General features: G+C 73.5%; 49 protein-coding genes and 1 pseudogene (1 of these 50 running past the window's edge). 11 read left to right on the forward strand and 39 right to left on the reverse strand.

The features are described from left to right. Positions 1–288 precede the first annotated feature (288 nt). Complete coding sequence (locus ACZ3YL_RS07210; protein ID WP_465656002.1) at positions 289–489, reverse strand: hypothetical protein; 201 nt, start codon at positions 487–489, stop codon at positions 289–291. A gap of 406 nt (positions 490–895) precedes the next feature. Here ACZ3YL_RS07210 and ACZ3YL_RS07215 point away from each other — a divergent pair. After that, positions 896–2,167, forward strand: a pseudogene (locus ACZ3YL_RS07215) (serine/threonine-protein kinase); the annotation flags it as partial. An 834-nt stretch (positions 2,168–3,001) separates the two neighbouring features. Here ACZ3YL_RS07215 and ACZ3YL_RS07220 read toward each other — a convergent pair. Then, positions 3,002–3,808: a TrmH family RNA methyltransferase gene (locus ACZ3YL_RS07220; RefSeq protein WP_188307294.1), complete on the reverse strand. Its 807-nt coding sequence runs from the start codon at positions 3,806–3,808 to the stop codon at positions 3,002–3,004. 89 nt (positions 3,809–3,897) lie between these two features. Here ACZ3YL_RS07220 and ACZ3YL_RS07225 point away from each other — a divergent pair, with 89 nt between their 5' ends. Further along, the gene (locus tag ACZ3YL_RS07225) at positions 3,898–6,639 is read left to right on the forward strand and encodes a SpoIIE family protein phosphatase (RefSeq protein ID WP_465656004.1); all 2,742 of its coding nucleotides are present in this window, start codon (positions 3,898–3,900) and stop codon (positions 6,637–6,639) included. A 36-nt stretch (positions 6,640–6,675) separates the two neighbouring features. Here ACZ3YL_RS07225 and cobA read toward each other — a convergent pair whose 3' ends face one another. The 16 genes from cobA to ACZ3YL_RS07305 all read right to left on the reverse strand — a co-directional run bounded on the left by cobA (position 6,676) and on the right by ACZ3YL_RS07305 (position 27,060). Beyond that, positions 6,676–7,923, reverse strand: a complete 1,248-nt coding sequence (gene cobA, locus ACZ3YL_RS07230) for a uroporphyrinogen-III C-methyltransferase (RefSeq protein ID WP_465656006.1) — start codon at positions 7,921–7,923, stop codon at positions 6,676–6,678. Positions 7,924–8,083: 160 nt separating this feature from the next. Continuing rightward, entirely contained in the window at positions 8,084–12,037 is a 3,954-nt protein-coding gene (gene cobT / locus ACZ3YL_RS07235) for a nicotinate-nucleotide--dimethylbenzimidazole phosphoribosyltransferase (RefSeq protein ID WP_465656008.1), read from the reverse strand. Positions 12,038–12,519: 482 nt separating this feature from the next. Next, entirely contained in the window at positions 12,520–13,770 is a 1,251-nt protein-coding gene (gene cbiE / locus ACZ3YL_RS07240) for a precorrin-6y C5,15-methyltransferase (decarboxylating) subunit CbiE (protein WP_465656010.1), read from the reverse strand. A gap of 153 nt (positions 13,771–13,923) precedes the next feature. Continuing rightward, positions 13,924–14,559 (reverse strand): GNAT family N-acetyltransferase, encoded by a 636-nt coding sequence (locus ACZ3YL_RS07245; protein WP_188303072.1) that lies wholly within the window; start codon positions 14,557–14,559, stop codon positions 13,924–13,926. 199 nt (positions 14,560–14,758) lie between these two features. After that, the gene (locus ACZ3YL_RS07250; protein WP_188303073.1) at positions 14,759–15,583 is read right to left on the reverse strand and encodes a MetQ/NlpA family ABC transporter substrate-binding protein; all 825 of its coding nucleotides are present in this window, start codon (positions 15,581–15,583) and stop codon (positions 14,759–14,761) included. 58 nt (positions 15,584–15,641) lie between these two features. After that, positions 15,642–16,370, reverse strand: coding sequence for a methionine ABC transporter permease (locus ACZ3YL_RS07255; RefSeq protein ID WP_188303095.1), 729 nt, complete (start codon positions 16,368–16,370; stop codon positions 15,642–15,644). 5 nt (positions 16,371–16,375) lie between these two features. Beyond that, positions 16,376–17,401, reverse strand: a complete 1,026-nt coding sequence (locus ACZ3YL_RS07260; protein WP_188303074.1) for a methionine ABC transporter ATP-binding protein — start codon at positions 17,399–17,401, stop codon at positions 16,376–16,378. Positions 17,402–17,968: 567 nt separating this feature from the next. Further along, positions 17,969–18,472 carry a GNAT family N-acetyltransferase gene (locus ACZ3YL_RS07265; RefSeq protein ID WP_188303075.1) on the reverse strand — a complete coding sequence of 168 codons (504 nt, stop codon included), beginning with the start codon at positions 18,470–18,472 and terminating at the stop codon, positions 17,969–17,971. A gap of 248 nt (positions 18,473–18,720) precedes the next feature. Next, positions 18,721–18,978: a hypothetical protein gene (locus ACZ3YL_RS07270; protein WP_188303076.1), complete on the reverse strand. Its 258-nt coding sequence runs from the start codon at positions 18,976–18,978 to the stop codon at positions 18,721–18,723. A 108-nt stretch (positions 18,979–19,086) separates the two neighbouring features. Further along, entirely contained in the window at positions 19,087–20,511 is a 1,425-nt protein-coding gene (gene argH, locus ACZ3YL_RS07275) for an argininosuccinate lyase (RefSeq protein WP_188303077.1), read from the reverse strand. A gap of 115 nt (positions 20,512–20,626) precedes the next feature. Next, entirely contained in the window at positions 20,627–21,175 is a 549-nt protein-coding gene (locus ACZ3YL_RS07280; protein ID WP_188303078.1) for an arginine repressor, read from the reverse strand. Positions 21,176–21,198: 23 nt separating this feature from the next. Then, entirely contained in the window at positions 21,199–22,404 is a 1,206-nt protein-coding gene (locus ACZ3YL_RS07285) for an acetylornithine transaminase (RefSeq protein WP_465656015.1), read from the reverse strand. Further along, positions 22,401–23,276: an acetylglutamate kinase gene (argB, locus tag ACZ3YL_RS07290; protein ID WP_188303096.1), complete on the reverse strand. Its 876-nt coding sequence runs from the start codon at positions 23,274–23,276 to the stop codon at positions 22,401–22,403. The genes ACZ3YL_RS07285 and argB overlap by 4 nt, the downstream gene beginning before the upstream one ends. Before the next feature lie 128 nt (positions 23,277–23,404). Then, positions 23,405–24,574, reverse strand: a complete 1,170-nt coding sequence (gene argJ / locus ACZ3YL_RS07295; RefSeq protein ID WP_188303080.1) for a bifunctional glutamate N-acetyltransferase/amino-acid acetyltransferase ArgJ — start codon at positions 24,572–24,574, stop codon at positions 23,405–23,407. Next, complete coding sequence (gene argC / locus ACZ3YL_RS07300; RefSeq protein ID WP_188303081.1) at positions 24,571–25,599, reverse strand: N-acetyl-gamma-glutamyl-phosphate reductase; 1,029 nt, start codon at positions 25,597–25,599, stop codon at positions 24,571–24,573. The genes argJ and argC overlap by 4 nt, the downstream gene beginning before the upstream one ends. Before the next feature lie 189 nt (positions 25,600–25,788). After that, the gene (locus ACZ3YL_RS07305) at positions 25,789–27,060 is read right to left on the reverse strand and encodes a methyltransferase (RefSeq protein ID WP_465656018.1); all 1,272 of its coding nucleotides are present in this window, start codon (positions 27,058–27,060) and stop codon (positions 25,789–25,791) included. Positions 27,061–27,143: 83 nt separating this feature from the next. Between ACZ3YL_RS07305 and ACZ3YL_RS07310 the strand changes: the two genes are divergently transcribed. Then, positions 27,144–27,548, forward strand: coding sequence for a VOC family protein (locus ACZ3YL_RS07310; RefSeq protein ID WP_188303083.1), 405 nt, complete (start codon positions 27,144–27,146; stop codon positions 27,546–27,548). Positions 27,549–27,568: 20 nt separating this feature from the next. Then, positions 27,569–27,943, forward strand: a complete 375-nt coding sequence (locus ACZ3YL_RS07315; protein WP_188303084.1) for an RNA-binding S4 domain-containing protein — start codon at positions 27,569–27,571, stop codon at positions 27,941–27,943. 29 nt (positions 27,944–27,972) lie between these two features. Here the strand turns inward: ACZ3YL_RS07315 and ACZ3YL_RS07320 are convergent, their stop codons facing one another. Both ACZ3YL_RS07320 and ACZ3YL_RS07325 read right to left on the reverse strand, forming a co-directional pair. Continuing rightward, positions 27,973–28,479 carry an FBP domain-containing protein gene (locus tag ACZ3YL_RS07320; RefSeq protein WP_465656021.1) on the reverse strand — a complete coding sequence of 169 codons (507 nt, stop codon included), beginning with the start codon at positions 28,477–28,479 and terminating at the stop codon, positions 27,973–27,975. Positions 28,480–28,744: 265 nt separating this feature from the next. Then, complete coding sequence (locus ACZ3YL_RS07325; protein WP_465656023.1) at positions 28,745–29,632, reverse strand: SAM-dependent methyltransferase; 888 nt, start codon at positions 29,630–29,632, stop codon at positions 28,745–28,747. A 219-nt stretch (positions 29,633–29,851) separates the two neighbouring features. Here ACZ3YL_RS07325 and ACZ3YL_RS07330 point away from each other — a divergent pair, with 219 nt between their 5' ends. After that, complete coding sequence (locus ACZ3YL_RS07330; protein ID WP_188303087.1) at positions 29,852–30,751, forward strand: polysaccharide deacetylase family protein; 900 nt, start codon at positions 29,852–29,854, stop codon at positions 30,749–30,751. 17 nt (positions 30,752–30,768) lie between these two features. Here the strand turns inward: ACZ3YL_RS07330 and ACZ3YL_RS07335 are convergent, their stop codons facing one another. After that, on the reverse strand, positions 30,769–31,587 hold the full coding sequence (locus ACZ3YL_RS07335; protein WP_188303088.1) for an SDR family NAD(P)-dependent oxidoreductase: 819 nt from the start codon (positions 31,585–31,587) through the stop codon (positions 30,769–30,771). A gap of 283 nt (positions 31,588–31,870) precedes the next feature. Here ACZ3YL_RS07335 and ACZ3YL_RS07340 point away from each other — a divergent pair, with 283 nt between their 5' ends. Further along, positions 31,871–32,740, forward strand: a complete 870-nt coding sequence (locus ACZ3YL_RS07340) for a 3-hydroxybutyryl-CoA dehydrogenase (RefSeq protein WP_465656026.1) — start codon at positions 31,871–31,873, stop codon at positions 32,738–32,740. Between the two features lie 76 nt (positions 32,741–32,816). Here the strand turns inward: ACZ3YL_RS07340 and ACZ3YL_RS07345 are convergent, their stop codons facing one another. From ACZ3YL_RS07345 to infC, 12 genes are all read right to left on the reverse strand, one after another. Then, entirely contained in the window at positions 32,817–33,899 is a 1,083-nt protein-coding gene (locus ACZ3YL_RS07345; protein WP_223241811.1) for a sugar ABC transporter substrate-binding protein, read from the reverse strand. 248 nt (positions 33,900–34,147) lie between these two features. Then, on the reverse strand, positions 34,148–34,990 hold the full coding sequence (locus ACZ3YL_RS07350) for a chitosanase (RefSeq protein ID WP_465656028.1): 843 nt from the start codon (positions 34,988–34,990) through the stop codon (positions 34,148–34,150). Positions 34,991–35,108: 118 nt separating this feature from the next. After that, positions 35,109–36,074 carry a hypothetical protein gene (locus tag ACZ3YL_RS07355; RefSeq protein ID WP_465656030.1) on the reverse strand — a complete coding sequence of 322 codons (966 nt, stop codon included), beginning with the start codon at positions 36,072–36,074 and terminating at the stop codon, positions 35,109–35,111. Then, positions 36,071–36,994, reverse strand: a complete 924-nt coding sequence (locus ACZ3YL_RS07360) for an ATP-binding cassette domain-containing protein (protein ID WP_188303093.1) — start codon at positions 36,992–36,994, stop codon at positions 36,071–36,073. Before ACZ3YL_RS07360 ends, ACZ3YL_RS07355 begins: the two co-directional genes overlap by 4 nt. Then, a complete protein-coding gene (locus ACZ3YL_RS07365) occupies positions 36,994–37,431 on the reverse strand; it encodes a GntR family transcriptional regulator (RefSeq protein ID WP_465656033.1) in 438 nt (145 codons plus the stop codon). Before ACZ3YL_RS07365 ends, ACZ3YL_RS07360 begins: the two co-directional genes overlap by 1 nt. A 138-nt stretch (positions 37,432–37,569) precedes the next feature. Continuing rightward, positions 37,570–40,071, reverse strand: a complete 2,502-nt coding sequence (gene pheT, locus ACZ3YL_RS07370; protein ID WP_465656035.1) for a phenylalanine--tRNA ligase subunit beta — start codon at positions 40,069–40,071, stop codon at positions 37,570–37,572. Further along, a complete protein-coding gene (gene pheS / locus ACZ3YL_RS07375; protein WP_188309650.1) occupies positions 40,071–41,192 on the reverse strand; it encodes a phenylalanine--tRNA ligase subunit alpha in 1,122 nt (373 codons plus the stop codon). Before pheS ends, pheT begins: the two co-directional genes overlap by 1 nt. A 343-nt stretch (positions 41,193–41,535) precedes the next feature. Beyond that, a complete protein-coding gene (locus ACZ3YL_RS07380; protein WP_188309649.1) occupies positions 41,536–42,639 on the reverse strand; it encodes a sensor histidine kinase in 1,104 nt (367 codons plus the stop codon). A 117-nt stretch (positions 42,640–42,756) separates the two neighbouring features. Next, the gene (locus tag ACZ3YL_RS07385; protein WP_465656038.1) at positions 42,757–43,623 is read right to left on the reverse strand and encodes a TrmH family RNA methyltransferase; all 867 of its coding nucleotides are present in this window, start codon (positions 43,621–43,623) and stop codon (positions 42,757–42,759) included. Positions 43,624–43,719: 96 nt separating this feature from the next. Then, complete coding sequence (gene rplT, locus ACZ3YL_RS07390) at positions 43,720–44,115, reverse strand: 50S ribosomal protein L20 (protein WP_030055649.1); 396 nt, start codon at positions 44,113–44,115, stop codon at positions 43,720–43,722. A gap of 109 nt (positions 44,116–44,224) precedes the next feature. Further along, positions 44,225–44,419, reverse strand: a complete 195-nt coding sequence (rpmI, locus tag ACZ3YL_RS07395) for a 50S ribosomal protein L35 (RefSeq protein ID WP_030055648.1) — start codon at positions 44,417–44,419, stop codon at positions 44,225–44,227. A 140-nt stretch (positions 44,420–44,559) separates the two neighbouring features. After that, positions 44,560–45,324 (reverse strand): translation initiation factor IF-3, encoded by a 765-nt coding sequence (gene infC, locus ACZ3YL_RS07400; RefSeq protein ID WP_317621498.1) that lies wholly within the window; start codon positions 45,322–45,324, stop codon positions 44,560–44,562. A 470-nt stretch (positions 45,325–45,794) separates the two neighbouring features. Here infC and ACZ3YL_RS07405 point away from each other — a divergent pair, with 470 nt between their 5' ends. Further along, complete coding sequence (locus tag ACZ3YL_RS07405; RefSeq protein ID WP_188309647.1) at positions 45,795–46,172, forward strand: DUF1844 domain-containing protein; 378 nt, start codon at positions 45,795–45,797, stop codon at positions 46,170–46,172. A gap of 59 nt (positions 46,173–46,231) precedes the next feature. On the opposite strand, the gene ACZ3YL_RS07410 is transcribed toward ACZ3YL_RS07405, so the two are convergent. Beyond that, positions 46,232–47,005 carry an SseB family protein gene (locus ACZ3YL_RS07410; protein WP_317621497.1) on the reverse strand — a complete coding sequence of 258 codons (774 nt, stop codon included), beginning with the start codon at positions 47,003–47,005 and terminating at the stop codon, positions 46,232–46,234. Between the two features lie 92 nt (positions 47,006–47,097). On the opposite strand from ACZ3YL_RS07410, the gene ACZ3YL_RS07415 reads away from it, so the two are divergent. The 3 genes from ACZ3YL_RS07415 to ACZ3YL_RS07425 all read left to right on the forward strand — a co-directional run bounded on the left by ACZ3YL_RS07415 (position 47,098) and on the right by ACZ3YL_RS07425 (position 49,935). After that, positions 47,098–48,309 carry an alanine racemase gene (locus tag ACZ3YL_RS07415; protein ID WP_188309646.1) on the forward strand — a complete coding sequence of 404 codons (1,212 nt, stop codon included), beginning with the start codon at positions 47,098–47,100 and terminating at the stop codon, positions 48,307–48,309. A 58-nt stretch (positions 48,310–48,367) separates the two neighbouring features. Next, a complete protein-coding gene (locus ACZ3YL_RS07420) occupies positions 48,368–48,772 on the forward strand; it encodes a hypothetical protein (protein ID WP_465656041.1) in 405 nt (134 codons plus the stop codon). Positions 48,773–49,014: 242 nt separating this feature from the next. Further along, on the forward strand, positions 49,015–49,935 hold the full coding sequence (locus ACZ3YL_RS07425; protein ID WP_188309644.1) for a lytic polysaccharide monooxygenase auxiliary activity family 9 protein: 921 nt from the start codon (positions 49,015–49,017) through the stop codon (positions 49,933–49,935). Between the two features lie 151 nt (positions 49,936–50,086). Here the strand turns inward: ACZ3YL_RS07425 and ACZ3YL_RS07430 are convergent, their stop codons facing one another. The 4 genes from ACZ3YL_RS07430 to ACZ3YL_RS07445 all read right to left on the reverse strand — a co-directional run bounded on the left by ACZ3YL_RS07430 (position 50,087) and on the right by ACZ3YL_RS07445 (position 55,023). Next, complete coding sequence (locus ACZ3YL_RS07430) at positions 50,087–51,289, reverse strand: DUF2510 domain-containing protein (RefSeq protein WP_465656046.1); 1,203 nt, start codon at positions 51,287–51,289, stop codon at positions 50,087–50,089. 110 nt (positions 51,290–51,399) lie between these two features. Next, the gene (locus tag ACZ3YL_RS07435) at positions 51,400–52,188 is read right to left on the reverse strand and encodes a 3-oxoacyl-ACP reductase (RefSeq protein ID WP_188309642.1); all 789 of its coding nucleotides are present in this window, start codon (positions 52,186–52,188) and stop codon (positions 51,400–51,402) included. Positions 52,189–52,194: 6 nt separating this feature from the next. Continuing rightward, entirely contained in the window at positions 52,195–53,565 is a 1,371-nt protein-coding gene (locus tag ACZ3YL_RS07440; protein ID WP_317621496.1) for an aldehyde dehydrogenase family protein, read from the reverse strand. Between the two features lie 57 nt (positions 53,566–53,622). Then, entirely contained in the window at positions 53,623–55,023 is a 1,401-nt protein-coding gene (locus tag ACZ3YL_RS07445; protein ID WP_317621495.1) for a glutamine synthetase family protein, read from the reverse strand. A 155-nt stretch (positions 55,024–55,178) separates the two neighbouring features. Here ACZ3YL_RS07445 and ACZ3YL_RS07450 point away from each other — a divergent pair, with 155 nt between their 5' ends. Further along, positions 55,179–55,907, forward strand: coding sequence for a gamma-glutamyl-gamma-aminobutyrate hydrolase family protein (locus ACZ3YL_RS07450; RefSeq protein ID WP_188309640.1), 729 nt, complete (start codon positions 55,179–55,181; stop codon positions 55,905–55,907). Between the two features lie 211 nt (positions 55,908–56,118). Here ACZ3YL_RS07450 and ACZ3YL_RS07455 read toward each other — a convergent pair whose 3' ends face one another. Beyond that, a protein-coding gene (locus ACZ3YL_RS07455) for a hypothetical protein (RefSeq protein ID WP_465656051.1) crosses the window boundary here: on the reverse strand, positions 56,119–56,281 show its 3' portion. It continues 17 nt past the right edge of the window; 163 of the gene's 180 nt are visible here — the last part of the coding sequence; its start codon lies off the right edge, out of view; its stop codon occupies positions 56,119–56,121.

The following is a 56,281-nucleotide window of genomic DNA, read 5'->3' on the forward strand; positions in this document are numbered from 1 at the left end:
GCACAGTAACGGCCGAGGCCGCGATCCGTCAGGGTCGCGGCCTCGGCCGTTTGTCGTTCCGGTAGGACCGAGGCCCCGGGACTCGGGGCGGAGAAGAGCCGCGTACGGTCGCCCTCACCGACGTCCGTACGCGGCATCTCCGCCTGCCGGGGCACTCTGCGAACCGCTCTCGCCCGTCCGCGTGTCAACGCGGTCGCGGCCTCCCCGGCGGCACTGCTCCCCGTCCCCAGGGGAACAGTGCCCGTTCTTGGTGTTCCTCTTACTTCGGCCCTGGCGGCCTCGACGGCCTCAGCGGCCGATCAGCTCGGCCAGGGCCTCGGCCTGGTTCGCCATCTGCTCCCACCCGCCGAACAGCAGCACCAGGAGCACGGCGCACGGCAGGGCCATGGCCAGCGCGACGGCGGGGTGCCGGGTGGGCTGCTCGGCGGACTGGGACTGGGTGAAGGCCGACCGAGGCCGGCGGGAAGTACCCGTCTGCTGCGATGCCATGGCCCTGCTCCTGATCCGGTCGAGTTGGCGCGGTGGACGGCTTACCTCGGGGGACGAGCTCCCCGTCCACCGCTGGACACAACGCTATTGGTCAGGGGGTCTCGTGGGCGTCATGCCGTCGTACTGTTCCTCGGGCATCCCGGAGGATGACGCTCAGACTCAAGGCGTACTACCGGAGGGGGAGGGAGGTCTTACCCCGCCCCCGGGGGAACCCTGAGGGGCAACCCCGAGAAGCGATTCGGCGCCCCTATGACCTGCAGCTCAGCGCACGATCCGACAATCGCACGGCGGCGCGAGGTGTTGCGTATCAGCACACCGCAGCGGGCAGTCCGTAAGCTGTGCCAGACAGGAACTGACGATGCCCCAACCAACGGGGCCTCACCCACGGGCTGACGGGGAACGAGACATGGCGATGATGCGGCTGAGGCGTGAGGACCCCCGCATCGTCGGGCCGTACCGCCTCCACCGGCGGCTGGGGGCCGGCGGCATGGGCGTGGTCTACCTCGGCTCCGACCGCCGCGGACAGCGCGTCGCCCTCAAGCTGATCCGCGCCGAACTCGCCGAGGACCAGGAGTTCCGCACCCGCTTCGCCCGCGAGATCGCCGCCGCCTCCCGGATCCGGGGCGGCTGCACCGCCCGGGTCGTCGGGTCCGACATCGAAGCCGACCGCCCCTGGCTCGCCACCGCGTACGTCCCCGGGCCCTCCCTCTACAAGCGGGTCGGCGACGAAGGGCCGCTCAGCTGGCCCGAGGCCGCCCGGATCGGCGCCGCGCTGGCCGACGGGCTGGTCAAGGTGCACGAGGCCGGGGTCGTCCACCGCGACCTCAAGCCCTCCAACATCCTGCTCTCCCCCCGCGGGCCGCGGATCATCGACTTCGGCATCGCGTGGTCGCGCGGCGCCAGCACCCTCACCCACGTCGGCACCGCGGTCGGCTCCCCCGGCTTCCTCGCACCCGAACAGGTGCGCGGAGTCGCCGTCACCCCGGCCACCGACGTCTTCGCCTTCGGCGCCACCCTCGCGTACGCGCTCACCGGGGACACCCCCTTCGGCTCCGGGGCCTCCTCCGAAGTGATGCTGTACCGGGTCGTCCACGAGGAACCCGACCTGTCCGCCGTCCCGCCGCAGCTCGCCCCGCTCATCCGGGCCTGCCTCGCCAAGGAACCGGCCGAACGGCCCGGCGCGGCCGCACTGCACGAGCGGCTCAGCGAACTGGCGGCCCGCGGCGCGGCCACCGGAGCCGGCGGGCGCGGCGCCCGGCGGGGGGCGGCGTCGGCCGCGGCACCCGTCGCACCCGCCGATGACCCGCGGGCGCCCCAGCAGGAGAGCGGACGGCAGGGCGTACCGGCCCCCGGGCGCTCGCCCGAACCCGTCGCTCCGGCGCCGCGGGCCCGGGCGGCGGCCGGCCGGCCAGGTGGGCAGGCGCCGGGAGCATCCGCGCGGCGCCCGCAAGGCGCCCCGCTCCCCCGGCCCGAGGCCACGCCCGTCGCCCGCCCCCTGCGGGACCGTCCGCACACTCCTCCGCCGGCCAGACCCCGGCCCCGCGACCGGCAGCACACCCCCGTGCCCGGCGGACGGCCCGGCACCGCGCGGCAACGGCTGCTGCGGCAACGGCTGGTGGTCTTCGTCACCGTGACGATCGGCGTCGCGCTCGCCATCGCGGCCGCTCAGGGCTGCGAGAACCGGAGCAACCAGGGCGCCCGTCCGGTGGTCGGACAGACCGCCGCGGCCGGCGCCCGGGGCGGCGGCGAACTGGCCGTGCCCGGGACCTCGGTGGACGTCGCACCGCCGGCCTCGGCGACGCCGTTGCCGGCCACCGCGCGCGGCACCGGGGACAGCGCGTTGGCGCCCGCGCAGGGGCCCGGGCCCGTGGTCGACTGGCCCAACCGCGGCTACCCCGACGGGGCGGGCGGGGCGGCCGTCAACCTGAAGGACGGACACTCGGTCGGCGGCGGGCCGCACGTCGCGCTGAGCGCGGTGCTGCCGGCCCGGTACAAGGGCCAGCCGGCCACGGTCGTCGTGCTGCGGCGAGCCGAGGGAACGGCGCCGGTCGACCTCGTCCAGCTCTACACCTTCGCCGGGGACAGCCCGGTCGCCACCACCTCCCGCACCTCGACCGCCGACCCGCAGGCCGCGGCCACCTGGCGCCTCGACGGCAGCGCGGTCGTCCGCGAGGAACGCGTGGCCGCCACCGGCGCGGTCATCTCCACCCGCTACACCGTGCGCGGCGACGGCACCCTCGACGAGTCCTGGCCCGGCGCCGGTGCCTCCGGCGGCATCGGCCTCACCACCCCTCCCCCGGCTGCCACCCCTCCCCCGGCTGCCGCCCCGGCACCGCCGACGGCCCCGGCGGGCTGAGCGCGGGAAGTCGGGCAGGTCGACTTCCCGCGCGGAAGGCGATCGGACGCGAGGGGCCATGGCGGCGGGAACGCAGCGCCACGGTAGGGGCGGGCCGCATGAGGGGGCGCGGGACGTCGGGTGGGGCGACTTCTCGTCCGGCGGGTGGGGCGGGGGTCAGGGGGTGGTGACGGCGTAGAAGGCCACGGCCGCGGCGGCGCCGACGTTGAGGGAGTCGATGCCGTGGGCCATGGGGATGCGGACGGGGTGGTGGGCGGCGGCGATGGCTCGGGGGGTGAGGCCGTCGCCCTCGGCGCCCAGCAGGAGGGCGGTCTTGGGGAGGGTGTGGGGGGCGAGGGTGGCCAGGTCGACGGCGGTGTCGGCGGGGGTGAGGGCGAGGAGGGTGAACCCGGCGCCGCGAACGGTGTCGAGGGCGGCCGGCCAGGGGTCGAGGCGGGCGTAGGGGACCGCGAAGACGGCGCCCATCGAGACCTTGACGGCGCGGCGGTAGAGCGGGTCGGCGCAGTCCGGTGAGAGCAGGACGGCGTCCATGCCGAGGGCGGCGGCGCTGCGGAAGATGGCGCCGAGGTTGGTGTGGTCGACCAGGCCCTCCAGGACGGCGACCCGGCGGGCCCCGGCGAGCAGTTCGGCGGCGTCCGGGAGGGGCTTGCGTTCCATCGAGGCGAGGGCGCCGCGGTGGACGTGGTAGCCGGTGACGGCTTCGGCGAGCCCGGGTTCGACCACGTGGACGGGGGCGCTGGCCCCGGCGATGACGTCGGCCATCACGTCGAGCCACTTGGCGGTCAGCAGCATCGACCGCATCCGGTAGCCGGCCGCGAGGGCGCGGCGGATGACCTTCTCCCCCTCGGCGATGAACAGGCCCTCGGCGGGTTCGCGGCGGCGGCGCAGTTCGACGTCGGTGAGGCCGGTGTAGTCGGCGAGACGGGGGTCGGCCGGGTCGGTGATGGTGCTGGGTTCGGACACCCTGCGATCTTGCCAAGCCGGGGCGGGGAAGGCCAAACGGCGGAACGGACGGGGTGGTCCCGGGCTAGCGTGAGTGCAAATATGACCGTATGGCCCGAAATCCGGGCCGATCCTGGGCTCCGTCGGCCTCTGGTGCCACCGGCGACGCCGGTTCATCCGGTGGGCGCCCACACGGTCGGCAACAGCTGCCCCGCGCGAAGCGGTCGCGACCGGCCCGGCACTGGTCGGTGGCCGGGCAGGTGTTCGTGCTGCAGATCCTGATCGTGCTGCTGCTGGTGGCGGGGGCCGGGATCGCCCTGGTGGTGCAGTCGCGCAACGACGCCGACCACGAGGCACGCAACCGGTCGGTGGCGGTCGCCCAGACCTTCGCCAACTCGCCGGGCATGGTCGCCGCGCTGCGCTCCCCCGACCCGACCGCGATCCTGCAGCCGAAGGCGCAGTCCGCGCGGATCTCCTCCGGCGTGGACTTCATCGTCGTACTGAACAACCAGGGCATCCGCTACACCCACCCCAACCCGGCCCGGATCGGCCAGAAGTTCGTCGGCACCTACGAGCCGGCGCTGCACGGCCAGGTGGTGACCCAGCACCTCACCGGCACGCTCGGACCACTGGTCCAGGCGGTGGTCCCGGTCTACGCGCCGGACGGCTCCGTGGCCGGGCTGGTCTCGGCCGGGGTCACCCTGAGCAAGGTCTCGGCCGCGAGCGAGCGCCAGCTGCCGGTGCTGCTGGGCGCGGCGGTGGGCGCGATAGGGCTGGCCACCCTGGGTACGGCCCTGATCAGCCGCCGGCTGCGACGGCAGACCCACGGGCTGGGCCCGGTCGAGATGACCCGGATGTACGAGCACCACGCGGCCGTACTGCACGCGGTGCGCGAGGGCGTGATGATCGTCGGCGGGGACGGGCGGCTGCTGCTGTGCAACGACGAGGCGCGCCGGCTGCTGGACCTGCCGCCGGACGCCGAGGGCCGCCCGGTGACCGACCTCGGCCTGGAGCCCGCCCCGCTGGAGCTGCTGACCGCCGACCGTCCGGTGAGCGACGAGGTGGTGCTGTCCGGGGAACGGCTGCTGGCGGTGAACGTACGGCTGACCGACCAGGCCGGCGGTCCGCCCGGCTGCGTCGCCACGCTGCGCGACTCCACCGAGCTGCGGGCGCTGACCGGCCGGGCCGAGGGCGCGCAGCGGCGGCTGCGGCTGCTGTACGACGCCGGGGTGACGGTGGGCAGCTCGCTGGACGTGACCCGGACGGCGGAGGAGCTGGCACAGGTCGCGGTGCCGCGGTTCGCGGACTTCGTCACGGTGGACCTCGCCGAGCAGGTGCTGGCCGGTGAGGAGCCGCCGCTGGGCGGCTCGCTGGGCCGGATGCGCCGTACCGCCCTCGCCGGGACCGGGGACGACGCGCCGTTCCACCCGGTGGGCACCGTGCTGGACGTGGTGCCGGCGACCCCGCTGGCTGGCGCGCTGCACAGCGGCGTGCCCGGGCTGGAGCCGCGGCTGGCCGAGGTGCACGGCTGGCGGGAGCAGGACCCGGAGCAGTCGGCGCAGGTGCTGGCGTACGGGGTGCACTCGCTGGTGCGGGTGCCGCTGCGGGCGCGCGGGGTGCTGCTGGGGGTGGCCCGGTTCTGGCGGGCGGAGCGGCCGGAGCCGTTCGAGCCGGAGGACCTGAAGCTGGCCGAGGAACTGGTGGCGCACGCGGCGGTGTGCATCGACAACGCCCGCCGGTACACCCGCGAGCACGCGATGGCGGTGACCCTGCAGCACAGCCTGCTGCCGCGCAGCCTGCCGGAGCAGAACGCGCTGGAGGTGGCGCACCGCTACCTGCCGGCCCAGGCCGGGGTGGGCGGGGACTGGTACGACGTGATCCCGCTGCCGGGCGCCCGGGTGGCGCTGGTGGTCGGCGACGTGGTCGGCCACGGGCTGCACGCGGCGGCGACGATGGGGCGGCTGCGGACCGCGATCCACAACTTCTCGACGCTCGACCTGCCGCCGGACGAACTGCTGGGGCACCTGGACGAGCTGGTGAACCGGATCGACCAGGAGGAGGCGGGCGGCGGCGACAGCGCGGGCCTGACCGGGGCGACCTGCCTGTACGCGATCTACGACCCGGTGTCGCGGCGCTGCACGCTGGCCGGTGCCGGACACCCGCCGCCGGCCGTGGTGGACCCGCAGGGCCGGGTGACCTTCCCGGAGGTGCCGATCGGGCCGCCGCTGGGGCTGGCGGTGCTGCCGTTCGAGACCATCGAGGTGGACCTGGCCGAGGGCAGCCGGCTGGTGCTGTACACGGACGGGCTGGTGGAGGACCGCGAGCGGGACATCGACGAGGGCCTGGAGCTGCTGCGGTCGGCGCTGAGCGGGCCGCCGCGCACGCCCGAGCAGACCTGCGCGGACGTGCTCGGGGCGATGCTGCCGCCGCATCCGCAGGACGACATCGCGCTGCTGGTCGCGGAGACCAGGGTGCTGGCAGCGGACCAGGTCGCCCAGTGGGACGTGCCCCCGGAGCCGGCGGCGGTGGGGGAGGTGAGGGCGCAGGTGGCGCGGCGGCTGGCGGACTGGGGGCTGGAGGAGGCCGCGTTCGTCACCGAGCTGATCCTGAGCGAGCTGGTGACCAACGCGATCCGGTACGGCTCCGGGCCGATCCGGGTGCGGCTGCTGCGCGACCGTTCGCTGATCTGCGAGGTGTCGGACGGCAGCAGCACCTCGCCGCACCTGCGGTACGCGGCGACCGAGGACGAGGGCGGGCGCGGGCTGTTCCTGGTCGCCCAGTTCGCGGACCGCTGGGGGACGCGCTACACCGCGACCGGGAAGGTCATCTGGACGGAGCAGCCGCTGGATTAGGAAGTCGGACCGGCCGACTTCCCACTCCGCCGGGGCCTACGGCCGGAAGGCGGCGGCCAGCACGTTGACCACCTCGCCGACCACGATCACCGCCGGGGGCTTGACGCCCTCGGCCTCGACCACGGCGGCGACGGTGCCCAGGGTGGCGTCCACCCGGCGCTGGGCGGCGGTGGTGCCCTCCTGGACGATCGCGACCGGGGTGTCGGCCGCCCGTCCGTGCTCGACCAGCTCGGCGGCGATCGCCCCGATCTTGTCCACGGCCATCAGCAGCACCAGGGTGCCGCTCATCCCGGCGACGGCCGACCAGTTGGTGACCGAGCGCGGGTCGTCCGGGCCGACGTGGCCGGAGACCACGGTGAACTCCTGGGTCAGCCCGCGGTGGGTGACCGGGATGCCGGCCGACTCCGGGACGCTGATCGAGCTGGAGATGCCGGGCACCACGGTGACCGGGACGCCGGCCTCGGCGCAGGCCAGCAGCTCCTCGCCGCCACGGCCGAAGACGTACGGGTCGCCGCCCTTGAGCCGGACCACGAACTTCCCGGCCTTGGCGTGGTCGATCAGCGCCTGGTTGATCGCCTCCTGGGCCATCTGGCGGCCGTAGGGGATCTTGGAGGCGTCGATCACCTCGACGTGCTCGGGCAGTTCGGCGAGCAGTTCGCGCGGGGCGAGGCGGTCGGCGACCACCACGTCGGCGTCGGCGAGCAGCCGGCGCCCGCGCACGGTGATCAGGTCCGGGTCGCCCGGGCCGCCGCCGACCAGGGCGACGCCGGCGCCGTGCGCGCGGTACGCGCGGGCGGCCAGCGAGCCGTCCCGCAGGCCGCCGACCACGGCGTCGCGCAGGGCCGCGGAGTGCCTCGGGTCGCCGGTGAGCACGGCGACGGTGGCGCCGGCGTCCCGGCCGCTGGCCGGGGTCCAGGCGGAGGCGGCGGAGGCGTCGTCGCTGCGGGCGCAGAACACCCGCTCGCGCTCGGCCTCGGCGCTGACCGCCGCGTTGACCGCCGGGTCGTCGGTGGCCACCAGGACGTACCAGGCGCCGGTCAGGTCGCCGTCCGCGTACGGGCGGGCGTGCCAGGTCAGCTCACCCGCGTCGGCCATGGCCTGGACGGCCGGGGTGGTGGCCGGGGATATCAGGTGCAGCTCGGCGCCGGACGCGATCAGGGCCGGCAGCCGCCGCTGCGCGACCTGTCCGCCGCCGACCACGACGACACGACGACCGGCCAGCAGCAGGCCGACCGGGTACGGGGTCCGGCCCTCGGTGCCGGGGTGCGGGGTGGGCGCGCTCATCGGCGGTGCTCCTGATCGGGATGAGGATGTGGGGCGGGTGCGGTGGTACGCCGCTCAGCGGCCGAGCGGTGGCACACCGCTCAGCGGGCCGAGCGGTGATACGCCGCTCCGCGGGCCGGCGCGCCCTCGGGCCGGTCCGCGGAGCGGGTGAGGTGGTGCGTCAGGCCTTCTCGGTGACCCCGGCGGAGTCGAAGGTGGCTACATCGTGCATCGCGCGGGCCGCACTCTGCACCAGCGGCAGTGCCAGCAGCGCACCGGTGCCCTCGCCGAGCCGCAGGTCCAGGTCGATCAGCGGACGCAGGCCCAGCTTCGCCAGCGCGGCCTGGTGGCCGGGCTCGGCGGAACGGTGGCCGGCGATGCAGGCGGCCAGCACCTCGGGGGCGATCGCCTTGGCGACCAGCGCGGCCGAACCGGCGATCACACCGTCCAGCACCACCGGGGTGCGCAGCGACGCGGCGCCCAGCAGGAAGCCGGCGAGGGCCGCGTGCTCCAGGCCGCCGACGGCGGCGAGGACGCCGATCGGGTCGTTCGGGTCGGGCTGGTGCAGGGCCAGCGCGGCGCGGATGACCTCGATCTTGCGGGCGTGGGTCTCGTCGTCGATGCCGGTGCCGCGGCCGGTGACCTCGGCCGGGTCGAGGCCGGTGAACACCGAGATCAGGGCGGCCGAAGCGGTCGTGTTGGCGATGCCCATGTCGCCGGTGACCAGTGCCTTGTTGCCCGCCGCGACCAGGTCGCGGGCGGTCTCGATGCCGACCTCGACGGCCTGGAGGGCCTCCTCGCGGGTCATCGCCGGGCCCTGGGTCATGTCGGCGGTGCCGGGCTTGACCTTGCGCGGCAGCAGGCCGGTGGCGCGGCCCTGCTGGACGGCCTGCGGCAGCTCGGCGGCGACGCCGACGTCCACCACGCAGACCTCGGTGCCGATCTGCTTGGCGAAGGAGTTGATCACCGCTCCCCCGGCCAGGAAGTTGCCGACCATCTGGGCGGTCACCTCCTGCGGCCACGGGCTGACGCCCTGGGCGTGCACGCCGTGGTCAGCCGCGAAGATCGCCACGCAGGCGGGCTCCGGGATCGGCGGCGGGCACTTGCGCGACAGGCCGCACAGCTGGGCGGAGATGATCTCCAGCATGCCGAGCGAGCCGGCCGGCTTGGTCATCCGCTTCTGGCGGTCCCAGGCCTCGCCGAGCGCCTTGGCGTCCAGCGGGCGGATCCCGCGCAGGGTGTCGGCGAGCAGGCTCTGCGGCTCCTCGCCGGGCAGCGCGCGGTTGCCGTACTGCTCCTCGTGGACCACCCAGGCGAGCGGGCGCTTCTTGGCCCAGCCCTGCTGCTCCAGTTCGGGCTCGTCCGGGAAGGAGTCGACGAAGCCGACGCACAGGTAGGCGACGACCTCCAGGTGCTCGGGCAGGCCCAGCTCGCGGACCAGCTGCTCGTCGTCGAAGAAGCTCACCCAGCCGACGCCCAGGCCCTCGGCGCGGGCGGCCAGCCAGAGGTTCTCGACGGCCAGGGCGGCCGAGTACGGGGCCATCTGCGGCTGGGTGTGCCGGCCCAGGGTGTGCCGGCCGCCGCGGGTGCGGTCGGCGGTCACCACGATGTTCACCGGGGTGTCGAGGATGGCCTCGATCTTGATCTCCCGGAACTGCTTGGCCCGGCCCTTCGGCAGCGAGTCCGCGTACGCCTCGCGCTGGCGCTCGGCCAGGGCGTGCATCCGCCTGCGGGTCTTCGCCGAGCGGATCACCACGAAGTCCCAGGGCTGCGAGTAGCCGACGCTGGGCGCGGTGTGGGCGGCCTCCAGGACGCGGATCAGCACCTCGTGCGGGATCGCGTCCGGGCGGAAGCCGTTGCGGATGTCGCGGCGCTCGCGGATCACCTGGTGGACGGCGTCGCGGCCGGCCTCGTCGTAGCCGGGGGCGGCCGGGCCGCGCGGCTCGGCGGGCTCGACGGGCTGCTCGGCCTCCGCGGCCGGGGCCTCGGACGGATCGACGGGCTGCTCGAGCTGCGGATCGGCGGGCTGCTCGGCCTGGGCCTCGGACTGCGGTGCCTCGGCGGCGGGCGCCTCGGCGGCCTCGGTCGCGGGGGCGACGGCTTCGGCGGGCTGCTCGACGGGCTCGTCGGCGGCGGCCTCGACGACCTGCTCGACCGGCTGCTCGACGACCTGCTCGGCCGGGACCTCGGCGACCGGCTCGGCGGCGGGGGCCTCCTCCTGGACGGCCTCCGGCGCGAGGGTGACGGGCTCGGCCGGCTCCGCGGTGGGCTCGGCCGACGGCTCCTCGGCGGCCGGGGCGTCGGCGGGCTGCTCGGCGACCGGCTGCTCGGCGGCCTCGGCGACGGGCTGCTGCTCGGCCTCGGGGGCGACGGCTTCGGCGGGCTGGGCGGCTTCGGCTTCGGCGGGCTGGTCGACGGGCTGCTCGGCGGCGGCCTCGACGACCTGCTCGGCCAGGACCTCGGCGGCCGGCTCGGCCGGGACGGCCTCCGGCTGCGGCTGCTCGCCCTCGGCGACGACGGGCTCGACCGCGACCGGCTCCGCCGCGACGGCTTCGGCGGCCATGGCCTCGGCGAGGACGGCCTCGGCGGCAACGGCCTCCTGGTCGGCGCTCTCCGCGACGGCCTGGCCGGAGGGCATCTCACCGGTGCCGGCGGCGGTCTCGGCGACCGGCTCGGCCGTGGCCGTGACGGCCTGTTCGGCCTGGACCGCCTCGGCGACCTGCCCGGCCTCCTGCACCGCCTCGACGGCCGGGGCCGGCTCGACGGCCGGGGCCGGCTCGACGGCCGGGGCCGGCTCGGCGGCCTGCGGCGCTTCGGCGACCGCTATGGGTGCGGGCTGCTCCGGTGCCGCCTCCTCGGCCGCCGGGGCCTGCTGGGCCGCCGCGACCTTGGGCAGGCCGTGCGGGGTCGGGGCGGCGAGGAAGGCGGAGATCCGGCGCGGCTGACCGGCCGGGGCGGCGGGCTCGGACTGCTCCGCGGGCGCGGCGGCCTCGGCCACGACCGGCTCGGCACCGCCCTCGACCACGGCGGTCTCCACGGTCTCCACGGCGGCGTCCACCACCACGGTCTCGATCGCGGGGCTGTCCACCACGGCGGCCTCGGCGGCCGGCTGCTCGGCGGCCTGGGCCGGGACCGGCTCGGCCACGACGGCCTGGGCCGTCTGCGCGGCCTCGGGGGCCGGCTGGACCTGGACGGCTTCGGCGACCGGAGTGACCGGAGCAGCCGGAGCCGCCTCCGGGGTCTCGACGACCTCGATGACCTCGATCGCCCCGACCGTCTCGATGGTCATCAGGCCCTCGACGGGCTGCGAGGCGAGCGGCACCTGCTGGTAGCCCTGCGGCATCTGGTGAACCGTCTGGCCGGTCTCGGCCGTGGTGGGCATCGGGGCCGCCGGCGCGGCGGGCGCCATCGGGGCGGCCTGCGGCACGCCCTGCGGCGCGGCGCCCGGGACCGGCACGACGGCCTCGCCCATCGGCGGCCGGCCGACGACCGGGATGCCGTGCGCGGGAGTACCGCCCTGCGAGGGGCCGCGGTCGGCCAGCGAACGGACCGGCACCTGGCCGGTCATCAGCGAGGGGTCCGGGATCGGCGGGCCGGCGTGCAGCGGGCGGCGCGGCGCCTGAGCCTGGGTCATCGGCTGCTGGGGCTGCGCCGGGGCGGCGTGCAGCGGCGGCTGCTGGACGTGCTCGCCGCCGAGCACCGGCGGGTCCACCGGCGGCCAGGACGGCTCGACCGGGGCGCCGTCCGGCTGCGCGAACGGCGCCTGCTCGGCACCCCAGGAGCCCTGCGGACCGGGCATCAGCAGGACGTCGTCCTCGTCGTCCAGCCCGTCCGGCTGGTCGACGAAGTGGAACGCCGGGCGCGCGGCGCCCTGGTCGACGGTCCAGCCGTCACCCGGGGCGGCCGGGGCCGGCACGCCGGGGACGGCGAAGTTCGGCTGGCCCTGCGGCGGGATCATGCCCGCGCCGGGCAGGCCGCCCACCGGCGCCGCCGGGTTGGGGATCACGCCGCCGTCGGTCGCGACGCCCTGCAGGGGTGCAACGCCCGCGACGCCCTCCGGTCCGCCGAGCGGGTCTGGCCCGGCGTGCAGGTGCTCCGGCAGTCCCTCGCCCGGGACGTGGCCGCCATCGGTCATTGTCAAAGCTCCTTCCAGGCCGCTGCCGCGCCCCTCGGCGACGCGATCACCGACCGCAGCGCCCATCCGCACGGGCCGGGCCTGGACCGACCCGCCCCTCAACACACGCGGCCGCCGCGCCGTGGCGCTGCGGCCCTAGTCCTTCCGGCGCGCTGCGGCACCCCGGCCCGGGCACCGCCGATGAGGGCGGTGCACCATCTGAATCAACGACAACCCGGAGCAACCGGCACGACCGCACCGGACCCTACGGCATTCTCCAGGTCCGGCACGCGGCCCGTCGAATTGCCCACACTCCGAGCGGAACCGGCTTGCACCACGTCAAAAAGGTGACAAACCGACCGAATCGGGTGGGTCGTCGGCGGCTGCAGCCGCCTGGGACGCCACACTACCGGCCCGGCGCGGTGACCTCTCGAATCGGTGTCCGGATGCGACCTGGATCACCGCGCGGTGCGCCCGGCGGCCCGGGCGCGCACCCGAGGCCTTCACACGATCTGCTCACCCCAGAGCAGCAGCGCGCCGCCCGCGCCCGCACCGAGCGTCAGCGCGCCGCCCTCCTCGGCGGCCCGCAGCGGGGTCGACTGCAGCAGCGCGCCATCCGCCCGGTACCCGGCCTCGCTGATGGCCCGGCGGATCTCCTCGGCCTCGGCGAAGGTCCGGGCGACGGCGACGAAGCGCTCGGGCCTGCGGGCCAGCACCGCCCGCACCACGTCGAGGCCGCCGGACTCCACCACGGCCGCGTCCGGCTCCGGCAGTCCGCCCAGCACCTCGGGGCCCTTCCCGTACACCGTCTCCACCTCGACCCCGTAGCGGCGGGCGTTGACGGTGAGCCGGGCGCAGGCCGAGCGGGAGCCCTCGACGGCGACCACGGCGGCGCCGAACCGGGCCGCCTCCACCGCGAGGGCGCCGCTGCCCGCGCCGACCGACCAGACGAGGTCCCCGGGACGTGCACCCAGACGGGCCAGCACCAGGGCGCGTACGTGCGCGGGCAGCGCCTCCGATGCGCCCGGCTCGTCCTCCGCGCGCCCGGCGCCTGCGTAGGCGTCGCCGGGGAGCGCCCAGCCGCGGTCCGCGCCGGGGTAGCCGAGCGGGCGCCCGGCGAGCCAGCCGGCCGCCTCGCCGACCGGGCCGGCCTGGGCGCCGATCACCAGCACCACGTTCGGGTCGCGCCAGACGTGGTCGGCGATCCGGTCGGAGGTGAGGACGGTGACGTCCTCCTCCGGGGTGCCGAGGGCCTCGCAGACCACGAAGGTGCGGTGCACCCCGCGCAGCATCAGGGCGAGTTCGCTCGGCCCGGCGCCCGGGGCGGTGAGCACCGCGACCTTGGGGTGGGCCCGGCAGATGTTGGCCGCGCGGCGCAGCCGTCCGCCGTGGACGCTGACCACCTGGGCGTCCTCCCAGGGCATGCCGGCCCGGGCGAAGGCGGTGGCGACGGAGGAGACGGCGGGCAGGACTTCGAGTTCGAGGCCGTACTCGGGGCGGCGCAGGGTGCGCACCACGCCGAAGAAGCCGGGGTCGCCCTCGGCGACCACGACGGCGGCGCCGCGGTGCTCGGCGATCGTGCGGGCGGCCTGCTGGACGTTGCCGAGGGCGAGCCGCTCGGCGTCCTCCGGCACCGGGAGGGCGTCCAGTTGGTAGGGCGCTCCGGCCACCAGGGTCGCCGCGGCGAGGGCCGCGCCGGCGGCCTCGGTCAGCGGCGTACCGTCCCACCCGATGACCGTGATCCGGTCAGCCATCTGCGGCCGTTCTCCCTCGACTCGTTGCGCGGCTCGTCGCGCCGGCTGTGCGGCGCCGGTGGAGAGGCTACCGGGTGTGGTCCCCCGGAGGCCGACATCTCGCACACATGTCCGCGCCGCGCGGGTGACCAGCGGGGGAACGCGGCGGGGGGTTCAGTCGCGCAGCACGTAGCGGTGGTCGCCGTGCCAGCCGTCGTGGTGCAGTTCGGGCGACTCCAGGTCCTCCGGGAGCAGGCTCCACAGGATCAGGTCGCTGCGGCTTTCCACCACGACCTCGCCGGACTCGCCCCGGACTATCCAGGCGCTGCGCAGCACGCCCTCGCTGATGCCGCCGATCTTCTGGGCGACCTGCTGGGCGGAGGTGTTGCCGGCGGCGGTGCGCAGCTCCAGGCGCAGGAAGCCGCGGTCCTCGAACAGCCACTGGGCGACGCCGAGGACGGCCTCCGGGGCGTAGCCCTCGCCGCGCGCCCAGACGGCGGTGACGTAGGAGATCTCGGTGCTGCGCAGCCGCCAGTCGGTGTTGCGCAGTTCGACCAGGCCGACCAGGCGCTGGGTGAGGTGCTCGGTGACGGCGAAGACGATGCCGCGCCCGGCGGCGCGGTGGGCGGGGGCGAGGGTGCGGGCGAGCTCGGCCGCGTACTCCTCGGTGAAGGGGTGCGGGAGGTCGGTCCAGGCCAGCACGAGGTCGTCGGCCATCATGGTGGCCAGGCCCGGGGCGTCGTCCTCCGCAAGGGGCCGCAGCAGCAGCCGTTCGGTGCTGATGGCCGTCTCGGGGAAGCTCGCTGCCATGCCGTCTCTCCTCGCCGGGTCGTGAACACAACACCGTACGCCTCCGGCGCGCCCCGGGTATCACGCGGTGCGCGCCCCGCGCGACGGTGCGTCAGAACCCGGTCGGCCGCGGTGTCCCTGGTGCATACTGCCCGACCGGGCCCCCGCCGAGGTGCGGCGGGGGCCCGGTCGGGCGCTACGAGGTATGACCGTACGACGATCAGAAGGCCGGGATGACCGAGCCCTGGAAGGTGTCGTTGATGTACTTCCGGACCTCGTCGGAGTGCAGCAGCTCGGCCAGCTTCTTCACCCGCGGGTCGTTCTCCTTGCCCTTCTTGACGGCGAGGATGTTCGCGTACGGGTTGCCCTCGGCCTTCTCCAGCACCAGGGCGTCGGTGGCCGGCTTCAGGCCGGAGTCGATCGCGTAGTTGCCGTTGATCACGGCGGCGTCGAGGTCGGCGATGGAGCGGGGCAGCTGGGCGGCCTCCAGCTCCTTCCACTTGAAGTTCTTCGGGTTGCCCGTCACGTCCGCCGGGGTGGCGGCGGTGCCGGCGCCGTCCTTGAGGGTGATGAGCTTGTTGTCGGCGAGCAGCTTGAGCGCCCGGCCCTCGTTGGTGGCGTCGTTCGGCACACCGATGGTGGCGCCGTCCGGCAGGTCGTTGATCGACTTGACCTTCTTGGAGTAGACGCCCAGCGGCTCCAGGTGAACGGGCTCGACCGGGACGATGTCGGTGCCGTTCTTCTTGTTGAAGTCATCCAGGTACGGGACGTGCTGGAAGTAGTTGGCGTCGGCCGAACCGTCCTGCACCGCCGTGTTGGGGGTCACGTAGTCGGTGACCTCCTTGATGTCGAGCTTGAGGCCCGCCTTGGCCGCGAGGTTGTCGTTGACGAACTTGAGGATCTGCGCGTGCGGGGTCGGGCTGGCGACGACCTTCAGCGGCGCGTTCGGGTCCGAGGAGGACGAACCCGAGCTGCCGCAGGCGGCCAGCGACAGGGCGAGGCCGGCGGTGGCGAGGACACTGGTGAACTTCAGAACGTTGCGCACGAAAAGTGCCTTTCTGCGTGATGCGGGGAGCCGCGTCCGGAGGTCGGACGAGGGAGGTCTAGGAGGCGACGAGGTCCTCGTCGGGGGCGGTGGCGCGCGGGCGGAGCAGGCGGGTGCGTCCGCCGCCGCGGCCCCGGTTGGCCAGCCGGCGCACGGCGTAGTCGCCGGCCAGCTGGATGATCGTGACGATGATCGCGATCTCGGCCACGATGATCCACATGAAGGTGGTCTCGAACCGCAGGTAGCCGTACCGGTAGGCGAGGTCGCCGAGGCCGCCGCCGCCGACCGTGCCGGCCATCGCGGAGTAGCCGATCAGCGCGATGACGGTGGTGGTGACGGAGGCGACGATGCCGGGCAGCGCCTCGGGGACCAGCGTCTTGCGCACCAGCGTCCAGGTGCTGCCGCCCATCGCCTGGACGGCCTCGATCAGGCCGCGGTCGACCTCACGGACGGAGGTCTCGACCAGCCGGGCGAAGAACGGGATCGCGCCGACGGTCAGCGGCACGGTCGCGGCCTGCCAGCCCAGCGAGTTGCCGGTCAGCCACCGGGTGAAGGAGATCAGCGCGATCATCAGGATGATGAACGGCAGCGAGCGGGTGAGGTTCACGACCGCGCCGAGCACCTTGTTCACCGGCTGGTTCTGCAGCGCCCCGCCCTTGGAGGTGAGCACCAGCAGGACGCCGAGCGGCAGGCCGAGCAGCACGGTGCACAGGGTCGAGACCCCGACCATCTGGAAGGTCTCCTGGGTGGCGGGCCACATCAGTTCCTGCATCTGGTCCCAGCTCAGGCCACTCATGCCACCGCTCCGTCCGCCGCACCGACCACGTCCACCTGCAGGCCCTGCTCGCGCAGGTAGCCGATCGGCACCACGTTGTCCTGGTGGCCGCCGGGCAGTTCGACCCGCATCCGGCCGACCATCCGGCCGGCGATGGTCTCCACCGCGGCGCCGAGGATGTTGATGTCGATCTGGTAGGTGCGGGCCAGCTGGGAGACGAACGGCTGCGCCGGGGTGTCGCCCTGGAAGGTGATCTCCAGGACGGTCGCCCCGGGGTGGCCGGTGCCGAACTCGCTGAGCGGGAACAGCTCGCGGGCCAGCTCGGAGCCGGGCTCGGCCAGCAGGTCGGTCAGCTCGCCGGACTCCACCACCCGCCCGCCGCGCATCAGGGCGGCGGAGTCGCAGACGGACTTGATGACGTCCATCTCGTGGGTGATCAGCAGGACGGTCAGGCCCAGCTGCTGGTTGAGGTCGCGCAGCAGCTTGAGGATGGAGCGGGTGGTCTCCGGGTCGAGGGCCGAGGTGGCCTCGTCGGAGAGCAGCACCTTGGGGTCGCCGGCCAGGGCGCGGGCGATGCCCACCCGCTGCTTCTGGCCGCCGGAGAGCTGGTTGGGGTAGCTGCGGGCCTTGTCGCCGAGGCCGACCAGGTCGAGCAGTTCGGCGGCCTTGCGGCGGCGCTGGGTGCGGTCCAGGCCGATGATCTCCAGCGGGAGTTCGACGTTCTGCTGCACCGTGCGGGAGGACAGCAGGTTGAAGTGCTGGAAGACCATGCCGATCCGGCGGCGTGCCTCGCGCAGGTCCTTGCCGGCCCGGTTCTCGCCGCCGGACAGCGCGGTCAGCTCGACCCCGTCCACGGTGACCGTGCCGGAGGTCGGGCGCTCCAGCATGTTCACGCAGCGGATGAGGGTGGACTTGCCGGCACCGCTCGTGCCGACGACTCCGTAGACCTCGCCCGGGCGAACGTGCAGGTCGACGCCGGCGAGGGCGGTCACCTCGCGGCCTCGGGAACGGTAGACCTTCGTCAGGTCCGTGGTGGTGATCACAGCTGCTTCCGTGGGTCAGGGGCAGGCGGCGCTGTCGGCCGCCCGACCGGGGTTGCGGTCAAGCGGCTTCCTGCGACGCCTCACCAGGGGGATCCGGACCCGCCATCTCTTGATCGTGGCCGCAGAACGGCCGGGCCGCGCGACGGCGTGGCCCTAACGAGTCATCGACGGCCGCGGGTGGGCGGGCACGCCGGAGGGAGGGATTTCCGGTCTTCCGGGGGGGGGATGGGACGCGCTCACACGGGCGGGAGCGACGCCGGAGTCTCGCTTCGGGGCGCGAGGAGGAGGCACCCTCGACGGGGTACCGGGGGCGGTGGCCCTCAGCGGTGACACATTCGACGGCACATGGCACGCTCACCTGCCGGCAGCGTGCCGGTGGGGGTCCAGTTCGTCGTCGCAGTCATGTGAGCCAGTAAAACAGATGGGTCGATTGACGCCCAACTGTTCGGGCCCGACTGTCCGCATTGCGGACACGAGCCGCCCCGGAGCTGGGATGGAACGCCTCGACGCCGCCACCGGGGCGTCCGGATGGTGGCGGCGTCGAGGTGCCCGACCGCGGGCGGGCGCTCAGGCGGTCGCGGCGAGCGCGACGGCGACCGGCTTCTCCAGGTGCACGAAGCTCAGCCGGCTGGTGACCTGCTCGACGGCGGTCTGCCGGTAGCCCTGGCGGGCGTACAACCGCAGGTTGCCCAGGCTCCGGTGACCGGTGAACAGCCGGTAGGCCGTCACCGGGCGGCCGTCCTCGGCCATCCGGCGCTCCAGTGCGTCCAGGAGCCGGCCGCCCAGGCCGTGCCGCTGCATCCGGGGGTGCACCACCAGACGCCCTATCCGGCCGATGCCCTCGGCGTCGACGTGGCCGCGCACGGCGCCGACCACCTCGTCCCCCAGCCGGGCCACCAGGGCGTGCTGCTCGGTCAGTTCGGTGCGCAGGCTCTCCAGGGTCTGTGTCAGGGGCTCGATCGCCCAGTCGCCGTACAGCTCGGCCTCGGGCTGGTAGCCCAGGTACTGGAGCTTGAGGATCTGCTCCGCGTCCTCGGCCTCAGCGGCCGAGATGATCACGCTCATGCCCATGTGGAGGGGCCTCCCCAGTCGTCGTGCCCGGCGCGCAGAGGGTGACGCGCTCACGCTCAGTATCCGAGCGTATGCGCCACCGTCAAGAGTGACGTTCGCCAGCGTGCTACCCGGGTGTCAGGTTCCCTCAACCTTCGACGGGCCAGACGTGGCAAGGGTCACGCCGGGGTGGGGTGGCAGCGACGCGCCGCGCGCGGGGCGCGGCCGGCTGTGGGGCGCCCGGGTGAGGCGGGGCGGGCCCGTCCCGGTCAGGGGTAGCGCTCCGCGTGCAGCAGGAGCCGCAGGCAGGCCAGGCAGCGGGAGCGGGTGGGCCCGATGGAGCCGCGCGGCATGCCGAGGCGCTCGGAGAGCTCGCGGTAGGTGGGCGGCGGATCCTCCACGAGGGCGGCGATCAGCTGCGGGCAGCGGCCGGGCAGGGCGGCGACGGTCTCGCGGACCACGCGGCGGCGGCGTTCGGCGAGGAAGACGTCCTCGGCGGAGGGGACGGGCGGAAAGGGGGTGCACACACCGTGCATGACGGGCTCGGGCGGAGCCGGTTACGCCCGGACCGGGGTGCGCACGCCGGAGGGGCGCGCCGGCCGGACCGACGCGCCCCTCGCACGCTGCTCCAGGGCTCAGCCCTGGACCCACTCCTGCTGCCGCGCCAGGTCCGCCTTCACCTCGGCGAGCTGGACCGCGACGGCCGAGGGGGCGGTGCCGCCGCGCCCGTCACGGGCAGCGATGGCGCCGTGCACGCTGAGCACCGTCCGGACCTCGGGGGTCAGGTGCTCGGAGATGGCGGCGAACTGCTCGTCCGTCAGGTCGGACAGCTCGATGCCCTGGGCCTCGCAGACCTTGACGCAGGCCCCGGCCACCTCGTGCGCGACCCGGAACGGCACGCCCTGCTTGACCAGCCACTCGGCGATGTCGGTGGCGAGCGAGAAGCCGGCCGGGGCCAGCTCCTCCAGCCGCTCCCGGTGCACGGTGAGGGTGGCCATCATCCCGGTGAACGCGGGCAGCAGCACCTCCAGGGTGTCGCAGGAGTCGAAGACCGGCTCCTTGTCCTCCTGGAGGTCCCGGTTGTAGGCGAGCGGCAGCGCCTTGAGGGTGGCCAGCAGGCCGGTCAGGTTGCCGATCAGCCGGCCGGACTTGCCCCGGGCCAGCTCGGCGATGTCCGGGTTCTTCTTCTGCGGCATGATCGAGGAGCCGGTGGAGAAGGCGTCGTGCAGGGTGATGAAGCCGAACTCCTTGGTGTTCCAGATGATCACCTCCTCCGCGATCCGGGAGAGGTTGACGCCGATCATCGCGGTGACGAAGGCGAACTCGGCGACGAAGTCGCGCGAGGCGGTGCCGTCGATGGAGTTGCCGACCGAGCCGCCCTCGAAGCCGAGGTCGGCGGCGACGGCCTGCGGGTCGAGGCCGAGCGAGGAGCCGGCCAGGGCGCCGGAGCCGTACGGGGAGACGGCGGTGCGGGCGTCCCACTGGCGCAGCCGCTCGGCGTCCCGGCCGAGGGCCTGCACGTGCGCGAGGACGTGGTGGGCGAAGAGCACCGGCTGGGCGTGCTGGAGGTGGGTGCGGCCCGGCATCGCGGTGTCGGGGTGCGCCTCGGCCAGGCCGACCAGGGCGTGCTGGAGGTCGAGCAGCAGGCCGCCGATGGTCTTGGCGTGGTCCCGCAGGTACATCCGGAACAGGGTGGCGATCTGATCGTTGCGCGAGCGCCCGGCCCGCAGCTTGCCGCCGAGGTCGGCGCCGAGGCGTTCCAGCAGGCCGCGCTCCAGCGCGGTGTGGACGTCCTCGTCGGCGACGGTGCCGACGAAGGTGCCGGCCTGGACGTCGGCGAGCAGCTGGTCGAGTCCGGCCAGCATGCCGGCCAGTTCCTCGTCGGAGAGCAGTCCGGCCTTGTGCAGCACCCGGGCGTGGGCCTTGGAGCCGGCGATGTCGTAGGGGGCGAGGCGCCAGTCGAAGTGGACCGAGGCGGAGAGCCTGGCCAGCGCCTCGGACGGGCCGTCGGCGAAGCGCGCGCCCCAGAGGCGGACGTCGGAGGACTGCTGGGCGGTCATCGCGGTGGCTCCTTCACGCATGTACGATGGGTGGCATAAGTATGCATCACACCGTATGGAACACAAAACCCCGGTCGAAGGGGATCCTTCGACCGGGGTTCGGGGCGCCCGGGGCCTACTGGGCCTTGGCCTGGGCGAGTTGCATCAGGTGGTCGGCCAGCGCCTGGCCGCCGGCCGGGTCGCGGCTGATCAGCAGCACGGTGTCGTCACCCGCGATGGTGCCGATGATCTCGAACACCTCGGCCTGGTCGATCGCCGAGGCGAGGAACTGCGCGGCCCCGGGCGGGGTGCGCAGCACGACCAGGTTGCCGGAGGCGGTCGCGGAGACCATCAGCTCGCCGGCCAGCCGGGCCATCCGGCCCTCGCTGGCCGACTCCCCCATCGGCGCGCGCGGGGTACGGTCGCCGCCCTCGGCGGGGACGGCGTAGATCAGCGCGCCGTCCCGGTTGCGGATCTTGACCGCGCCCAGCTCGTCCAGGTCCCGGGAGAGGGTGGCCTGGGTGACCACGAGTCCGTCATCAGCGAGCAGCTTGGCGAGCTGGCTCTGCGAACGCACGGGCTGGCGGGTGAGCAGGTCCACGATCCGCCGGTGGCGCGCCGTGCGGGTCTGCGGGACCTGCGGCGTCGGGCCGGCGGCTGAGGGGCCGGAACGGGATTCGGTCATGTGATTATTCTCCCGGACAACGGTCAACGCGCATCGGCCGGGGCGCTCTCGCGCACCGTCCGGAGGATGTCCGGCAGCGCGGCGAGGAAGGCGTCCGCCTCCTGCTCGGTGAGCACCAGCGGCGGCGCCAGCCGTACGGCGTCCGGGACGGCCGCGTTCACCAGGAAGCCCGCCTGCTGCGCGACGGCCTGCACCTGGGCCGCGACCGGCCGGGTGAGCACGATGCCGAGCAGCAGGCCGGCTCCGCGCACGTGCGAGACCAGCGGGTCGCCGATCGCCTCGACGCCGTGCCGGAGCCGGTCGCCGATCTTGCGGACGTGCTCCAGCAGGCCCTCGGACTCGATGGTGTCCAGCACCGCGAGCCCGGCCGCGGCGGCCACCGGGTTGCCGCCGAAGGTGGTGCCGTGCTGGCCCGGGGTGAGCAGCTCGGCGGCCGGGCCGAAGGCCAGCACCGCGCCCATCGGCAGGCCGCCGCCGAGCGCCTTGGCCAGGGTGACCACGTCCGGCTCGACGCCCTCGGCGGCCTGGTGGGCGTACCAGTACCCGGTGCGGCCGATGCCGGTCTGGATCTCGTCCAGGACCAGCAGGGTGCCGGTGGCCCGGGTGATCTCGCGGGCGGCCCGCAGGTAGCCGTCGGGCAGCGGGATCGCGCCGTTCTCGCCCTGGATCGGCTCCAGGAAGACGGCGGCGGTCTCAGTGGTGACGGCCGCGCGCAGCGCCTCGACGTCGCCGAACGGGACGTGGGTGACGTCGCCGGGCAGCGGGCGGAACGGCGCCTGCTTGGCGGGCTGGCCGGTGAGTGCGAGGGCGCCCATGGTCCGCCCGTGGAAGCCGCCCTGGAGGGCGACCAGGTGGGTGCGGCCGGTGCGCCGGCTGATCTTGAAGGCGGCCTCGTTGGCCTCCGCGCCGGAGTTGCAGAAGAACACCCGGCCGCCCGCGCGGCCGTCCAGCTCCAGCAGCCGCTCGGCGAGGGCGATGGTCGGCTCGGCCATGAAGAGGTTGGAGACGTGGCCGAGGGTGGCGATCTGCCGACTGACCGCCTCGACCACGGCTGGGTGGGCGGTGCCGAGGGCGTTGACGGCGATGCCGCCGAGCAGGTCGGTGTACTCCTTGCCGTCGGCGTCCCAGAGCTTGACGCCCTCGCCGCGCACCAGCGGGATCCGGGGAGTGCCGTAGTTGTCGGTGAAGGTGTGCTGCCACCGGTCCGTCAGCTGGTCGTTCGCGGTCATGCCAGTCCCCCGGTCACGGTCGGTTCGTCGTCCGGCACGACCATCGTGCCGATGCCCTCGTCGGTGAAGATCTCCAGCAGCAGGCTGTGCTGCACCCGGCCGTCCAGCACACGGGCGGTGCCCACCCCGGAGCGGACGGCGTTCAGGCAGCCCTCCATCTTGGGGAGCATGCCGCTGGCCAGGCCCGGCAGCAGTTCCTGCAGTTCGCTCGCGTTGAGCTGGCTGATCACGTCGTCGGAGTTCGGCCAGTCCTTGTACAGGCCCTCGACGTCGGTCAGCACGACCAGCATCTCGGCGCCGAGCGCGACCGCCAGGGCGGCGGCGGCGGTGTCCGCGTTGATGTTGTAGACGTGGCCGTCGGCGCCGCGGGCGATCGAGGAGATGACCGGGATCCGGCCGTCCCCGATCAGCGCCTTCACCGCGCCGGCCTCGATGTTGACGATGTCGCCGACCAGGCCGATGTCGACCTGCTCGCCGTCCACCACCGCATAGCGCTTGACCGCCGTCATGGTGTGGGCGTCCTCGCCGGTCATGCCGACGGCGAACGGGCCGTGCTCGTTCAGCAGGCCGACCAGCTCGCGCTGCACCTGGCCGGCCAGCACCATCCGGACCACGTCCATGGTCTCGGGGGTGGTGACGCGCAGGCCGTTGGTGAAGCTGGACTCCAGGCCGAGCCGGTCCAGTTGGGCGCTGATCTGCGGGCCGCCGCCGTGCACCACCACCGGGTGCAGGCCGGCGTAGCGGAGGAAGACGACGTCCTGGGCGAAGGCCGACTTGAGGCTCTCGTCGACCATGGCGTTGCCGCCGAACTTGATCACGATGGTCTTGCCGTGGAAGCGCTCCAGCCACGGCAGCGCCTCGATCAGCGTCATGGCCTTGGGCAACGCGGTGTTGTTGCGGGCCTGTTCGCCCTTGGGTGCGATCTGCACGGGATTCCCTCGTCGGAACGGATGTCGCGGATCAGCGGATCAGCGGATCAGCGGAGCGGCGGAGCCGTGGCTCAGCTGGAGTAGGCGCTGTTCTCGTGGACGTAGTCGGCCGTCAGGTCATTGGTCCACAGCGAGGCGCTCGCCGTACCGGCGTTGAGGTTCGCGGTGATGACGACGTCACGGGCCTTCATGTCCACCAGCTCGCGGTCCTCGCCCACGCCGCCGTCCTTGCAGACCCAGACGCCGTTGATGGCCACGTCGAGCCGGTCGGGGTCGAAGGCGGCGCTGGTGGTGCCGATCGCGGACAGCACCCGGCCCCAGTTGGGGTCCTCGCCGTGGATGGCGCACTTGAGCAGGTTGTTGCGGCTGATCGTGCGGGCGACCTCGACGGCCTCGTCCTCGGTGGCGGCACCGGTGACGTCGATCCGGATGTCCTTGCTGGCGCCCTCGGCGTCGCCGATCAGCTGGCGGGCCAGGTCGGCGCTGACGGTGCGGACGGCCTCGGCGAACTCGGCCTGGTCCGGGGCGATGCCGGTGGCGCCGGAGGCGAGCAGCAGCACGGTGTCGTTGGTCGACATGCAGCCGTCGGAGTCGATCCGGTCGAAGGTGGTGCGGGTGGCGCCGCGCAGCGCGGTGTCCAGGGCGGCGTCGTCCAGGTCGGCGTCGGTGGTGAGCACCACCAGCATGGTGGCCAGGCTCGGGGCGAGCATGCCCGCGCCCTTGGCCATGCCGCCGACCGTCCAGCCCGCCGGGCTGGTGAACTGGGCGGTCTTGTGCACGGTGTCGGTGGTCTTGATGGCGATCGCGGCGGCCTCGCCGCCCGTCGGGCTGAGTTCCTGGGCGGCCAGGGTGACGCCGGGCAGCAGCACGTCCATCGGCAGCCGGACGCCGATCAGGCCGGTGGAGGCGACGGCGACCTCGCCGGCGCTGAGCCCCAGCTCCACGGCGACCCGCTCCGCGGTGGCGTGGGTGTCCTGGAACCCGGCCGGGCCGGTACAGGCGTTGGCGCCACCGGAGTTGAGGACGACGGCGGAGACCCGGCCGCCCTTGAGGACCTGCTGGGACCAGAGCACGGGCGCGGCCTTGACCCGGTTGGCGGTGAAGACGCCGGCCGCGGCGAGCGAGGGGCCGTCGTTGACGACCAGGGCGAGGTCCGGGGTGCCGGAGGCCTTGATGCCCGCGGTGACGCCGGCGGCCCGGAAGCCCTTGGCCGCGGTCACGCCGGTGTTCGGGGTGGTCACGGTGCGACTCCGTTCACGGGAAGGCCCAGCTCCTCGGGCAGACCGAGGGCGATGTTCATGCTCTGCACCGCGCCACCCGCGGTGCCCTTGACGAGGTTGTCGATCGCGCTGATCGCGATGACCCGCCCGGCGGTGGCGTCCAGGGCGACCTGGACCAGGGCGGTGTTGGCGCCGTAGACGCTGCTGGTCTGCGGCCACTGCCCCTCGGGCAGCAGGTGGACGAAGGGCTCGTCCGCGTACGCCTCGGCGTAGGCGGCGCGCAGGCTCTCGGCGCTCACGCCCGGCTTCGCCTTGGCGGAGCAGGTGGCGAGGATGCCGCGCGACATCGGGACGAGGGTGGGGGTGAAGGAGACGGTCACCGGCTCGCCCGCGACCGGGGAGAGGTTCTGCACCATCTCCGGGGTGTGCCGGTGCACGCCGCCGACGCCGTACGGGCTGACGCTGCCCATGACCTCGCTGCCGAGCAGGTGGGTCTTGGCGGCCTTGCCCGCGCCGGAGGTGCCGGAGGCGGCGACCACCACGGCCTCCGGCTCGGCGAGCCCGGCCGCGTAGGCGGGGAACAGCGCCAGGGAGACGGCCGTCGGGTAGCAGCCGGGCACCGCGATCCGGTTGCTGCCCTTCAACGCGTGGCGGTGGCCGGGGAGTTCGGGCAGGCCGTAGGGCCAGGTGCCGGCGTGGGCGGAGCCGTAGAACTGCTTCCAGTCGGCGGCGGCCTTGAGCCGGAAGTCGGCGCCGCAGTCGACCACCAGGACGTTCTGGCCGAGGGCCTCGGCGACGGCGGCGGACTGGCCGTGCGGCAGCGCCAGGAACACCACGTCGTGGTCGGCCAGCACCTCGGGGGTGGTGGGCTCGAGCACGCGGTCGGCCAGCGGGATCAGGTGCGGCTGCAGCGCGCCCAGCTTGGTGCCCGCGTTCGAGCCGCCGGTCAGCGCCCCGATCTCCATCTCAGGGTGGCCGAGCAGCAGGCGCAGTACCTCGCCGCCCGCGTACCCGCTCGCGCCGGCGACGGCGACTCGCAATGCCATGGCGTTCCTCCTTTGTCGTGGCATGAATATACGCGTGGGGGAAAATCCATGCAAGACTGGCCGAAGCGGGGCCGGCCCGGGCGGACCCTGGGCCGGCCCGATGGGGCTTGGGCGTCGACGTGCCGACCGCGGACCAGCCCCGGGTGGCGGCGGGCCGGCCCGGGCGTCGACGGGCCGTGCCGGCGAGCGCTACCGCCTGACCGCCCGCAGCACCACGAACTTGGGGTTCCCGGCGACGAGTTGGCAGTTGCCGAACAGCTTGCGCAGCTTGACGTGGTAGCCGAGGTGGCGGTTGCCGACCACCCACAGCTCGCCGCCGGGCCGCAGCGCCCGCCGGGCACCGGTGAACATCCGCCAGGCGGTGGCGTCGGTGGTGGCCTGGTGGGAGTGGAACGGCGGGTTGTTGAGCACCAGGTCCACCGAGCCGGGGGCGAACACCGCCGGGTCGAGCGCGTCCGCGGCGCGGAACTCGGCCGGGGCCTCCGGGCCCAGATTGCTACGGAAGGTCTCCTCGGCGGAGGCCACCGCCTGGTGGGACTCGTCCACGAACACCAGCTCCGCGCCCGGCCCGGCCAGCGCCGCCGCCGTACCGACCACGCCGTTGCCGCAGCCGAGGTCGACCACCCGGTCGCCGGGGGCCGGGGTCGGCAGGTGCGCCAGGAAGAAGCGGGTGCCGATGTCGAGCCGCTCCGCGCAGAAGGTGCCCGCGTGGTTGACCACCGTCCGGCCGGCGGCGGCGCCGATGTCCGGCGGCAGCGCGTAGCGGTGCGGCCACGGGCTGGGGCCCGGGTCGAGCGCCGGGTCGGGGGTGCAGAAGATCAGCCGGGCCTTGCGGACGGCGAGCGAGGTGCGGGTCGGGCCGAGGACCTTCTCGAACAGTTGCAGGGTGGAGGTGTGGATCTCGGTCACCATCCCGGTGCCGATCACCACGGTGCCGGGGTGGATCGCCGGGGCGAGCCGGTGCAACTGGTCCTCCAGCAGGGCCAGGCTCTTGGGCACCCGCACCAGCAGGACGTCGATCCGCTCCGGCGGGGTGTCCCGGGTGGTGAGCAGCCGGCCCTCGTCGACGGCGGCGCCGGCCCGGGCGAGGTTCTCCCTGGTGGCCTGCCGGCCGAGGTGGGAGTCGCTGATCTGGACCGGCTCGTACGGCGCCGGCACGGTGGCCGGGGCGGTGTTCAGCGTGGTGGCCGGGGCAGTCGTCAGTGCAGTGGTCAGCGCGGTGGTCAGCGCGCCCCAGCGGTCGCCGAGGACGACGATCCGGCGGCCGGCCAGCTCGGTGGCGGCGCCGCCGGCACTGCCGGCCTCACCGGCGAGGTGGCGCAGCAGGTATTCGTCGGCGGCGTCCCAGGCCCGCAGCCGCTCGCGCGGGTCCACCGGGAAGCGGGCGAGGTCGAGGGTTCCCCAGGGGGTCGCGAAGGCGGTGGCTGACGGTGACGAGGCGGGCGTGGTCTGCGGATTCATCGTGTTCTCAGGCTATCCGAAGGTCCCCCGGGGAACGGTTTCGGGCAGATACTGGAAGGGCCCGACCGAGAGGGGTGAGGGCGATGGAATGGAAGCTCGAAGTCGTGGTGGTCCCGGTGGCGGACGTCGACCGCGCGAAGCTCTTCTACGAGGAGCAGGCCGGCTTCACCGTGGACCACGACACCCGGTTGCGGGACGGAGTCCGGGTGGTCCAGCTGACTCCCCCCGGCTCCCGCTGCTCGATCGTGGTGGGCACCGGGGTGATCGAATCGGCGCCCGGCTCGGTGAAGGGCCTCCAACTGGTGGTGCCGGACATCGAGAAGGCGCACGCCGAACTCGCGGCGCGCGGCGTGGCCGTCAGCCCCGTCCAGCACTTCGTGGCGGGAGCCCGGGTGAACGGGCACGGCGAGGCCTGGAACAACTTCGTGTTCTTCAACGACCCGGACGGCAACGGCTGGGCCGTCCAGGAGGTGCCCTCCGCCGCGTAGGGCTTGGGTAGGCTCGCGGGATGGCTGAGGACGAGGGAAGCGTGCGGGTGGACGTCTGGGTCTGGTCGGTCCGGCTGGCCAAGACCCGGTCGCTGGCGGCGGCCGCCTGCAAGGCCGGGCACGTCCGGGTGAACGGCGAGCGGGCCAAGCCCGCCCAGCCGCTCAGGGCCGGGGACGAGGTCCGGGTCCGCGAGGAGGGCTACGAGCGGGTCGTGGTGGTGCGCAAGCCGATCCGCAAGCGGGTCGGCGCTCCGGTCGCGGCGGAGTGCCTGATCGACAACAGCCCGCCGCGACCGCCGCGCGAGTTCACCGCGACCTCCTTCGAACGGGACCGCGGCGCCGGGCGCCCGACCAAGCGGGAGCGCCGGGACCTGGACCAGCTGCGCGGACGGTAGCGGCTGGTCGCGGCCGGTGGCCGCCGGGGCTACGCCGAGGTGTCGGTGAGCACCCTGGCGAGGAAGGCGTCGAGGTTGCCCACCGTACGGGCGACCTGCTGCTCCAGCGGCAGCGACTCGTCCGGCCTGGTCACCAGGGCGGACTTCTTCAGCCCCCGGACGTAGAGCGAGCAGGCGAGGTCGGCGCAGATGTACGTGCCGACGGTGTTGCCCTCCCGCCCGGACGCCCCGGCCCGGCGGGCGGCCAGCAGCGCGACGCCCGACCCGGCGTGTGCGGTGATGCACAGCGAGCAGACGTTGGTCTTGGTCAGGCTGCGCCGCACCATCGGCGAGCGCAGCGTCACGCCGACCAGCTCGCCGCCGTACGGCGCCACCAGGTACGCCCGGTCGGGCGCGCCCTGGTCCCGCCAGCCGAGGAAGTCCAAGTCCCCCCAGGGCAGTTCGGCCAGACCCCGGGGCAGGTGGAGCCGCCGGGCCTCGCCCTTGGAGCAGTTGACGAAGGACGCGCGGATCTCGGGGTCGTCGAGGGGTTCCATGCGGCGGAAGCTAACACCGCCCGCCGCGCCCTGTCGCGTCAATTCCTCCCGGTACGCACCGGATGCGCGGCCTGGAGCGCGAGCCGCCCCGGGGCGTCGGCGGGCAGGGGTGGCAGGGAGGGGTGTTCGGTGGTCACGCCGCAGAGTAGCCGGGCCGGTGAGGGGTTGTCAGTGTCCGCACCTAGGCTGCGATGACCGGTCCCGGCGCAGGAGGGAGGCGCCGGGACCGGCCCCTGTCACGGCGTGACGGTGGCGTCGGGCCGCGTCACGGCTTGAGCGCGACGCCCGCGTAGGCGGAGACGTCCTGCCAGCCCTCGGGCAGCTCGGTGGTGCGGAGGTGGCCCGCGGTGGGGCGCCAGAGCGGGAGTTGGACGAGGCCGGGGCCGACGAACTCGAAGTCGCCGAAGAAGGGTTCGACGTCGGCCCGGGGCCGCAGCACCAGCGGGGCACTGGCGCTCTTGTAGATCCGGGTGCCCTCGGCGGCGCTCTCCCGGGAGGCGAAGTCCGGGCTGCCGTGGGAGAGGATCAGGGCGCTGCCGGGGGCGAGCGCGTCGCGCAGGGTCCGGACGATCCGCTGGGCGCCCTCCTCGTCGCGGATGAAGTGCAGGACGGCGACGAGCATCAGCGCGACGGGCTGGGAGAGGTCGACGGCGCCGCACAGTGCGGGGTGGCGCAGGATCGCCTCCGGGTCGCGCAGGTCGGCCTCGATGACCGAGGTGCGCCCGGCGGGGCGGCCGGCCAGCAGGGCGCGGGCGTGGGTGGCGACGATCGGGTCGTTGTCGACGTAGACCACCCGGGCGTCCGGGGCGACCCGCTGGGCGACCTCGTTGGTGGAGCCCACCGCCGGGATGCCGGTGCCGATGTCGATGAACTGGCGGATCCCCCGGCCCGCCGCGAACTCGACGGCCCGGCCGAGGAACTGCCGGTTGGTGCGGGCCAGCAGCGGCAGCGCCGGGTAGGCGGCTATCGCGGCCTGGGCGGCCTTGCGGTCCGCCTCGAAGTTGTCCTTGCCGCCCAGGTAGTAGTCGTACATCCGGGCGGTGTGCGGAACGCCGGTGTCGAGTTCGCTCGGCGGCTGCCAGTCGTCGGTTCTGGCCCACTCCCAGTCGGTGCGGGTGTCCTGGTCGACGGCCGCGGTGTCCTCGTGCGTCATGTTCCGCCCCCAATGCGCAATGCCGGAATGTGCCTACTGCCCCGTAACTCGCGGTGCGCGGTGATCGTATCCAACGACACGCCGTGGAAACAGCGGGAGTTCAGGTTTACGCAACACCCGCGCAGCGGAGTGTGTGCACGTCAAAGGCGATCCGGAGGACGCGCACGGACGGCGGCGCCGGATCGCCCGGCGGGGCCGTCCTCTCTATGCTGACTGCCGATGACTGCCGACCGCCGCACCGTACTGCGCACCGCCGCCAAGCTGGCCGCCCTGTCCGCCGCGGGGGGGCTCCTCACGTCCTGCGACAGCGGCACGCCCCGCCGAGCCGACACCGGGGGGCTCGCCGCGCACCCCGGCAGCGTCGACCCCCAGCACACCACCGACCCGGCCTGGAACGGCGGGGAGGGGCCCGCCTCCTCCGCCCCGGGCGAGCCGCGCCCCGACGCCGAGCCGACCCCGGCCGCCGCCCGGGCCTCCGCCCCGCCGACGCCGCCCGCGCTGACACCGCTGGCGGCCGGCACTCCGTACGAGGTGGTGCACGGGCCGCGTACCGGCAAGAACGTGGCGCTCACCTGCCACGGCAGCGGCGACCCGAAGCTCGCCACCGCCCTGCTGGAGGCGGCCGAGCAGCGCGGCGTCAAGCTGACCGTGATGGCGGTCGGCAGTTGGCTGGACCAGCAGCCGCAGATGGCCCGGCGGATCCTGGACGGCGGCCACGAGCTGGGCAACCACACCCAGAACCACCTGAACATCTCCGCGATGTCGCCGGAGCAGGCCCGCGCCGAGATCGCCCAGTGCGCCGACCGGCTGCAGAAGCTGACCGGCTCGATCGGGCGCTGGTTCCGCCCCTCCGCCGCGCAGTATGCCACCTCGGTGGTGACCGAGCAGGCCAAGGCCGTCGGCTACGAGCACGTGCTGTCCTTCGACGTCGACCCGCGCGACTACAACGACCCGACCGCCGCCGAACTGCAGCGCCGGGTGCTGAACGGGGTGCGCGGCGGCTCGGTGGTGGCCCTGCACATGAGCCACCAGTGCACCATCGACGCGCTGCCGGCGATCCTGGACGGGCTGGCGAAGGCGGGGCTCAAGCCGGTCACGGCCAGCCAGCTGTGCGCCTGAACGGCCCCGTCCGCCGGTCAGACCATCGGGTCGTCGTCCTTGTACGGGCGCAGCCGCAGCGTCCGGGCGTCGGCCGCGCGGATGGCGTCCGCCCGGGCGACCAGCTCCTCCAGGTCGTCCCGCCCCGCGTGGATGAACCGCCCGTGCAGCGCGTCGAAGCGGCCGCGGGCGGCGTCCACGGTGACCGCGACCACGTACGGGATCGAGCCCCAGGCCTTCATGTCCCGGAACATCGGCATCCCCGCGGTCATGTCGGTGGCCACCGCGCCGGGGCTGATGTCGAGCACCACGACGTCGTGCCGGGCCAGCGAGTCCGCCATGTTGTCGGAGAGCTGGAGCAGCGCGCCCTTGGAGGTCGCGTACGCGGTGTACTCGCCGTCCGGGCGCAGCGCGAAGCCGGAGTTGAGGTTGACCACCCGGCCGCGGCGGCGGGCGACCATGCCGGGCAGGACGCAGCGCAGCAGGTTGTAGGGGCCGCGCAGGTTGGTCTCGATCACCTGCCACCACTGGTTGGGGTCGGTCTCCCAGAGCGGCACCTCGGCGCGGTCGACCAGGCCGGCGTTGTTGACCAGCAGGTCGATCGGGCCGAGGTCGCGCTCGATCAGCCGGACGGCCTCGCGCACCGAGCCGGGGCGGCAGACGTCGGCGGTGACGGCGACGCCCCGGGAGCCGTGCTTGACGCACTCCTTGAGGGTGTCGGTCAGCGTCTCGTGGGTGCGGCCGACCAGTCCGACGGCCATGCCCTCGGCGGCCAGGCCGATGGCGATCTCCCGGCCGATGCCCCGGCCGCCGCCGGTGACCAGTGCGACCTGTCCTGTGAGCGATCCCGTCGGCACCGTGTGCTCCCTTCCCGTCCCCGGCCCCCGTCTGCGGCATTCTGTCGGGCGCCGGGCGGCGGCGGCTCCGGGCACACGCGCGGGCGGCCGGGCCTCACCCGATCGGGGGTCCGTTCCGGCTGGCACTGTGCCGGGGAGGGGGTGACCTACTGGCCGGTACGGAGTAGTAACGTCGTCGGGGCGGTGACCGGTGCACCCATTCCGGTTCACCGACCCGTTGACCAGCAGCTCGCTGGGCCACCAGTTCGCTGGGCGACCCCCAGCACCACCGAAGGGCAACTGAGTGAGTGACATCGCGCGCGTCGGAGTAGTGGGCTGCGGCCTGATGGGGTCGGGCATCGCCGAGGTCTTCGCCCGGGCCGGGCTGGACGTCATGGTGTCGGAGGCCAGCGGTGAGGCGCTGGAGTTCGGGCGCACCCGGCTGACCAACTCCCTGGAGACGGCGGTCAAGCGCGGCAAGCTGACCCCCGAGCAGCGGGACGAGGCGATGTCCCGGCTGTCCTTCACCGTCGAGCTGTCCGACTTCGCCGACCGCGACCTGGTGGTCGAGGCGGTCGCCGAGCGCGAGGACATCAAGGTCAAGATCTTCCAGACCCTGGACCAGGTGATCGAGCGCCGCGACGCGATCCTGGCGTCCAACACCTCCTCGATCCCGATCGTGAAGCTGGCCGCCGCCACCTCCCGCCCGGAGCAGGTCATCGGCCTGCACTTCTTCAACCCGGCGCCGGTGCAGAAGCTGGTCGAGGTCATCCCGACGCTGACCACCTCGGCGACCACCACCGAGCGGGTCGAGGCCTTCGCCACCCAGGTGCTCGCCAAGGAGCCGATCCGGGCCCGCGACCGGGCCGGCTTCGTGGTCAACGCGCTGCTGGTGCCGTACCTGCTGTCCGCGGTGCGGATGTTCGAGTCGGGCGTGGCCACCGCCGCGGACATCGACAAGGGCATGGAGGCCGGCTGCGCCCACCCGATGGGCCCGCTGCGGCTGTGCGACCTGATCGGCCTGGACACCATCGTGTCGATCGCCGAGTCGATGTACGACGAGTACAAGGAGCCGCTGTACGCCGCTCCCCCGCTGCTGTCCCGGATGGTCGACGCCGGCCTGCTGGGCCGCAAGTCCGGCCGCGGCTTCTACGACTACACCGCGAGCGCCTGAGCCTCGACGGAAAGGGGCGCGCCCGTACCGGTCTCCGGTACGGGCGCGCCCCTTTCCGACTGCCTGACGTGCCGCGCTACTTGACCCCGGCCTCCGCGCAGGCCTCGGCGTACTGCTGGGTGCAGATGTCGGACGCCTTGTAGAGCCCGCCGCCGACGACCGTGGCCTCCACCTTCGGCTTGGTCACCACGATCGGGGTGAGCAGCAGCGAGGGGATCTTCAGCCCGCCGCTGTCGGTGAGCGTGGCGGCGGTCGTGCTGATGTCCATGCCCTCGGCCAGCTGGACGGCGATGCTGCCCGCCGCGTCCGTCTCGGGCTTGTACGGCTTGTAGATGGTGTAGGCCTGCTCGCCGGTGAGCACCCGGCGGACCGCGTCGATGGAGGCGTCCTGGCCGCCGACCGGCACGTTCTTGATGCCTGCGGCCTTCAGGGCCTCGATGACGGCGGCGGCCATGCCGTCGTTCGCGGCGTACACGGCCTGGATGCCGTTCTTCCCGAGGCTCCGGATGGCCTCGTTCGTCTTCTCCGTGGCCACGTCCGGCTTCCACTCGCCGGACTGCTCGTAGGCGATCTTGACCCGGCCGTCCAGTGCCAGGTGCGCGCCCGCCTTGAACTGCGCGGCGTTGGGGTCGGATTCGGCGCCGTCGATCATCACGACGTTGGCCGAGGAGGCCTTCGAGCCGAGCGCGTCGAGCAGGGCCTGGCCCTGGAGCTGACCGGTCTGCTGGTTGTCGAAGGAGACGTACGCGGCGACCTTGCCCTGGGCCAGCCGGTCGTAGGCGACGACCTTCACGCCCTTGGCGTTGGCGGCGTCCACCCACGGGGCGGTGAGCTTGGCGTCGACCGGGTCGAGCAGGATGACCTTGGCGCCCTTGGCGAGCATGTCGTCGAACTGTTTCTTCTGGACAGTGGCGTCGCCGCCCGCGTTGGCGTAGCTCACCGTGCACTTGGCGCAGAGGCCGGTCACCGTCTGCTCGATCAGGGGCTTGTCGAACGCGTCGTACCGGGTGGAGGACGTGCTCTCCGGCAGCAGCAGACCGATGCCCTCGCCACCTCCGCCTCCGCCGGCCGCCGGCGTCTGGCTCGCCACCGTCTGGCCGCAGGCCGTGAGGGCGAGTGCGAGCGACACGGCGGCCGTGCCCGTGGCCGCGAGACGCATGGGTCTGATCATGATCGGTGGTGCCTCCTGTACTGCGCCGCAACCCTGCGACAGGGGACGGAGTCAAGCGCCACCGGGCGAATGCGTCAATGCGGGAGGGATCGTTCGTTATGCCCCTGCTCGATTCGTTACGGGATGAACAGGAATTTCACAGGCCCTTGGGGTTTTCGCGGGGGGGGGGACGATCGAACGCCGAGATGGCGGGAGACCCGGGGGAACGGTCTCCCGCCACCGCGCCGACCTGGGCGTCAGCTATTGATGGCGTAGCTGTCGCCGTAGACCTTCCACTTGAGCGGCGGGTTGAGGTCGAAGTTCTTGGCGTTGAGGAACACCGACTGCTCGGTGTCGACCCGGCTGGTGTCGGAGTGCGCCTCCTCCTTCTTCATGACCACCTTGCGGGCGTCCAGGAAGGCCTTGAGGTAGGCGGCTTCGTCGCCGCCCTGGGCGGGCGTCCTGGCCTTCTTCATGGCGGCGGCGCGGATGCCGCCGAAGCTGTCGGAGCTGTTGCCGGGGCCGTGCATGACGATGGCGTCGTAGTAGGCGAACTGGCCGAGCGCGCGCAGGCCGTCGGACTTGGCCTGGCTGACGGCGGGGTTGAAGTACACCCGGTCGCGCTCGTCGTTCTGGGCCTGCTGGAAGACGGTGTCCCTGGCGGCGGTCGCCCAGTCGTTGACGAAGGGGGTGCCGAGGCCGGAGTGCGAGGCGCTGCCGTTGACCTTCTTCAGCGCGGGCAGGTACTTGGCGAGGACGTTGCCGGGCTTGAGGTCGGTGTAGTGCTGGACCAGGTCCAGCATGTCGCCGGTGCCGGAGCAGAACCCGATGATGCCGGCGGTGTAGCCGCGGCCGTCACCGATGTCCTCGATGTACTTGTACTGGGCCTTCCAGTCCAGCGAGGAGTTCTCGGCGCTGGACACCAGCTGCATCGCGATGTCCTTCTTGTGCGGGTCGTCGAGGCCGACACCCTTGAGCTGGACGGACGGTGCGGGCGCGGGCGCGGCCTGGGCGGCCGAGGTGGCCGCGACGGTGAGGGGCGCGGCCACCAGGGCGGCGGCGAGGGCTATGCGGAGGGCGCGACGGGGCTGAGGACGCATGGGACGCTCCGATTCCTCGTGGGTTAGGAAACCTTCCTAACGAGAAGGAAACGCCCGGGAACCCCGATCCCGCAAGGGTTTTGACAACGCCACTTCAAAGAGCTGCCGACGGTGCAGGTCAGACCGCCCGACGCCGCACCCACCAGAGCGCCGCCGCGCAGAGGACCACGGCGAGCAGGATCGTCCAGCCGGCCTCGATGAACTGGAACGGCCAGTACCGGTCCGCCGGTTGGTACATCTCGTGTGCGGTGTAGCCGCCGTCGCGCACCATCGCCTGCCACTGGGCGAAGGTGTCACCGCGGTTGTAGAAGTCGTCCGCGGAGATCCGGGTGCCGGCCGGGTCGGAGAACCAGGTGCTCAGCACCCAGCGGTCGTCCAGCGGCAGGGACGTCATGGAGTGCAGCGAGTCCTGCAGCGGCGCCATGTAGTGCGGGCGCACGGCCTGGGCGAGGAACGGCAGCGCGACCGAGGCCGCCAGGCCGAGGCCCACCGCGATCAGCGTGCGACGCAGCACCGCGCCGGCCAGCACCGCGACCCCGAAGCCCACCAGCACCCGGCCGACCAGCACCGGCGATGCCAGGATGAAGAGCTGCGGGTTGAAGTCCCCGCCCTTGAGCGCCAGCGGCTCGCTCCACCAGCGCAGCAGCACGCCGAACAGTGCCGCGACGACGGCCAGCGCCCCGCCGCTCACCAGCAGCCCGCCCATCGTCCAGCGGGTCCGCCCGGCGCCCTGGGTCCAGGCGAAGCGCACCGTGCCGTGCTCGAACTCCCGCGCCAGCAGCGGGCCGCCGAGGAACGCGCCGAAGGCGCCACCGACGACGAAGAACACGGTTTCGAGCGGCAGCATGCTCTGGCCGTACTGGCGCGTGAACTGCTTGTACTTGGCCGTGCAGACGTCGGTGGCCGGGTCGCAGCCGGCGGCCCCCGTCCGGTCCAGTCCGGTGTGCAGGTACCAGCCGTGCAGCAGCAGGGCGAGCGAGATCGCCCCCATCACGGTCAGCAGGGTCAGCACCGCCGGCCGGTGGCGCAGCCCGGCCGCCCGCAGCACGGCGGAGCGGGGCGGGGCGAGGGTGATCGAGCTCACGACAGTACCTTCTGGTTCGTACGGACGGCGCCGCGCGGGCCGGGCAGGGCCGAGGCGGTCGGCTCGCGCAGGTACGCGAGCACCAACTCCTCGAGGCCGATGCGCTGTTGGCGCCAGCCCTCGGAGACCGGCGCGTCCACGCCGCCGGTGCGCACCAGCAGGTGGGACTGGGCCCCGGCCCGGCGGTCGCGGACCACCGGCAGGCGCTCGGCGACCGCGTCCGCCTCGGCGGTGGGGCCGGTGAGCATCCGGTGACCGGCGGTCAGGTCGTCCACCTCGCCCGCCACCTGGACCCGGCCGCCGGCCAGCACCACCAGGTAGTCGCAGCTCTGCTCCAGTTCGTTGACGGCGTGCGAGGAGAACAGCACCGAGAGGCCGTCCTCGGCCACCGCGGTGAGCAGCACGGACATGAAGTCGTGCCGGGCGAGCGGGTCGAGGGCGGCCAACGGCTCGTCCAGGAGCAGCAGTTCGGGGCGCTTGGCGAGAGCCAGGGCGAGCGAGACCTGCGCCTGCTGGCCGCCGGAGAGCCGGCCGTACTTGCGGTCCAGCGGGATGCCGAGGCCGTCCAGGTGGGTGCGCGCCCGGGTGTCGTCCCAGCGCCGGTTGAGGTGGCGGCCCATCGCGAGCAGGTCGCGTACGGGCAGGCCGGGGTAGAGCGCGGCGTTCTGAGCGACGAAGCCGATCCGGTCCAAGGCCCTCGGGGAGCCGGGGAGTTGGTCTCCGAGGACGGTCATCGCACCCTCGCTGGGCAGGGTGAGCCCGGCGGCCAGGCTGAGCAGGGTGGTCTTGCCGGCGCCGTTCGGGCCGACCAGGGCCACCACATGGCCCGCCGGGACGGCGAGGTGGCAGTCCCGCAGCGCCCAGGAGCGGCGGTAGCGCTTGCCGATGCCGCCGCAGTCGATCACGGTGTCCGTCGTCATCACGCCACCACCCCGTCCCGGCCCTCACGCAGGTCGCGCAGCGCGTCCTCGAACACCGCGACCATCCCCCCTTCGTCCAGCCCGGCGGTCCGCGCCGAGCGCATCCAGTCCAGCAACCCCCGCCGCAGCGCGGCCCGTTCGCGCAGCGGCACCACTCCGGCGGGCAGCCCGCGCACGAAGGTGCCCTGGCCGCGCCGGCCGGCCGCCAGGCCACGGTGTTCCAGCTCCCGGTAGGCCTTGAGCACGGTGTTGGGGTTGATCGCCAGCCCGGCGACCACCTCGCGCACCCGGGGCAACCGGTCCCCCTCCGTCAACCAGCCCATCCGCAAGGCCTGTTCGACCTGCTGCACGAGCTGCAGATAGGTCGGGACGCCGGAGGCCGGGTCCAGGCGGAACTCGATGGGCGAGGGCTGGTCCTCAGCTTTATCTACTTCCATAGGTAAAGAGATAAAGGATGGGATGACAGCTCGTCAAGCCGGAACAGCCGGAACGGATGGAACAGGCGGAGAGAACGCCAAAAGGGCCCCACACCCGCCTCGCGGCAAGGTGTGGGGCCCTCTCGGGCGTTCCGCGGATCAGGCCCCGCGCAGCACCGCGCCGGTGCGGCCGACCGCCTCGGCGACGGCCGCCTCGCGGGCGGCGGTGGCCTCGTCGGCGGTCAGGGTACGGTCGGCGGCGCGGAAGCGCAGCGCGTACGCCAGCGACTTCTTGCCCTCGCCGACCTGCTCGCCGGTGAACACGTCGAACAGCCGGATGGCCTCCAGCAGTTCGCCCGCGCCCGAACGCAGCGCCGCCTCGACCTCGGCAGCCGGCACGGCGGTGTCGACGATCAGCGCGACGTCCTGGGTGGCCACCGGGAAGCCGGAGACCGCCGGGCCTTCGACCTTCACCGGGCCGTCGGCCGTCAGCAGGTCGATGTCGAGCTCCATCGCCGCCGAACGGGCCGGCAGGCCGAGCGCCTTGACCACGCGCGGGTGCAGCTCACCGGCGTGGCCGACCACCCGGTCGGTGCCGGCGACCACCAGCTCGGCGCAGCGGCCCGGGTGCCAGGGCGCCAGCTGGCCCTGGCGGACGGTCAGCTCGACGCCGGCCGCGCGGGCCACCGTACGGGCCGCCTCGACCGCGTCCGCCCAGGAGGCCTGGGCGCCCTTGCCCCACCAGCCGGAGGGCAGCCGCTCGCCCGCGAGGGCGACGGCGACCCGGCGCGGCTGGTCCGGCAGCGCGGCGTCCAGCGCGGCCAGCTCCGCGTCGCTCGGCCGGCGGTCGACGGCCGGGCGCGGGGCCACGGTCAGCTCGTCCTTCGGCAGGAACACCGTGCCGGTCTCGAAGATCGCCAGGTCGGTGTTGCCCCGGCCGATGTTGCGGCGCAGTGCGCCGAGCAGGCCCGGCAGCATGGTGGTGCGCAGCGACGGTTCCTCGTCGTTGAGCGGGTTCACCAGCGTGACGGTACGGCGCCGGCGGTCCTCCGGCTCCAGGCCGAGCGCCTCGAAGGCGGCCTCGCCGAGGAACGGGTAGTTGTTGACCTCGACGTAGCCGGCCCCGGCCAGCGCCACGCCGATCCGGCGGTGGACCCGCTGGGCCTCGGTCAGGCCCTTGCCCGGCGGGACGTTCGGCATCCGGGCGGGGACGTTGTCGTAGCCCTCCAGCCGGATGACCTCCTCGGCGAGGTCGTACGGGTCGGTGAGGTCGGGCCGCCAGGTCGGCGGGGTGACCTCCAGGACGTCGGCGCCCGCGACCGAGCAGCCGATCTCCTGCAGGCGCCGGGTGACGGTCTCGCGGCCGTACGCCGTGCCGGCCACCCGGTCCGGCAGGTCGGCGGCGATGGTGATGGTGCGCACCGGGTGCGGGGCCGCGATGTCGGTGACCCCGGCCTCGGCGGTGCCGCCGGCGATCAGCACCAGCAGGTCGACGGCGCGCTGCGCGGCGGCGCGGGCGGCCTCCGGGTCGACGCCGCGCTCGAAGCGCTTGGACGCCTCGGAGGGCAGCTTGTGCCGCTTGGCGGTGCGGGCGATGGAGACCGGGTCGAAGTGCGCGGCCTCGATGATCACCTCGGTGGTGCCCGGACCGGCGGCCGGGTCGAGGATCTCGGTGGAGGCGCCGCCCATGACCCCGGCCAGGCCGATCGGGCCGCTGGTGTCGCAGATCAGCAGGTCGTCGGCGGCGAGCTTGCGCTCGACGCCGTCCAGGGTGGTGAGGGTCTCGCCCTCGGCCGCCCGGCGGACCGTGATCGGGCCGGCCACGCGCTGCCTGTCGTAGGCGTGCAGCGGCTGGCCGACCTCCAGCATCACGTAGTTGGTGATGTCGACGGTCAGCGAGATCGGGCGGATACCCGCCTTCTGCAGGCGGCGCTGCAGCCAGATCGGCGACTTGGCGGTCGGGTCGACGCCGACGACCGTACGGGCCACGAAGCGGTCGCAGCCGGCCGGGTCGCTGACCTTGACCAGGTAGCCGAAGGAGTTGGCCGGCGGCACGTCGAGCAGCGCCGGGTCGGCCAGCGGCAGCCCGTACGCGGCGGCGGCCTCCCGGGCCACGCCGCGCATCGACAGGCAGTAGCCGCGGTCCGGGGTGACGGCGATGTCCAGCACGTCGTCGACCAGCTGGAGCAGCTCGATGGCGTCCGTGCCGGGCTCGTACTCGGGCGGGAGCACGATGATGCCGTTGTGGTCGTCGCCCATGCCCAGCTCGCGGGCGGAGCAGATCATGCCGGCCGAGGTGTGGCCGTAGGTCTTGCGGGCCGCGATCGGGAACGGGCCGGGCAGCACGGCGCCCGGGAGCACGACCACGACCTTGTCGCCGACGGCGAAGTTGGTCGCGCCGCAGACGATCTCCTGCGGCGCGCCGGTGCCGTTGGCGTCGCCGACGTTGACGAAGCAGTGCCGGATCGGCTTCTTGAAGCCGGACAGCTCCTCGATGGAGAGCACCTCGCCGACCACCAGGGGGCCCTTGAAGTCGGCGCCGAGCTGCTCGACGGTCTCGACCTCCAGGCCGGCCCGGACCAGGCGCTCGGCTACGTCGCGGCCGGTCTCACCGGCCGGAAGGTCGACGTACTCGCGCAGCCAGGAAAGCGGGACGCGCATCAGATCTCCATCCCGAACGGGAGGGTGAAGCGCACGTCACCCTCGACCATGTCGCGCATGTCGGCGACGTTGTGACGATTCATCAGGATCCGCTCCAGGCCCAGGCCGAAGGCGAACCCGCTGTAGCGGTTCGGGTCCACGCCGCAGGCGACCAGCACCCGGGGGTTGACCACGCCGCAGCCGCCGAGCTCGATCCAGCCCTCGGAGGAGCAGGTGCGGCACGGGCGGTCCGGGTTGCCGACGCTCTCGCCGTGGCACACGAAGCACTGCAGGTCGATCTCGGCGCTCGGCTCGGTGAACGGGAAGTACGAGGGGCGCCAGCGCAGCTCCAGGCCACCGCCGATCAGCTTCTCGACCAGCACCTCGATGGTGCCCTTGAGGTCGGCGAAGGTGATGCCCTCGTCGACGGCGAGTCCCTCGACCTGGCGGAACACCGGGGTGTGGGTGGCGTCCAGCTCGTCCGTCCGGTAGACCCGGCCGGGGCAGACCACGTACACCGGGGGCTCGCGGTCGAGCAGGGTGCGGGCCTGGACCGGGGAGGTCTGGGTGCGCAGCACCACGCCGGAGTCGGCGGAGCCGTCCGGGGCCTGGACGAAGAACGTGTCCTGCATCGAGCGGGCCGGGTGGTCCGGGCCCAGGTTGAGGGCGTCGAAGTTCAGCCACTCGGCCTCGACCTCGGGGCCCTCCGCCACCTGGTAGCCCATCGCGACGAAGGTGTCCTCGATGCGCTCGGCCAGCGTGGTCAGCGGGTGCCGGGCGCCGCGCGGGGCGCGGTCGTACGGCAGGGTGACGTCCACCGCCTCCTCGACCAGCACGCGGGCGTCCCGCTCCGCCTCCAGCTCGGCCTGCCGCTTGGCGAGCGCCTGGTTGACGGCGCCGCGGGCCTGGCCGATCAGCTTGCCTGCGGCGGCCTTGGCGTGCGGCGGAAGGGCGCCGATCTCGCGGTTGGCGAGGGAGAGCGCGGAGCGGTCGCCGATGTGGGCGACCTTGGCCTGCTTCAGCTCGTCCAGGGAACCGGCGGCGGCGAAGGCGGCGATCGCCTCGTCCCGCGCCTGCTCCACCACCTCGGGCTTCAGGGCCTCGACCTCGACCGGGTCGTACGACTTGTTGGGTGCCGACATCTCTATCTTTCCCGTGCTCCTGCTCGTCCGTACTCAGGTGTGGGCTCGCCTTCGCGTCACGCCCGGCGGGGCCGGGGCGCGGGCAGCCGGTCTCCGTGCTTACGGGGAGGGGTGTCCGCGGCACAGCCGCACAGGGCGTTGCGCAACGCCAAAGGTCGAGTGTAGTCGCAGCGCGTAGCGCGGCTGCCGTCAAGCCCGTCCGGATCCCGACCACAGCATGCCTGTATCAGTCGTTCATGCTCTTTCGGAGCATGCCGTGCTTGTCGTTCATCCTCTTTCAGAGCATGCCGCGCTTGTCGTTCATCCTCTTTCAGAGCATGCCGCGCTTGTCGTTCATCCTCTTTCAGAGCATGAAGTCGGGCACCCCGGCGGGCAGGATAAATCGGAACCGGGCCCCGCCGCCGGGCGCGCGGTCGACCCGGATGGAACCGCCGTGGGCCTCCACGATGCCCTTGACGATGTAGAGCCCGAGGCCGGTGCCACCGCGCTTGGAGCCCCGCCAGAAGCGGGTGAAGACGCGCGGCATCGACTCCTCGGGGATGCCGCTGCCTTCGTCGCTCACGGTGACCGCTGTGCCTTCCACGATGCGGGGAGGGGTGCCGGAGCGCTCCCAGACGGGCGCCTCGACGACCTCCTTGGCCGGTGCCACCTCGATGGTGACAGTTCCCTCGCCGTGCCGCACCGCGTTTTCCAGCAGGTTGGCCAGCACCTGGTCGACCTTGTCCGGGTCCGCCCAGAGCACGGTGAGCGGCTCGGTGATCCGGATGTCGAAGCGCTCTTCGGGGATGCCGGTGGCGACCTTGCGCTCGACGTGCCGGCGCACCGCGGCCGCCAGGTCGACCACCTGCTTGCGCAGCTCCAGCCGCCCGGCGTCGATCCGGGAGATGTCCAGCAGCTCGGCGATCAGCCGGGTGACCCGGTCGGCGTCGGCGTCCACCGTCTCCAGCATCAGCCGCTTCTGCCCGTCGGTGAACCGCTCCCACTTGGCCAGCAGCGTCGCCGTGAAGCCCTTGACGCTGGTCAGCGGGGAGCGCAGCTCGTGCGCGACGGTGGCGATCAGCTCGGCGTGGCTGCGCTCGGTGCGGCGCCGGGCCTCGGTGCCGCGCAGGGCGATCACCAGGCGCTCCAGCGGCCCCAGCGGCGCCGCCCGGACGTACCGGGCGGAGACCAGCACCTCGCGGCCGCCGGGCAGCAGCAGGTTGCGCTCGGGCTGCCGGGTGCGGATCGCCAGGCCGCCGTACGGGTCGGTCAGCTGCCACCAGCGGCGGCCGTCCAGGTCCTCCAGCGGCAGGACGTCCTCCAGCGCGAGGCCGATCGCGGCCGCCGGGAGCACGCCGGTGAGCCGGGCCGCGGCCCGGTTGAAGCAGACCACCCGGCCCAGCGCGTCGGCGACCACCAGGCCGTCCGGCAGGTCGTCCGGGTCGAGCTCTGGCCCGCTGCCGACCATGGGTTGCCTCCCCGATTACCCACCGTGCCGTTCCCCCCACCGAGGCAGACCCTAGCGCCTCGCAGGCCCCGGCAGTAGGGCTTGCAACGTGGTGATCCCGGCGCGCCCGGGCGCGTGTCAGCCGTTGGAGCGGCAGCCGCCGGGCGAACGCTGTGCCCGGGCGGAGGCGTACAGGCAGACGGCCGCGGCGGTGGCCAGGTTGAGGCTCTCCGCGTGGCCGTGGATCGGTACGCGCACGACCTCGTCGGTGAGCGCGCGGGTCTCCTCCGGGAGCCCCCAGGCCTCGTTGCCGAACAGCCACGCGCCGGGCGCGCCGAGGGTGCCCTCGTCGAGCTCGCGGTCCAGGTCGCGCTCCCCCGCGCCATCCGCGGCGAGCACCCGGATGCCGGCCGCGCGCAGCTGCCCGACCGCCTCCTCGACCGGCACGCCGACCGCCACCGGCAGGTGGAACAGGCTGCCGACGGAGGCCCGGACGGCCTTCGGGTTGTACAGGTCCACCGAGGCGTCGGTGAGCACCACGGCGTCCGCGCCGGCCGCGTCGGCGGTGCGCAGCACGGTGCCGGCGTTGCCGGGGTCGCGCACGTGGGCGAGGATCGCCACCAGCTTGGGCCCGGCCGCGAGCACCTCGGCGAACGGGGTGTCGATGAAGCGGCAGAGCGCCACGATCCCCTGCGGGGTCACCGTGTCGCAGATGTCGGCGATCACCTCGTCGGTGGCGGTCAGCACCGGCAGCCCCTCGGCCAGGGCGGCCTCGACGATGTCCGCGTGCCGCTCGGCGGCCTCCAGACCCACGTACACCTCGACCACGGCGTGCTCGGCCGTCCCCGGCAGCTGGCCGAACGCGATGGCCTCCCGGACGGCCTGCGGGCCCTCGGCCAGGAAGCGGCGCTCCTTGGTGCGCTGGTTCCGCTTGGCGAGCCGACGGGCGGCGACGACGCGCGGCGAGCGCAGGGAGGTGAGCAGGGGGGTCTCGGTGCTCGGCATGGTCTCGTTCTCTGTGGCGGGCGGCGCTGGGCAATGCAGAACCGGACCCGCAGGCGAGCCTGCGGGTCCGGTCAGAGCTCAACCGATCTCGGAAGATCAGGCGGCGTCGGCGGCGGCCTTCGGGGCGTTCACGTCGGCCGGCAGCGCCTTCTGGGCGACCTCGACCAGGGAGGCGAACGCACCCGGGTCGTTGACGGCCAGGTCGGCCAGCATCTTGCGGTCGATCTCGACGCTGGCGGCCTTCAGGCCCTGCACGAAGCGGTTGTAGGTGATGCCGTTGGCACGGGCCGCAGCGTTGATGCGCTGGATCCACAGCTGACGGAAGTCGCCCTTGCGCTTCTTGCGGTCGTTGAAGTTGTAGACCAGCGAGTGGGTGACCTGCTCCTTGGCCTTGCGGTACAGGCGCGAGCGCTGGCCACGGTAGCCGCTGGCGCGCTCCAGGATGACCCGGCGCTTCTTGTGGGCGTTCACTGCCCGCTTGACGCGTGCCACTTGATTACTCCTTGGGTTGGACCACGGACTACTTCACGTGGTCCGTCATTCGAATGGGTCGGGAAGGATCAGCTGCCCCGCACACGGCTCGCGCCGGGCGGGAGGGCGATCACTTGCCGAGAAGCTTCTTGATCTTCTTGGCGTCAGCGGGGGCCAGCTCGACCGTCCCGGCCAGCTTGCGGGTCAGCGTCGAGGGCTTGTGCTCCAGGAGGTGGCGGCGGCCGGCGCGCTCGCGCAGCACCTTGCCAGAGCCACTGATCTTGAAGCGCTTGCTGGCGCCACTGTGCGTCTTCTGCTTCGGCATTTCGCCGTATCTCCTCGTCAGTCCCGTCCACGCCCGCGCGACCTGCGCCGCGCGGGCGTGAACTGGATGGATCTGTGGTGACCGGGCGGGACGCCCTGTCACCCTGGGGGCCGACCCCGGACCGCCGTGAGCCTTGCGGCTCAGGCGCCCTGGGAAGCGGCCGGCTGCTCGACCGGGGCGTCGGCCTCGGCGGCCTCGACCTCGGCGGCGTCGGCCTCGGCGGCGTCGGCCTGGGCCGGGGCGTCGTGCGCCTCGGTCTCGGCCTCGTCGTCCACCAGGTCGTCGGCCAGCGCGTCGTCGTCCTCGGAGGCGGCGTCGGAACCGGGGGTCCGGCCCTGTCGCTCGGCCTTGCGGGCGTCCGCGATGGCGCGGGCCTCGGCCATCGCCTCGGTCTTCTTCTTGTGCGGGCCGAGAACCATGATCATGTTCCGGCCGTCCTGCTTCGGCGAGGACTCGATGAAGCCCAGGTCCTGGACGTCGTCGGCGAGCCGCTGCAGCAGACGGAAGCCCAGCTCGGGGCGGGACTGCTCACGACCGCGGAACATGATCGTGATCTTGACCTTGTCGCCCTGCTTGAGGAACCGGACGACGTGACCCTTCTTGGTGTCATAGTCGTGCGGGTCGATCTTCGGCCGGAGCTTCATCTCCTTGATGACCGTGTGCGCCTGGTTCTTGCGCGCCTCACGAGCCTTCATGGCCGACTCGTACTTGAACTTGCCGTAGTCCATGAGCTTGCACACCGGCGGCCGGGCGGTCGCCGCGACCTCGACCAGGTCGAGGTCGTACTCCTGTGCGAGCTCCAGCGCCTTGGCAAGCGGCACGATGCCGACCTGCTCGCCGCTGGGACCGACAAGTCGCACCTCCGGGACGCGAATCCGGTCGTTGATGCGGGGCTCGGTGCTGATGGGGCCTCCTCGGTTGCACCTTCTGCGATGCGGCCGTCGGACGGCGGTCGCACGTAGTGGACTCGACCACTGGGCGGGGCTTCATTCGTGCTGCGCTGCCCGATACCTCTCGGCACCGCCACACGAAAAAAGCCCCGCTCGGTACAAGCGGGGCTCCACACAACCGGGGGCTGCGTCCGGTGAGGGACGCTGCGGGCGACTCGGCGCCGTGGCGCCCGTCGCGGACCGGACCCGTCGACCGCGAGGCCGACCAGGTGGGAGACTTTCGCGGTTGCCCTCTCGGGCCTCCTCGCAGTGGAGCCTCCACTTGCTGGCCAGGTGCCCATGAGGGATCCCGGCCGGTCAGTCTCGAAGCTTACAGCGTCGCGCTGTCGAACGCCATTCCGCCCCGGCGTACTGCCCTCCCGGCGGCTTCCGGGCCCCTTGTACGCTCCACCTGTACCCACACCGCACGACGGAACGAGCCTCCCTTGAGCAGCGAGCCCACCCAGACCCCCGGCGCGGACGACGACGCGATCGGCTTCGACGACCTCACCCGGGACATCGCCGAGGTCCCGGCCGTCGAGGTGATCACCACCGTGGCGGTGCACCTGATGAGCGCCGCTGCGGTCAAGTGCGGCCTGGCCGAGGGCGGCGAGAAGGACAAGGACCTGGACGAGGCCCGCAAGCTGATCACCGCGCTCGCCGGACTGGTCACCGCCGGCGCACCGGAGATCAGCAACTTCCACGCGGCCCCGCTGCGGGACGGGCTGCGCTCGCTGCAGCTGGCCTTCCGCGAGGCCTCGCTCGTGCCGGACGCGCCGGGCACCGGGCCGGGCGAGAAGTTCACCGGGCCGGTCTACAGCTGAGACGGTCCGGCCGGGGCCTCCACATACGAAATTTCGTACCTGGAGGCCCTTCGTCGTGTCTACCGCCGGTACAGCGGCTCCCCCGGCAGCTGGGCGCCGGCCGGCAGCACCGCGAGGTCCAGCCCCCGGTCCAGCCGCACCCGCAGCACCGGGTCCCCGGCCACCGCCTGGCCGACCCGCTGCGCGGCCTCCTGCAGCCCCGGCTGGTCCAACGCCGGGTCGAACACCACCGCGAGCACCCCGTCCGAGTCCTCCGACGGCGCCAGCAGCCCGCTGACCACCTGCGGCTCGGCCGCCAGCAGTGCCCGGACCGCCTCCCGCACCTCCGGGTCCCGGACCGGCGGCAGGTAGGGGCGGTTCTCCGCCAGGGCCCGCAGCCGGGCACCGCTGAGCAGGAACGGCACCGGCCCGGCCGGGTCGATCAGCAGCGTGTCGGCGCGCTCGGAGAAGGCGACCATCGCGGCCTGCGGGGCCGCCGTCGGCGCCGGGCGGGCGTCGGCGCGCCAGCGGGTGAGCGTCTCCAGCGAGGTGAAGGCCGGCAGGGCGCGGCGCCCGTCCGGGGCCTCCAGGACCGGGACGGCCATGTCGCTGCTCTTGTCGTGCTTGTGCCCGTGCTCGTCCACCTCGACCTCGCCGAGGAGGGCCACGATCGGGACCATCAGCCGGGTCGGGGTCAGCGCCGCCAGCACCTCGGGCTCCACCGCGCGGTCCTGCGACCAGCGGGCCAGGGCCTCGGTGAGCGCCTGGTCCGCCGTGCCGTCGTCGTCGGAGAAGCCGGGATTCGGGATGCTCTTGCCGACGAACGCCGGGTTGGAGAAGTCTTTGCGGTCCACCCGGCCGACCCTATGCCACCGGGCCGCACCGGCCCGTATTTTCCCGCACCCGACCTCTACCCACCGGTAGCGCGCTGTGGCAGCCTGCGCGCATGGCCATCCTCGTCGCGCGCACCCCTGTCACGGACCGGCACCGGTACGACCGGGCCACCGCCCACCTGGACGGGCCGGTGGCCGTCGTGGACCTCACCGCCTTCGACGACAACGCCGCCGACCTGGTGCGCCGGGCGGGCGGCAAGCCGATCCGGGTGGCCAGCAAGTCGCTGCGCTGCCGGGCGCTGCTGGAACGGGCGCTGGCCATGGACGGCTTCCTCGGGGTGATGAGCTTCACCCTGGACGAGTCGCTCTGGCTGGCCCGTACGGGCGTGCGCGACGTCCTGCTCGCCTACCCGTCCACCGACCGCGCCGGCTACGCCGAGCTGACCGGGGACCAGGAGCTGGCCGGCCGGGTCACCGTCGTGCTGGACGACCCCGCCCAGCTGGACCTGATCGACAAGGCCCGCACCGGTGACGCCGAGGTGCGGGTCTGCCTGGAGCTGGACACCGCACTGCACCTGCTCGGCGGGCGGGTCCGGGTGGGCGCCCGGCGCTCGCCGCTGCGCACCCCGGAGGAGTTGGTCGGCTTCGCCGAACTCGTCCAGCGCCGCCCGGGCTTCCGGGTGGTCGGCCTGATGGCGTACGAGGGGCACGTCGCCGGGGTCGGCGACCGGGTGCCCGGGCGGCCGCTGCGCTCGCAGCTGATCCGGCTGATGCAGGCCAGGGCGCGGACCGAACTGGCCGAGCGGCGCGCGGCGGTGGTGCGGCGGCTGCGGCAGGTGGCCGAGCTGGAGTTCGTCAACGGTGGCGGCACCGGCAGTGTGGAGTCCACCGTGGCCGAGCGGGCCGTCACCGAGGTCGCCGCCGGGTCCGGGCTGTACCAGCCGCAGCTGTTCGACAACTACCGGGTGTTCCGGGGCCGTCCGGCCGCGCTGTTCGGCCAGCCGGTGGTGCGCCGCCCCGGCGTCGGGGTGGTCACGGTGCTCGGCGGCGGCTACCCGGCCTCCGGCGCGGCCGGGCCGGACCGCTCCCCGGTGCCCTACCTGCCGCCGGGGCTGCGGTACGACCCGATGGAGGGCGCGGGCGAGGTGCAGACCCCGCTGCTCGGCCCGGCCGCCGACGACCTGCTGATCGGCGACCGGGTCTGGTTCCGGCACGCCAAGGCGGGCGAGCTGTGCGAGCGCTTCGCCGAACTGCACCTGATCGAGGGGGACCGGATCGTGCGGACCGCGCCCACCTACCGGGGTGAGGGCAAGACGTACCTCTGACGGACCGCCACCCGGTGCCCTACCGTGGTACCGACACGACGAACCACGAGGGGGCGCCATGGAAGCGGAGATCGTGCAGCAGATGGTGACGTCGGGCGCCTCGTCACTGGCCGGGCTGATGGCCACCGCGGCCTGGCAGCAGGTCAGCTCGCGGGTCTCCCGGATGTTCGGGCGCGGCGAGGAGGACGAGGCGACCGGCGCCGAGCTGGAGGAGATCCGGGCCGAGGTGCTGGAGGCCGGCGACGACCGGGAAGCACTGGCGGACCAGACGGCCGTGCTGCGCGCCCGGCTGCGCCGGCTGTTCCGGGAGAACCCGGACGCGGTCGCCGAACTGCGGCACATCCTCGCGGAGTTCGCCCCCCAGGAGGCCACGCGGATCGGCTCCGTGCACAACGTGATCCGCGACTCGACGGTGAACAGCGACATCGTCATCCAGGCCGGCACCACGAACCAGCGGTTCTGACCTTTCCGGCGCCTTGAGCGGGCCCGATGGAACACCTGACCGGGGTGTCCCGTCGGGCCTTTGCGCTGCTCGGGATCCTACGGTCCGTCAACGACGGTACTGCTCCAGGCTATTGCCTTATGGTCCAGACCAATCCTACGCTCTGGCCGGGGGCCCGCGATCCGGGCCGGCGGCCCCCGAACGGGCAGGCGTGTCCGCTCCCCCACACCCGCCCGGAACGACGGCCAAGGAGTCCCCACCCCATGTCCATCAAGCGAACTGCCCTGTCCGTCGGCGTGGTCGGCGCTGCCGTCCTCGCGGTGGCCGCGACCACCGCGGGCACCGCCGCCGCCCACGGCACCATGACCGGCCCGGTCAGCCGGATCGCCGCCTGCTACGCCGAGGGCCCCGAGCACCCGGTGTCCCAGGTCTGCAAGGACCTCGTCGCCGCGAGCGGCACCCAGCCGCTGTACGACTGGAACGAGGTCAACATCGCCAACGCCAACGGCAACCACCAGGCGCTGATCCCGGACGGCAGGCTCTGCTCGGCCAACCGCGACAAGTACGCGGCCCTGGACTGGCCGCGCACCGACTGGCCGGCCACCCCGGTCAGCGCGGGCAGCTTCACCTTCCAGTTCCGCACCACCGCGCCGCACGTCGGCACCCAGACCGTCTACATCACCAAGCCCGGCTACGACCCCACCAAGCCGCTCAAGTGGTCGGACCTCGACCCGACCCCGGTCGCCCAGGTGCCAGTCGACCGCACCGCCACCAACGGGTACTACACCTACCCGGGCACCCTGCCGCAGCGCACCGGCCGCCAGCTGCTCTACATGATCTGGCAGCGCAGCGACAGCCCGGAGGCGTTCTACAGCTGCTCCGACGTCGACTTCGGCGGCGCCACCACGGCCGGCGCCCCGGCGGTCTCCTCGCTCGCCGCCCCGGCCGCGCCCAGCGACGCCCAGATCGCGGCCGACGCCCCCAAGTCCACGGTCGCCCACCACGGGCACGGCGGGGACCCGAACGCCCCGGCCGGCCGGCCGATCCCGACCACCTCCGCCGCCGTGGCCGGCACCTCGGCCACCGGCCCGCTGCTGCTCGCCGGCGCCGCCGCGCTCGGCGTCGGCTGGGCGGGCATGGTGCTCCGGCGCCGTCGCGTCGAGGCTGTTCGACGCGACTCCTGACGCCGGACGACGCGGGGCCGGGCCGGCCCACCCCCGTCCGGTCCGGTTCCGCGGCTCCCGGGCCCACGACGGACCCGCAGGACCCGACAGCGACGGCCCACCCGGGAGGGGTCCTCCCGGGTGGGCCGTCGCGCTGTGAGGAGCGGGGGGCTCAGGTGGTGGCGGTCCCGGAGCCGTCGGTTCCACCGGTGGAGCCGCCACCGGAACCGCCGGTGGAACCGGAACCACCACCGGGCCCGGAACCGCCGCCGGAGCCCGGCAGGCCGGGCATCCCGGGCACGCCCGGGACCTTGCCCTTGAAGTCGGCGATGCCCTTCACGATGGTGTCCATCACGGAGACGTCCGGCGCCTTGTCGGCGATGTCGAAGCCGAAGTGCACCGAGACCAGCGCCTTGCCGTCGGCGGACGGGAAGACCACGGTCTCCACGTAGCCGCTGTTGCCCTTGGCCGCGTCCACCTTCCAGCGGACCAGGTAGCCGTCCTGGCCGTTGACCTTCACGGCCTCGGACTTGAGCTCCTGGTGGCCGGTGACGTCGCCGTAGGAGTCCTTGACGGCCTGCGCGATGTCCGCCTTCGCCGCCGCCTGGGCGTCCGTGCCACCGCCGGTGATCCGGCCGGTGTTCACCCCGCCGAGGGTGCAGTTGTCGGTGCCGTCCGGGCACTTGTAGGCGCCGATGGTCAGCGCGGCGTAGCCGTTGTCGGTGGTGCCGGCCTGCCAGCCGGAGGGGGTGGGCAGGGTGAGCCCGTTCACGAGGTCGATCGCCTTGTTGGCGCCCGGCTTGGCCTTCCCGCTGCCATTGCCGTTGCCATTGCCGCCGCCACTGCCGTTGCCGCCACCACTACCTTGGCCGCCACCGTTGCCACCGTTGCCACCGCCGCCGAGGCCGGGGAAGCCGAACACCCCGCCGTCGTCGTTCGGCGCCGGATGGGTACGGGCGGCGCTGCGCTGCGGCTGGTTGTCGTGGCGGCCGTCCATCGCCAGGTAGGTGATCCCGGAGCCCGCGCCCAGGCCGAGCACGGCGGCGACCACGGTGGCCACGACCAGCTTGGACGGCTTGCGCCGGGCCTTGCCCGGCGGCCGGCCGGGCGCGCCGTAGGCGGTGCCGAAGGGCGGCGGCTCCGGGTAGCGGACCGTCGGGCCGCTGTCCAGGACCTCGCCCTCCAGCACGGTGGGCTGCTCGGCCGCTCCGTGCCCCGGAGCCGCGGCGGCCGGGGGCTCCGGCGGCGGGGCGTCCGAGGGTGCGGGCCGGGTGTCGGCCGTCCAGCCCTTGCCGTCCCACCAGCGTTGCGGTCTCGGGTCACTGGTGGTGTCCTTCGGGTCCGGGTACCACCCGGCGGGAATCTGCTCGCTCACAGCAAAGAATCTAAAGGTAGCCGGATAAACGCGAAATCAGCGCAGCCGGGAATTCCGGAGGTTTTCGATGAGATTACGGTGAGAAGCCCCGGCGGGCCGGGGGCCCGGCCCTACAACGGGGTGACGTACGCCCCGGAGATGCCGCCGTCCACCAGGAACTCGCTCGCGGTGATGAACGAGGAGTCGTCGCTGGCCAGGAAGGCCACCGCGGCCGCGATCTCCTCGGCCCGGGCGAACCGGCCGAGCGGGATGTGCACCAGCCGACGGGCCGCCCGCTCCGGGTCCTTGGCGAACAGCTCGCGCAGCAGCGGGGTGTCCACCGGTCCGGGCGACAGCGCGTTCACCCGGATCCCCTCCCGGGCGAACTGCACGCCCAGTTCCCGGGACATCGCCAGCACCCCGCCCTTGGAGGCGGTGTACGAGATCTGCGAGGTGGCGGCGCCCATCCGGGCCACGAAGCTGGCGGTGTTGATGATCGAGCCGCGCCCGTGCCGGCGCATGTACGGCAGCGCGGCCTTGCAGCACAGGTAGACCGAGGTCAGGTTGACCTCCTGGACCTTGCGCCAGGCGTCCAGTTCGGTGGTCAGGATCGAGTCGTCCTCCGGCGGCGAGATGCCGGCGTTGTTGAAGGCGACGTCCACGCTGCCGTAGGTCTCGTACGCCTCGTCGAACAGCGCCTCGACCATGTACGGGTCGGTGACGTCGGTGTGCACGAACAGCCCGCCGACCTCCTTGGCGGCCGCCCGTCCGGTCTGCTCGTCCAGGTCCGCGCAGACCACCTTCGCGCCCTCGGAGGAGAGCCGGCGGGCGGCGGCCAGACCGATCCCGCTGCCCGCGCCGGTGACCACGGCGGTACGGCCGACCAGGCGGCGGCAGACGATGTCGTCCTGCTCGGTCATGGACTGTCACTCCTCGCTGTGGATGAAGACGTTCTTGGTCTCGGTGAAGTGACGCAGCGCGTCCGGCCCCAGCTCGCGGCCCACCCCCGACTCGCCGAAGCCGCCGAAGGGCGTCCAGTAGCGCACCGAGGAGTGCGAGTTGACGGACAGGTTGCCCGCCCGTACGCCCCGGGCCAGGCGCAGCGCCCGGCCGACGTCCCTGGTCCAGATCGAGCCGGACAGGCCGTAGCGGGTGGCGTTGGCCAGCCGCAGCGCGTCGGCCTCGTCGGTGAACGGCAGGACGGCGGCGACCGGGCCGAAGATCTCCTCGGTGACCGCCGGGACCGCCCGGTCGGCGGGCGCCAGCACCGTCGGCGGGTACCAGTAGCCGGGCCCGTCCGGCACCTCGCCCCGGGCCAGCACCGGGAGGTCGGGGGTGACGTAGGAGGCGACCCGGCGGACCTGGGCGGCCGAGATCAGCGGGCCCAGCTGGGTGGCCGGGTCGCTCGGGTCGCCGGTGCGCAGCGCCTCGACGGCGGGCACCAGCAGCGCCAGGAAGTCGTCGTAGACCTCGCGCTGGACCAGGATGCGGCTGCGGGCGCAGCAGTCCTGGCCGCTGTTGTCGGCGAAGGACATCGGATCGGCGGCGCGGGCCAGGTCGGCGTCCGCGAAGACGATGCTGGGGCTCTTGCCGCCGAGCTCCAGGGTGACCCGCTTGACCCGGGCCGCGCAGCGGGCGGCGACCTCCTTGCCGACCACGGTCGACCCGGTGAAGACGATCTTGCGTACCGCCGGGTGGTCGACCAGCGCCCGCCCGGTGGTGCCGCCGGCCCCCGGGACCACCTGGAACAGCCCCTCGGGAAGCCCTGCGGCGAGTGCCAGTTCGGCCAGCCGCAGCGCGGTCAGCGGAGTCGCCTCAGCGGGCTTGAGGAGCACCGCGTTGCCGGCCGCCAGGGCCGGGGCGAAGCCCCAGGCGGCGATCGGCATCGGGAAGTTCCACGGCGCGATCACCCCGACCACGCCGATCGGCTCCTGGAAGGTCACGTCCAGGCCCGTGGACACCGGGATCTGGTACCCGGTCAGCCGTTCCACTCCCCCGGCCGCGTACTCCAGCAGGTCCCGGACGTTGCCGGCCTCCCAGCGGGCGTTGCCGAGGGTGTGCCCGGCCTCGCGCACCTCCAGCGCGGCCAGCTCCGGGACGTGCACCTCGACCTGGTCGGCGAACCGGCGCAGCAGCCGGGCCCGGTCGCCGGGCGCCAGCGCCGCCCAGCCCGCCTGGGCCTTCATCGCCCGCTGGACGGCAGCGTCCAACTGCGCGGCGGTGGTGTCCGGGACGGTGGCGAGCAGCTCGCCGGTGGCGGGGTTGCGCACCTCGCTGGTGGTCGTCGGGTCGGTCACGGGAATCGGCTGGGTCACGGGAGTCGGGTCGGTCACGCGAGTCGGCTGGGTCATGGCTCACATCCGTTCGAAGGATCGGTAGCGCTCCCAGTCGGTGACGGCGCCGTCGTAGGCGGCCTGCTCGACCCGGGCCATGTTCAGGTAGTGGTCGACCACGTCGTCCCCGAAGGCCGTCCGGGCCAGCTCGCTCTCCGCCCACAAGTCGGCCGCCTCGCGCAGCGATCCGGGCACCCGGGCGTACTCCTCCGCCGCGTAGGCGTTGCCCAGGCAGGGCGTCGGCAGGTCGAGTTTGCGCTGCAGCCCGTACAGGCCGGCCGCGATCATCCCGGCCACCGCGAGGTACGGGTTGACGTCGCCGCCGGGCACCCGGTTCTCCATCCGCAGCCCCGCGCCGTGGCCGACCACCCGGTAGGCGCAGGTGCGGTTGTCCCGGCCCCAGGCGACGGCTGTCGGGGCGAAGGAGCCCGGGCGGTAGCGCTTGTAGGAGTTGATGTTCGGCGCGTACAGCACGCTGAACTCGCGCAGGGCGACGAGCTGCCCGGCCAGGAAGTGCCGCATGGTGTCGGTCATCCGGCCGTCCCGGTCGGCGAAGGCGGGCGCGCCGACGGCGTCGCGCAGCGACAGGTGGATGTGGCAGCTGTTGCCCTCGCGCTCGTCGTACTTGGCCATGAAGGTGAGCGCGCAGCCCTGTTGGGCGGCGATCTCCTTGGCGCCGGTCTTGTAGACGCTGTGCTGGTCGCAGGTGGTGAGGGCGTCGGAGTAGCGGAACGCGATCTCGTGCTGGCCCAGGTTGCACTCGCCCTTGGCGGACTCCACGGTCAGCCCCGCACCGGCCATCTCGTTGCGGATCCGGGAGAGCAGCGGCTCGACCCGGGCGGTGCCCAGCATCGAGTAGTCCACGTTGTAGAGGTTCGCCGGGGTCAGCCCGCGGTAACCGCCCAGCCAGGCCTGCTCGTAGGTGTCGCGGAAGACCAGGAACTCCAGCTCGGTGCCGATGTCCGCGGCCAGCCCGTACTCGGCGAGCCGGGCGATCTGGCGGCGCAGCAGCTGGCGCGGGGCCGCGTCCACCGGGTGGCCGCCGTGCCGGGCCAGGTCGGCGGTGACCTGGGCGGTGCCGGGCTGCCAGGGGGTCAGCCGCAGGGTGCCGAGGTCGGGGCGCATCGCGAAGTCGCCGTAGCCGGTGGCCCAGGAGGAGAAGGCGTAGCCGTCCACGGTGTTCAGGTCGACGTCCACGGCCAGCAGGTAGTCGCAGGCCTCGGCGCCGTTCTCCGCCACCTCGTCGAGGAAGAAGCGGGCGGCGAACCGTTTGCCCTGCAGTCTGCCCTGCATGTCGGTGAAGGAGAGCGCGACGGTGTGCACCTCACCCGCGTCCACCAGGGTGCGCAGCTCGTCCAGGGTCAGTGGCGGCCGGGGCCGCGAACCCGCGGGGGCGTTCTCGGGCATGGCGTTCTCGGGCATGCCGAAACCCTCCTCCTCGATCACTCTTCGAGATCAAGCGGTCACAGCGAACCGTACGGCCTGCGGCTCACGGCACGGAAGAGGGCGGACGGGTGTGGCGCGCCGAGACGCTTGGTTGACGGGGTATCAGGCGGTGCGGGAGGAGAATGCCCGCCATGGATCGCAGGCCTTTCATCGGCGTCAGCACCTACCTGGTGGACGCGAGTTGGAGCGACTGGCGGGGTCGTCGCGTCGCCCTGGTGCCGGAGCGGTACACCGCGTACGTCCAGGACTCCGGCGGCATCGCCGTCCTCCTGCCGCCCGACGCCCCCGAACGCGCAGCCGAGGTGCTCGCCCGGCTCGACGCCCTCGTCATCGCCGGCGGACCGGACATCGACCCGGCCTACTACGGGCAGCCGGCCCACCCGTTGACGGACGTCGACTCCCCGGAACGCGACGTCTGGGAGGTCGCCCTGCTGCGCGGCGCCCTGGCGGCGGGCATGCCGGTGCTGGGGATCTGCCGGGGCATGCAGGTGCTGAACGTGGTCTGCGGCGGGACGCTGGTGCAGCACCTGCCGGACGTGCTGGACGTGGACGTGCACGCCGGTTCGCCGGGGTGCTACGGCGCCCACCTGGTCCGGCCGGTGCCCGGCACCCTGCTCGGCGGCCTCCTCCCGGAGACCGAGCTGGAGGTGCCCACCTTCCACCACCAGGCCGTCGACCGCCTCGGCGCCGGCCTGCGCGTCAGCGCCCTCGCCCCGGACGGCACGGTGGAGGCCGTCGAGGGCCCCGGCTTCACCATCGGCGTCCAGTGGCACCCCGAACAGGGCACCGACCTCCGCGTCATGCAGGCCCTCGTCCGCGCCGCCACCGCCGCCTCCCTGGACGCGGTCGCCCTGCACTGAGCCGTGGCGCTGCCCCTCCGCGGGGAGGCGTGCAGATAGCCCCGGAGGCGGCGGCGTGCCGGTCCTCCTCGGCGGTCCACCGGTGCGGCCAGGCACCCCGGGCGCCGCCCCGGGAGGCCCGGCTGCCGATGGTCCAGTGGCAGCCCGGCAGGCTGTCCTCGGCCGGCAGGTTGACGACCAGGGCGGAGCGCACGGCGGGTGCGAGCGCGGACTACTCGGGCCGCCAGGGCTCGCCGCCCAGCGGGCCGTCGAAGTCCCGGCCGAGGCCCCGGGGGACGCACCGGTGCGGGAACCACTCACGCGCCACCATGAGGTGACGATACGTCAACTCCGCTGTTTTGACGCCGAGTTCGGAGAGCCAGCGGACGGAGTCC

The organism is Kitasatospora sp. NPDC023176 (assembly GCF_055560495.1).

What these genes read in the sequence shown, in the direction of transcription:
- ACZ3YL_RS07380 (WP_188309649.1), bottom strand. Translation starts at nt 42,639, where the DNA reads ATGGTCGGCAGCGGGCCAGAGCTCGACCCGGACGACCTGCCGGACGGC.
- ACZ3YL_RS07435 (WP_188309642.1), bottom strand. Translation starts at nt 52,188, where the DNA reads ATGACCGAGCAGGACGACATCGTCTGCCGCCGCCTGGTCGGCCGTACC.
- ACZ3YL_RS07320 (WP_465656021.1), bottom strand. Translation starts at nt 28,479, where the DNA reads ATGGAACCCCTCGACGACCCCGAGATCCGCGCGTCCTTCGTCAACTGC.
- argB (WP_188303096.1), bottom strand. Translation starts at nt 23,276, where the DNA reads ATGACGCTGATCGAGGCGCTGCCGTGGCTGGAGCGCTTCCACGGCAAG.
- ACZ3YL_RS07360 (WP_188303093.1), bottom strand. Translation starts at nt 36,994, where the DNA reads ATGACGACGGACACCGTGATCGACTGCGGCGGCATCGGCAAGCGCTAC.
- ACZ3YL_RS07225 (WP_465656004.1), top strand. Translation starts at nt 3,898, where the DNA reads ATGGCCCGAAATCCGGGCCGATCCTGGGCTCCGTCGGCCTCTGGTGCC.
- pheT (WP_465656035.1), bottom strand. Translation starts at nt 40,071, where the DNA reads ATGCGCGTCCCGCTTTCCTGGCTGCGCGAGTACGTCGACCTTCCGGCC.
- ACZ3YL_RS07420 (WP_465656041.1), top strand. Translation starts at nt 48,368, where the DNA reads ATGGAAGCGGAGATCGTGCAGCAGATGGTGACGTCGGGCGCCTCGTCA.
- ACZ3YL_RS07280 (WP_188303078.1), bottom strand. Translation starts at nt 21,175, where the DNA reads ATGACCGAATCCCGTTCCGGCCCCTCAGCCGCCGGCCCGACGCCGCAG.
- rpmI (WP_030055648.1), bottom strand. Translation starts at nt 44,419, where the DNA reads ATGCCGAAGCAGAAGACGCACAGTGGCGCCAGCAAGCGCTTCAAGATC.
- ACZ3YL_RS07425 (WP_188309644.1), top strand. Translation starts at nt 49,015, where the DNA reads ATGTCCATCAAGCGAACTGCCCTGTCCGTCGGCGTGGTCGGCGCTGCC.
- ACZ3YL_RS07310 (WP_188303083.1), top strand. Translation starts at nt 27,144, where the DNA reads ATGGAATGGAAGCTCGAAGTCGTGGTGGTCCCGGTGGCGGACGTCGAC.
- argH (WP_188303077.1), bottom strand. Translation starts at nt 20,511, where the DNA reads ATGACCGCCCAGCAGTCCTCCGACGTCCGCCTCTGGGGCGCGCGCTTC.
- ACZ3YL_RS07245 (WP_188303072.1), bottom strand. Translation starts at nt 14,559, where the DNA reads ATGGCAGCGAGCTTCCCCGAGACGGCCATCAGCACCGAACGGCTGCTG.
- ACZ3YL_RS07305 (WP_465656018.1), bottom strand. Translation starts at nt 27,060, where the DNA reads ATGAATCCGCAGACCACGCCCGCCTCGTCACCGTCAGCCACCGCCTTC.
- cbiE (WP_465656010.1), bottom strand. Translation starts at nt 13,770, where the DNA reads ATGGCTGACCGGATCACGGTCATCGGGTGGGACGGTACGCCGCTGACC.
- ACZ3YL_RS07330 (WP_188303087.1), top strand. Translation starts at nt 29,852, where the DNA reads ATGACTGCCGACCGCCGCACCGTACTGCGCACCGCCGCCAAGCTGGCC.
- cobT (WP_465656008.1), bottom strand. Translation starts at nt 12,037, where the DNA reads ATGACCGATGGCGGCCACGTCCCGGGCGAGGGACTGCCGGAGCACCTG.
- ACZ3YL_RS07445 (WP_317621495.1), bottom strand. Translation starts at nt 55,023, where the DNA reads ATGCCCGAGAACGCCATGCCCGAGAACGCCCCCGCGGGTTCGCGGCCC.
- ACZ3YL_RS07350 (WP_465656028.1), bottom strand. Translation starts at nt 34,990, where the DNA reads ATGCGTCCTCAGCCCCGTCGCGCCCTCCGCATAGCCCTCGCCGCCGCC.
- ACZ3YL_RS07385 (WP_465656038.1), bottom strand. Translation starts at nt 43,623, where the DNA reads ATGCCGAGCACCGAGACCCCCCTGCTCACCTCCCTGCGCTCGCCGCGC.
- ACZ3YL_RS07315 (WP_188303084.1), top strand. Translation starts at nt 27,569, where the DNA reads ATGGCTGAGGACGAGGGAAGCGTGCGGGTGGACGTCTGGGTCTGGTCG.
- ACZ3YL_RS07365 (WP_465656033.1), bottom strand. Translation starts at nt 37,431, where the DNA reads ATGGAAGTAGATAAAGCTGAGGACCAGCCCTCGCCCATCGAGTTCCGC.
- ACZ3YL_RS07345 (WP_223241811.1), bottom strand. Translation starts at nt 33,899, where the DNA reads ATGCGTCTCGCGGCCACGGGCACGGCCGCCGTGTCGCTCGCACTCGCC.
- argC (WP_188303081.1), bottom strand. Translation starts at nt 25,599, where the DNA reads ATGGCATTGCGAGTCGCCGTCGCCGGCGCGAGCGGGTACGCGGGCGGC.
- ACZ3YL_RS07285 (WP_465656015.1), bottom strand. Translation starts at nt 22,404, where the DNA reads ATGACCGCGAACGACCAGCTGACGGACCGGTGGCAGCACACCTTCACC.
- ACZ3YL_RS07210 (WP_465656002.1), bottom strand. Translation starts at nt 489, where the DNA reads ATGGCATCGCAGCAGACGGGTACTTCCCGCCGGCCTCGGTCGGCCTTC.
- ACZ3YL_RS07265 (WP_188303075.1), bottom strand. Translation starts at nt 18,472, where the DNA reads ATGGGCATGAGCGTGATCATCTCGGCCGCTGAGGCCGAGGACGCGGAG.
- cobA (WP_465656006.1), bottom strand. Translation starts at nt 7,923, where the DNA reads ATGAGCGCGCCCACCCCGCACCCCGGCACCGAGGGCCGGACCCCGTAC.
- pheS (WP_188309650.1), bottom strand. Translation starts at nt 41,192, where the DNA reads ATGTCGGCACCCAACAAGTCGTACGACCCGGTCGAGGTCGAGGCCCTG.
- ACZ3YL_RS07325 (WP_465656023.1), bottom strand. Translation starts at nt 29,632, where the DNA reads ATGACGCACGAGGACACCGCGGCCGTCGACCAGGACACCCGCACCGAC.
- ACZ3YL_RS07450 (WP_188309640.1), top strand. Translation starts at nt 55,179, where the DNA reads ATGGATCGCAGGCCTTTCATCGGCGTCAGCACCTACCTGGTGGACGCG.
- ACZ3YL_RS07415 (WP_188309646.1), top strand. Translation starts at nt 47,098, where the DNA reads ATGGCCATCCTCGTCGCGCGCACCCCTGTCACGGACCGGCACCGGTAC.